This is a genomic window from Moorena sp. (genome assembly GCF_982860115.1).
Map to the genome: position 1 here is coordinate 1 of NZ_CEYLVT010000002.1, position 57,671 is coordinate 57,671.

At 43.2% G+C, this 57,671-nt stretch carries 44 protein-coding genes, 1 tRNA gene and 1 pseudogene (1 of these 46 running past the window's edge); 23 read left to right on the plus strand and 23 right to left on the minus strand.

Features of this window, described 5'->3' with window-relative positions:
* Positions 1-50: 50 nt before the first annotated feature.
* Together AC4II3_RS00540 and AC4II3_RS00545 are read right to left on the minus strand one after the other, a co-directional pair.
* Positions 51-1,196 carry a patatin-like phospholipase family protein gene (locus AC4II3_RS00540; protein WP_488015132.1) on the minus strand — a complete coding sequence of 382 codons (1,146 nt, stop codon included), beginning with the start codon at positions 1,194-1,196 and terminating at the stop codon, positions 51-53.
* A 362-nt stretch (positions 1,197-1,558) separates the two neighbouring features.
* Positions 1,559-1,750 carry a hypothetical protein gene (locus tag AC4II3_RS00545; protein ID WP_488015134.1) on the minus strand — a complete coding sequence of 64 codons (192 nt, stop codon included), beginning with the start codon at positions 1,748-1,750 and terminating at the stop codon, positions 1,559-1,561.
* A gap of 129 nt (positions 1,751-1,879) precedes the next feature.
* Between AC4II3_RS00545 and AC4II3_RS00550 the strand changes: the two genes are divergently transcribed.
* The 4 genes from AC4II3_RS00550 (at position 1,880) to AC4II3_RS00565 (ending at position 7,933) form a co-directional block, all read left to right on the plus strand.
* Positions 1,880-2,035 carry an AraC family transcriptional regulator gene (locus AC4II3_RS00550; RefSeq protein ID WP_488015136.1) on the plus strand — a complete coding sequence of 52 codons (156 nt, stop codon included), beginning with the start codon at positions 1,880-1,882 and terminating at the stop codon, positions 2,033-2,035.
* Between the two features lie 178 nt (positions 2,036-2,213).
* Positions 2,214-2,660 carry a helix-turn-helix domain-containing protein gene (locus tag AC4II3_RS00555; RefSeq protein ID WP_488015138.1) on the plus strand — a complete coding sequence of 149 codons (447 nt, stop codon included), beginning with the start codon at positions 2,214-2,216 and terminating at the stop codon, positions 2,658-2,660.
* Positions 2,661-2,975: 315 nt separating this feature from the next.
* A complete protein-coding gene (locus AC4II3_RS00560; protein WP_488015140.1) occupies positions 2,976-4,934 on the plus strand; it encodes a ShlB/FhaC/HecB family hemolysin secretion/activation protein in 1,959 nt (652 codons plus the stop codon).
* A gap of 188 nt (positions 4,935-5,122) precedes the next feature.
* A complete protein-coding gene (locus AC4II3_RS00565; RefSeq protein ID WP_488015142.1) occupies positions 5,123-7,933 on the plus strand; it encodes a CHAT domain-containing protein in 2,811 nt (936 codons plus the stop codon).
* Between the two features lie 170 nt (positions 7,934-8,103).
* Here AC4II3_RS00565 and AC4II3_RS00570 read toward each other — a convergent pair whose 3' ends face one another.
* The 3 genes from AC4II3_RS00570 to AC4II3_RS00580 all read right to left on the minus strand — a co-directional run bounded on the left by AC4II3_RS00570 (position 8,104) and on the right by AC4II3_RS00580 (position 11,756).
* Positions 8,104-9,504, minus strand: coding sequence for a CHAT domain-containing protein (locus AC4II3_RS00570; RefSeq protein ID WP_488029142.1), 1,401 nt, complete (start codon positions 9,502-9,504; stop codon positions 8,104-8,106).
* 344 nt (positions 9,505-9,848) lie between these two features.
* Positions 9,849-10,916, minus strand: a complete 1,068-nt coding sequence (bchI, locus tag AC4II3_RS00575) for a magnesium chelatase ATPase subunit I (protein WP_488009494.1) — start codon at positions 10,914-10,916, stop codon at positions 9,849-9,851.
* 75 nt (positions 10,917-10,991) lie between these two features.
* A complete protein-coding gene (locus AC4II3_RS00580; protein ID WP_488009496.1) occupies positions 10,992-11,756 on the minus strand; it encodes a DUF429 domain-containing protein in 765 nt (254 codons plus the stop codon).
* A gap of 265 nt (positions 11,757-12,021) precedes the next feature.
* Here AC4II3_RS00580 and AC4II3_RS00585 point away from each other — a divergent pair, with 265 nt between their 5' ends.
* Positions 12,022-12,237 carry a hypothetical protein gene (locus AC4II3_RS00585; protein ID WP_488009498.1) on the plus strand — a complete coding sequence of 72 codons (216 nt, stop codon included), beginning with the start codon at positions 12,022-12,024 and terminating at the stop codon, positions 12,235-12,237.
* Positions 12,238-12,277: 40 nt separating this feature from the next.
* On the opposite strand, the gene AC4II3_RS00590 is transcribed toward AC4II3_RS00585, so the two are convergent.
* The 7 genes from AC4II3_RS00590 to AC4II3_RS00620 form a co-directional block, all read right to left on the minus strand.
* Positions 12,278-14,521 carry a molybdopterin oxidoreductase family protein gene (locus tag AC4II3_RS00590; protein ID WP_488009500.1) on the minus strand — a complete coding sequence of 748 codons (2,244 nt, stop codon included), beginning with the start codon at positions 14,519-14,521 and terminating at the stop codon, positions 12,278-12,280.
* 438 nt (positions 14,522-14,959) lie between these two features.
* Positions 14,960-16,480 carry an MFS transporter gene (locus AC4II3_RS00595; RefSeq protein ID WP_488009502.1) on the minus strand — a complete coding sequence of 507 codons (1,521 nt, stop codon included), beginning with the start codon at positions 16,478-16,480 and terminating at the stop codon, positions 14,960-14,962.
* Positions 16,481-17,193: 713 nt separating this feature from the next.
* Positions 17,194-18,570: an ABC transporter substrate-binding protein gene (locus AC4II3_RS00600; protein ID WP_488009504.1), complete on the minus strand. Its 1,377-nt coding sequence runs from the start codon at positions 18,568-18,570 to the stop codon at positions 17,194-17,196.
* 244 nt (positions 18,571-18,814) lie between these two features.
* A complete protein-coding gene (locus tag AC4II3_RS00605) occupies positions 18,815-20,353 on the minus strand; it encodes a ferredoxin--nitrite reductase (RefSeq protein WP_488009506.1) in 1,539 nt (512 codons plus the stop codon).
* A gap of 277 nt (positions 20,354-20,630) precedes the next feature.
* On the minus strand, positions 20,631-21,752 hold the full coding sequence (locus AC4II3_RS00610; RefSeq protein ID WP_488009508.1) for a hybrid sensor histidine kinase/response regulator: 1,122 nt from the start codon (positions 21,750-21,752) through the stop codon (positions 20,631-20,633).
* Between the two features lie 12 nt (positions 21,753-21,764).
* Positions 21,765-23,510: a PAS domain-containing sensor histidine kinase gene (locus AC4II3_RS00615; protein WP_488009510.1), complete on the minus strand. Its 1,746-nt coding sequence runs from the start codon at positions 23,508-23,510 to the stop codon at positions 21,765-21,767.
* A gap of 93 nt (positions 23,511-23,603) precedes the next feature.
* Positions 23,604-24,881 carry a valine--pyruvate transaminase gene (locus AC4II3_RS00620; RefSeq protein ID WP_488009512.1) on the minus strand — a complete coding sequence of 426 codons (1,278 nt, stop codon included), beginning with the start codon at positions 24,879-24,881 and terminating at the stop codon, positions 23,604-23,606.
* 68 nt (positions 24,882-24,949) lie between these two features.
* Between AC4II3_RS00620 and tsaB the strand changes: the two genes are divergently transcribed.
* The 4 genes and pseudogenes from tsaB to AC4II3_RS00640 all read left to right on the plus strand — a co-directional run bounded on the left by tsaB (position 24,950) and on the right by AC4II3_RS00640 (position 28,784).
* The gene (gene tsaB / locus AC4II3_RS00625; RefSeq protein WP_488009514.1) at positions 24,950-25,654 is read left to right on the plus strand and encodes a tRNA (adenosine(37)-N6)-threonylcarbamoyltransferase complex dimerization subunit type 1 TsaB; all 705 of its coding nucleotides are present in this window, start codon (positions 24,950-24,952) and stop codon (positions 25,652-25,654) included.
* Positions 25,655-25,808: 154 nt separating this feature from the next.
* Positions 25,809-26,945: a DNA-processing protein DprA gene (gene dprA, locus AC4II3_RS00630; protein WP_488009516.1), complete on the plus strand. Its 1,137-nt coding sequence runs from the start codon at positions 25,809-25,811 to the stop codon at positions 26,943-26,945.
* A 134-nt stretch (positions 26,946-27,079) separates the two neighbouring features.
* A complete protein-coding gene (locus AC4II3_RS00635; RefSeq protein ID WP_488009518.1) occupies positions 27,080-28,072 on the plus strand; it encodes an endo-1,4-beta-xylanase in 993 nt (330 codons plus the stop codon).
* An 82-nt stretch (positions 28,073-28,154) separates the two neighbouring features.
* Positions 28,155-28,784, plus strand: a pseudogene (locus AC4II3_RS00640) (Uma2 family endonuclease).
* Between the two features lie 128 nt (positions 28,785-28,912).
* Here the strand turns inward: AC4II3_RS00640 and AC4II3_RS00645 are convergent.
* From AC4II3_RS00645 to AC4II3_RS00665, 5 genes are all read right to left on the minus strand, one after another.
* Positions 28,913-29,101 carry a hypothetical protein gene (locus tag AC4II3_RS00645; protein WP_488009520.1) on the minus strand — a complete coding sequence of 63 codons (189 nt, stop codon included), beginning with the start codon at positions 29,099-29,101 and terminating at the stop codon, positions 28,913-28,915.
* A gap of 566 nt (positions 29,102-29,667) precedes the next feature.
* Complete coding sequence (locus AC4II3_RS00650; RefSeq protein ID WP_488009522.1) at positions 29,668-30,357, minus strand: hypothetical protein; 690 nt, start codon at positions 30,355-30,357, stop codon at positions 29,668-29,670.
* A 55-nt stretch (positions 30,358-30,412) separates the two neighbouring features.
* The gene (locus AC4II3_RS00655; protein WP_488009524.1) at positions 30,413-32,905 is read right to left on the minus strand and encodes a CHASE2 domain-containing protein; all 2,493 of its coding nucleotides are present in this window, start codon (positions 32,903-32,905) and stop codon (positions 30,413-30,415) included.
* Between the two features lie 157 nt (positions 32,906-33,062).
* Positions 33,063-34,235, minus strand: coding sequence for a DUF1822 family protein (locus AC4II3_RS00660; protein WP_488014382.1), 1,173 nt, complete (start codon positions 34,233-34,235; stop codon positions 33,063-33,065).
* Positions 34,228-35,748, minus strand: a complete 1,521-nt coding sequence (locus AC4II3_RS00665) for a hypothetical protein (protein WP_488014380.1) — start codon at positions 35,746-35,748, stop codon at positions 34,228-34,230. The genes AC4II3_RS00660 and AC4II3_RS00665 overlap by 8 nt, the downstream gene beginning before the upstream one ends.
* A gap of 274 nt (positions 35,749-36,022) precedes the next feature.
* On the opposite strand from AC4II3_RS00665, the gene AC4II3_RS00670 reads away from it, so the two are divergent.
* From AC4II3_RS00670 to AC4II3_RS00700, 7 genes are all read left to right on the plus strand, one after another.
* Entirely contained in the window at positions 36,023-36,643 is a 621-nt protein-coding gene (locus AC4II3_RS00670) for an alpha/beta hydrolase (protein ID WP_488014384.1), read from the plus strand.
* A gap of 276 nt (positions 36,644-36,919) precedes the next feature.
* Complete coding sequence (gene rfbC / locus AC4II3_RS00675; protein WP_488014378.1) at positions 36,920-37,465, plus strand: dTDP-4-dehydrorhamnose 3,5-epimerase; 546 nt, start codon at positions 36,920-36,922, stop codon at positions 37,463-37,465.
* Positions 37,462-38,361, plus strand: coding sequence for a dTDP-4-dehydrorhamnose reductase (rfbD, locus tag AC4II3_RS00680; protein ID WP_488014376.1), 900 nt, complete (start codon positions 37,462-37,464; stop codon positions 38,359-38,361). The genes rfbC and rfbD overlap by 4 nt, the downstream gene beginning before the upstream one ends.
* A 260-nt stretch (positions 38,362-38,621) precedes the next feature.
* Positions 38,622-39,695, plus strand: coding sequence for a glucose-1-phosphate thymidylyltransferase (locus AC4II3_RS00685; RefSeq protein WP_488014374.1), 1,074 nt, complete (start codon positions 38,622-38,624; stop codon positions 39,693-39,695).
* A gap of 327 nt (positions 39,696-40,022) precedes the next feature.
* Positions 40,023-41,120 carry a dTDP-glucose 4,6-dehydratase gene (gene rfbB / locus AC4II3_RS00690; RefSeq protein WP_488014372.1) on the plus strand — a complete coding sequence of 366 codons (1,098 nt, stop codon included), beginning with the start codon at positions 40,023-40,025 and terminating at the stop codon, positions 41,118-41,120.
* A gap of 468 nt (positions 41,121-41,588) precedes the next feature.
* A complete protein-coding gene (locus AC4II3_RS00695) occupies positions 41,589-42,455 on the plus strand; it encodes a hypothetical protein (protein WP_488014370.1) in 867 nt (288 codons plus the stop codon).
* Positions 42,456-43,605: 1,150 nt separating this feature from the next.
* A complete protein-coding gene (locus AC4II3_RS00700; RefSeq protein ID WP_488010334.1) occupies positions 43,606-44,766 on the plus strand; it encodes a mechanosensitive ion channel family protein in 1,161 nt (386 codons plus the stop codon).
* 334 nt (positions 44,767-45,100) lie between these two features.
* On the opposite strand, the gene AC4II3_RS00705 is transcribed toward AC4II3_RS00700, so the two are convergent.
* Positions 45,101-45,172, minus strand: a tRNA-Val gene (locus tag AC4II3_RS00705).
* A 60-nt stretch (positions 45,173-45,232) separates the two neighbouring features.
* Between AC4II3_RS00705 and AC4II3_RS00710 the strand changes: the two genes are divergently transcribed.
* The 3 genes from AC4II3_RS00710 (at position 45,233) to AC4II3_RS00720 (ending at position 47,124) form a co-directional block, all read left to right on the plus strand.
* Positions 45,233-45,841 (plus strand): metal-binding protein, encoded by a 609-nt coding sequence (locus AC4II3_RS00710; RefSeq protein WP_488010335.1) that lies wholly within the window; start codon positions 45,233-45,235, stop codon positions 45,839-45,841.
* 98 nt (positions 45,842-45,939) lie between these two features.
* Positions 45,940-46,776, plus strand: coding sequence for a nucleoside triphosphate pyrophosphohydrolase (gene mazG, locus AC4II3_RS00715; RefSeq protein WP_488010336.1), 837 nt, complete (start codon positions 45,940-45,942; stop codon positions 46,774-46,776).
* Positions 46,777-46,923: 147 nt separating this feature from the next.
* A complete protein-coding gene (locus AC4II3_RS00720; protein WP_488010337.1) occupies positions 46,924-47,124 on the plus strand; it encodes a hypothetical protein in 201 nt (66 codons plus the stop codon).
* Between the two features lie 186 nt (positions 47,125-47,310).
* Here AC4II3_RS00720 and AC4II3_RS00725 read toward each other — a convergent pair whose 3' ends face one another.
* Entirely contained in the window at positions 47,311-48,870 is a 1,560-nt protein-coding gene (locus AC4II3_RS00725) for a YcjF family protein (RefSeq protein WP_488010338.1), read from the minus strand.
* A gap of 279 nt (positions 48,871-49,149) precedes the next feature.
* On the opposite strand from AC4II3_RS00725, the gene AC4II3_RS00730 reads away from it, so the two are divergent.
* Positions 49,150-49,671, plus strand: coding sequence for a hypothetical protein (locus tag AC4II3_RS00730; RefSeq protein ID WP_488010339.1), 522 nt, complete (start codon positions 49,150-49,152; stop codon positions 49,669-49,671).
* Between the two features lie 22 nt (positions 49,672-49,693).
* Here AC4II3_RS00730 and AC4II3_RS00735 read toward each other — a convergent pair whose 3' ends face one another.
* Positions 49,694-50,722, minus strand: coding sequence for an Hpt domain-containing protein (locus AC4II3_RS00735; protein WP_488010340.1), 1,029 nt, complete (start codon positions 50,720-50,722; stop codon positions 49,694-49,696).
* 475 nt (positions 50,723-51,197) lie between these two features.
* Here AC4II3_RS00735 and AC4II3_RS00740 point away from each other — a divergent pair, with 475 nt between their 5' ends.
* Positions 51,198-51,830, plus strand: coding sequence for a pentapeptide repeat-containing protein (locus AC4II3_RS00740; RefSeq protein ID WP_488010341.1), 633 nt, complete (start codon positions 51,198-51,200; stop codon positions 51,828-51,830).
* Between the two features lie 123 nt (positions 51,831-51,953).
* Positions 51,954-53,954 carry a DICT sensory domain-containing protein gene (locus AC4II3_RS00745; RefSeq protein ID WP_488010342.1) on the plus strand — a complete coding sequence of 667 codons (2,001 nt, stop codon included), beginning with the start codon at positions 51,954-51,956 and terminating at the stop codon, positions 53,952-53,954.
* Between the two features lie 107 nt (positions 53,955-54,061).
* Here the strand turns inward: AC4II3_RS00745 and AC4II3_RS00750 are convergent, their stop codons facing one another.
* Positions 54,062-54,694, minus strand: coding sequence for a phosphoribosylanthranilate isomerase (locus AC4II3_RS00750; protein WP_488010343.1), 633 nt, complete (start codon positions 54,692-54,694; stop codon positions 54,062-54,064).
* 74 nt (positions 54,695-54,768) lie between these two features.
* Positions 54,769-55,122, minus strand: a complete 354-nt coding sequence (locus AC4II3_RS00755; protein WP_488010344.1) for a YkgJ family cysteine cluster protein — start codon at positions 55,120-55,122, stop codon at positions 54,769-54,771.
* 201 nt (positions 55,123-55,323) lie between these two features.
* Between AC4II3_RS00755 and psb30 the strand changes: the two genes are divergently transcribed.
* Positions 55,324-55,458, plus strand: coding sequence for a photosystem II reaction center protein Ycf12/Psb30 (gene psb30 / locus AC4II3_RS00760; RefSeq protein ID WP_070396607.1), 135 nt, complete (start codon positions 55,324-55,326; stop codon positions 55,456-55,458).
* Positions 55,459-55,643: 185 nt separating this feature from the next.
* Here psb30 and recJ read toward each other — a convergent pair whose 3' ends face one another.
* Positions 55,644-57,671 carry the 3' portion of a single-stranded-DNA-specific exonuclease RecJ gene (gene recJ, locus AC4II3_RS00765; protein ID WP_488010345.1) on the minus strand. Its footprint extends 51 nt past the window's final position, so only the last 2,028 of its 2,079 coding nucleotides appear in the window; its start codon lies off the right edge, out of view; the stop codon is at positions 55,644-55,646.

The window sequence follows — 57,671 nt, forward strand, 5'->3', positions numbered from 1 at the left end:
TCGCGCAGCGTGGCCGTAGGCCAGGTGGGGGAATGCGTCACAAAATCTGTTCAACACCCTGATCCCACTGAAGTAAGTGCCTTACTCGTGCCGTTACTCGTTGTGTTGGACTCTGTTGTGTCTTTATCTATAGGGTTATTCTCGATGAACTCTTCAATTGCCTCGATAGGATTATGCCATTTGTCTTTTCCTACCCTAGCTTGACCTTTTTTAAACAGGTATTGATTCGCAGCCTCAACAAATTTATCATATAGCTTAGGATCATCAATAGCTTCCAATTTATCATCTTCTATCTCAAAATCAAGGCGTAACACACGCTTGGCATTTTCATCATTTCCTTGTCTAATTATTTGCCAGCAAACATCGTGATTAACTTGATTTGGGGCGGGCATAAATAGATTACCTAGCTGTTGTGCCCAACCAAGCATCCCCCAACTTTTAACTGTATTGTAGTTATATGGATTGGTGATGTGACCTGTGCCAATAGAAACAATGGCTATATCATCGAGTTTAAGTTGCTTTTTATGGTTTGGATTAGAGGGATAATATGGAAGAAGCAGGGCATGAGCTATGGCTATCAGAGCAGGATTATTAACTGCAATACCCCCATCGATAAACGGATATTTTTTGCCTGCTTTCAGTTGGTTCTCTAATTGGGGTTCTGGCACTTCTAAATTATAAGGTGGAAAAAACGTGGGAGCCGAGGCGGAGCAAACACATATTTTAGAAATTTCAATATTGTCATACCATTGACGACCTGATTCAGCGTTATTACTACAAAACCAAATGGTTTTTCGTTCTTCAGTCGAATAAGCAGGAATTAATAAAACAGGTTTATCCTCAGAGATTTCACTGATTTTAGTAGTGCCAAATTGATCTTGTAATACACCCTCTAGTCCCTTATTAGGGTATAGACCAAAATTTAAAAAGAGCCTCAGTTTAGAAATGTTACGATAAACTCTTGTTACCTTTGGGAATATTTTTTCCCCATTATTTTTATAAAGGTCTAGTAATTCATCAGCAGTTTTTCCTAGACAAATACCAGCAGCTAGAAGAGAACCTGTAGACGTTCCAGCCACTAAATCAAAGTATTCATACAATGGCTTGCCAAGTTTTTCTTCAAATTTTTGGAGAATTCGAGCAGATATTACTCCCCGAAAACCACCACCATCTAAGCTTAAAATCTTGTAAGTCATAACTAGTTTATCCCAATGATAAGATATCCCTGAGCAATTTAACGTAATTCTTCAGCACTTATACCAACTTGCAAGCATAAGCGTAAGATTAAAAACTGACTACTTACGAAAAAAACTGAAATTTGGCGTTACTGAAAGTTACGGATACGGATTGGTACGTAAGTTTGTATTACGCACAAACATCTGATATTGAGGGAGTATACTTCAATTCTTTGTTATTGAAGTCTCCCTTTTTCAGTACACACTGAGTTTAGCCACTTTTTTATTTAATGACTTCAGTAAATTTACCAGATTGAACTATTTATATAGTCCTATAGAGGAAAGGCAAGGCTGTGAAAAAAACTCCTGACTCTATAATCCCCCTAAGTTTCTTCATCCATAGGTTCAGGCAAATTAAAAATAATCACAAATTCCCCATCAGGCATTAAGCGTTTAAGTGCCCGCAAATGCCCCTCCGCATCAGACCGGTTCCGGTACCGACCAACAACGACCCGTTGCATCCTCGGCAATAAACGGATGATCGCCCACGGGTATAGGCGTTCGGCATAAGTCATACTTTAGGTATCTCCTTAAGTGGGGGTCTAGAGCCAGCCTTCGGCCTTGGGAAAACTTGGGGCTGGCTCTTAACGCTTTCGCGTCTATGTTTCTATTATAACATAAAAAAACATTCATTATAACATATTTTGCAAATTTTTGTAACAAAGTCTTGGGGGAGTCGGGAATCGGGAATCGGGAATCGGGAGTCGGGAATCGGGAGTCGGGAGTCGGGAATCGGGAGTCGGGAGTCGGGAATCGGGAATCAGGAGTCGGGAATCGGGAAAAAAATTAGCGCTAGATAAATTTGGCTAAAGTATAGCGCTAATTTAAATTCATGACTTAATCAAGTTAAACATCCCTTAGCACTTATAAAAAACTAGCGCTATATAAAATGTAAAATTTTGTAAAAAACTAACACAACCTGAAATTAATGTGTTAGCTTAAATATAAGATTAGCGCGATAGTAAAGGACAACAAAAAATGAACCAACAAACCAAGATAGTCGGAACTACCCAAGCAGCGTTTCTTCTAGGGATTTGCGTCCAACGAGTTCGGCAACTTCTGAAAAATGGCAGAATTAAGGGCGCTCAAAAAGTAGGCAGATTTTGGCAAATTCCCCTATTTAATGGCTTGCCCAAGGTCAGTCCCGGTCGCCGTGGACCAAAGGGAACTTGGAGAAGAGGTTTCCAGAAGGTGGCGACTTACATCCACGTCAACCAAAACGTCATTAAGCAAAATAAAAAGTACGACACCTACAACCCTGTGCTCACTGTCAAACAAGGCAATCGCAACACCTACGGTCATTATGTAGAAATCAAGGGCCCATCTCGGTTAGTCTATCAACCCAATTCTCCTAAGGATTGTGGGGCTACGGTGTGGCTAGAAGTTGATCCTTCTGTGGAAATTCTCACTAAAGTCTTTAGCTAATTGCAAAATCAGTATTAGCTTGGGGTCATCCCAGTTGGAAGCTACTTGTTTGCGTAGCTTAAGACTCAAAAAAAAGGTGTTAACTTGAAGGTTAAAACTTTAAGCTTATTGGCTTTTGGTGTTCCTTGGCCTTTGGGCTACCCTAGGCGGACGCAAAACTTATCCTTATATATACTTATAAATCTACACATCTATTACATTCTTTCTCAATTTCTTCCCTTACCCTTGACTACTGTTGGTTTTATTTGCCACTCTAGCACCAGGAAAACTAATCATAGTTATTACCTACTAAAAACATTTGCGATATTGTAAGTAATGTTTAGATTTGTTGCAGTAGTCAGGAGTTCATCTTTGTTAACCTTGGGTGCATTAGCAGTCGTTAGTAGCCTAATTTTAAAACCCTTAGAAGCTGAAGCTGCTGTTAATGATCAGAGTCTAGTCTTCGTAAAGGATTCATTACCACAGGAGCCAGTGCCAATTCCAGAGAACTTGAACAAAGGGGATAATCAGGTTTTAGGGAGCGACACTGTAACAAATTTCAACACCATGGGTATTAACCAGCTCCTCAGTCCTCCAGCCCCGGCAAAAATTAGTCAAGCCCTACCTCCAAACCTACCTCCGGGTATAGAGCTACCCGAGGAGCGGCGGCGAATTCCCTTCCCAGATCCTAAACCCCCCTCTCTGGAACCAGCGCCAGAACCTCAACCTCCCCAGAAACTTCCTCCTGTGGATGAACTTCTTGACCCATCTGCTCCTAGCCCTGATCTACCGGATGAAATTCTCGATGACATTCCACAACAAATTTTCATTAAACGGTTTAATATTATTGGCTCAACGGTATTCAGCCAGGAAAAATTAGCGGAAGTTACCGAACCTTTCCTCGATCAACCCATCTCCTTCCCAAGATTATTTAAAATTAGGTCTGAGATTACCAAGTTATATGATGATGAAGGATACGTTAACTCTGGAGCTTATATCCCACCTCAGCAACTTGAAGATGGGATAGTTACAATTGAGATTATCGAAGGGGAATTAGAAGATATTATTGTCAAGGGTCTGAGTCGGCTTAATCCTAATTACATCAAAAGCCGTCTTGCGATCGCTACCAAGAAGCCTCTGAATGTAAGGCGCTTACTACAAGCCTTACAAATGCTGCGACTCGACCCTTTAATTGCCAACATCTCAGCTGAACTGTCGGCGGGTGTTGAGCCTGGGGAGAGTTTGCTAGAAGTAACAGTAACTGAAGCCGATACCTTCAGCACCCAAATAACATTAGATAATGGGCGCTCTCCGAGTGTAGGAAGCTTTCGGCGTCGTCCCCAAATTCGAGAAGGCAATTTACTAGGATTGGGAGATGCCTTAGAATTCAACTACACCAACACTGATGGTAGTGATACCTTTGATGTTAGCTATACCTTACCGATTAATCCGCGCAATGGTACCTTGCGCCTCGCCTATGGGACAACATCTAGTGAAGTAATTGAGCCTCCTTTTGATGATATAGATATTGATTCAGAATCACGGTTTTATGAAATAACCCTGCGTCAGCCTGTATTCCAAACTCCTACGGAAGAAGTAGTTATTGGTATTACCGGCTCACGCCAGGAAAGTGAAACATCTATTTTGAATACTCCCTTTCCTTTATCAGCAGGGGCTGATGATGAAGGGCGTACGCGGATTAATGCCATCCGGTTATTCCAAGAGTGGACTAAGCGCAGTGAACAACAAGTTTTAGCAGCTCGTTCCCAGTTAAGTATCGGGATTAGTTCAGGAGATACGACTCTTAATAGGGGTGGACCAGATAGCAATTTCTTCGTTTGGCGCGGTCAAGGCCAATGGGTAAGGCTACTGGCACCAAACACTATCTTATTAATCCGAGGGGATGTGCAACTAGCAGACCGAGGCTTGGTACCATTAGAACAGATAGGGATTGGCGGTTTAGAGAGTGTGCGGGGCTATCGCCAGGATCTGATTCTATCGGACAATGGTGCCTTTATTTCTGCGGAGCTGCGTCTGCCAATTATTCAGAATGATAGCGGAACTCTGGTGCAGTTGACTCCTTTTCTTGATTTTGGTACTGGCTGGAATAGAGACGATGAAAATGATATTGATGATAACACGATCGCATCCCTTGGTCTGGGTTTGCGGTGGGAGCAAGGAGATTTCCTAGAGGCTAATATCGGCTGGGGCTTGCAGTTGGTGGATGTTGAAACTAGGGATAGAACCTTACAAGAAGATGGATTCTACTTTTCGGTGATTTTTAGACCGTTTTGATCAGGGAAATGAAAATTAACAATTAAAAATTAACAATTAAAAATTGCTATTAGTATAGCGCTTATCATCCTAGTTATCAGATGCAGTAATCGGAAAAAAAGACAATGGTCAAAAAAAGGATATATTATGGGAGTCTAGCTAGAGCAAATCGAAAATATTTAGGGTTGAGGAGAAGGAGGTGGATAAGTTTGCCTCTGATCGCTCTGTTAACAGCATTACTGTGCAATTTAGTGCCTCCGGTTTTAGCAACAGCCCCAAAAACGTTGAAGGTTGAAAGGTTGAACGTTGAAGGGGTTGAAGGGTTGAAGGTTGAAAGGTTGAAGGTTGAAGGGGATATTGCTCTTAAACCTGCTAACCTTAAACCTGCTAACCTTAAACCTGCTAACCTTAAACCTGCTAACCTTGGCCAAAAGGCCACGCTACGCGAACAACCTGATAACGTTCAACCTGCTAACCTTAAAGTTTCCACCTTACTTAAACAGGGGCAAGGTCTCTACGATTCAGGTAGATTTGCCGAAGCAGTAGATGTTTTAGAACAAGCTCTTGAGAGTAATCAAAGTCAGGGAGATCAGCTATCAGAAGCGATGGTGTTGAGTAATCTCTCGTTGGCTTATCAGCAACTGGGATTATGGACTCAAGCCAAGAATGCGATCGCTAATAGTGAAAAACTATTGCGCTCTATAAAAACCACCGATTCGACAGCATACTTACAAGTGCTGGCGCAATCCCTAATGATAAAAGGAAGTATTGAGCTTGGTTCATCAGAAGCACAAGCAGCAATAGAAAGTTGGGAGCAAGCTGCAGTAACTTATAGTGAATTAGGGGATGAAGCTGGTCAGATTCGCAGTCGGATTAATATAGCGCAAGCCCTACAAGACTTAGGACTGTATAAGCGGGCGTTGAATCTACTCAATCAGGTCGAGGAATCGTTAATTGCTCAACCTGACTCTTTGAATAAAGCGATATTGTTGCGATCGCTTGGGAATATGCGTCAATTAGTAGGACAGCTGAGCCAATCCCAGAAAACCTTAGAAAAAAGCTTACAGATTGCCCGAAACTTATCATCGTCTCAAGAGATTAGCGCTACACTATTTAGTTTAGGGAATACAGCCCGGGCTCAGCTTAGCTCAGGGGATACAGCGCAGGCTCAGCAAGAATTAGAGGAAGCTATTGACTACTATCAACAAGCATTCGATGAGTCTACGGATCCAATCACTAAGCTTGAAGCCCAATTAAATCAACTTAGCTTATTGATTGATACTAAAAGGATAAAGCAAGCGCAAGCACTAATCCCTAAAATCCTGCCCCAACTGGAATCCTTACCTCTGAGCCGCCGCAGTATCTATGTGAGGATTAATTTTGCTCAAAGCCTAATGAAGGATGAAGTTAGAAGTATCAAGGATGAAGGAAATGTTGAGATTTCAGCCAAGAGACTTCAGCCTTCGGTTAAGATTGCGGTTGCTCCTTCTTATGAAATTGCTAAAATCCTAGCTACTGCGGCACAACAGGCTAAAACATTGGGAGATAAGCGAGCTGAAGCTTATGCTATTGGTACTCTAGGTCAACTGTATGAGCAGAATCAGCAGTTGCCAGAGTCTCAAGACCTGACTCAACAAGCGTTAAAGTTAGCTCAGGAAATCAATGCTCCGGATATTAGCTATCGCTGGCAATGGCAACTTGGACGTATTTCGACAGGGCTTGGGGAAGAGGAAAATGCGATCGCAGCTTACACCGAAGCCGTTAATACTCTCAAGTCTATACGGAGTGACCTAGTAGCTGTTAACCAACAGGTAAGGTTTACATTTCGAGAGAGTGTCGAGCCAGTCTATCGAGAATTCGTGCAATTACTGCTGCAATCAGATAGCAGAAATTCCAATCCCGACAACTTGGAAAAAGCCCGTGAGATCATTGAGTCACTACAGTTAGCCGAACTAGATAACTATTTTCGCTCAGCCTGCTTAAATGCTACTCCTGTCGTGATTGATCAAGTCATTGACCAAGCTGATACGAAAGCAGCATTAATTTATCCTATCATACTACCAGAAAGCGTAGATATAATTATCCGCTTACCCCAACAACAACTGCTTCACTATAGAACAGAACTTCCCCAAGACCAAATTGAATCTACTCTCGAAGAGCTGGGTTACTTCCTACCCCAGGTTCATCGACCGGTATTTTTAGGAATGTCGCAGCAGGTATACAATTGGATAATCCGACCCATTGAGAAGGATTTAGCTAACTCACAAGTAGACACCCTAGTATTTGTGCTTGATGGAGCCTTGCGCAATATTCCCATGGCAGCACTCCACGACGGTAAGCAGTATTTAGTGGAGAAGTATAATATAGCGCTAACCCCTGGACTAGATTTAATGAATCCCCAGCGCTTAGTCAGGGAAAATATCAGAGTGTTAACGGCTGGGTTATCTGAATCCCGTCAGGGATATAATTCTTTGCCATTTGTAGAAGTAGAGCTAGAGAAAATTAAGGCTCAAGTTCCTAGTGAAATCCTCCTCAATCAGGACTTTACTGAAACCAACTTTGAAAATTCTGTTGAAGCAGATCCTTTCCCAGTAGTACACATCGCCTCCCATGGTGAATTTAGCTCTGAAGCTGAGAAGACGTTCATTCTGACCTGGGATAGTAAGATAAATGTTACTGAGTTGAAGGACTTACTGCAAACAACAGACCTACGCCAAGCCATTCCCATCGAATTACTGGTGCTGAGTGCATGCGAAACGGCAGCTGGGGACAAGAGAGCGGCTCTGGGAATAGCTGGTGTAGCCATAGAAGCAGGAGCACGTAGTACCCTCGCCACCATTTGGGCGGTCAATGATGAAATCACAGCTGTGTTAATGAATCGGTTTTACCAGGAACTTACTGACAAATCAATCTCAAAAGCTGAAGCCCTCAATCGCGCCCAAAAATCAATTTTACAAGACCCAAACTATGAACACCCTTATTACTGGGCTCCTTATCTGATGGTAGGGAATTGGTTGTAATAGCTTAAGCATTCAGTGGTCAGCGGTCAGCGGTCAGCTGATAGCTGATAGCTGATAGCTGTTCGCGTAGCGTGGCCAAAGGCCAAGGCTGATAGCTGATAGCTGATAGCTGATAGCTGATAACTGATAGCTGATAACTGATAACTGATAGCTGATCTAACAGCAAGCTATCACCAAGGATTACCAACTACTGTAAAAGCCGCCCAATAATAGGGATGGGATAAATCTTCATAGTTGAGAGATGCTAATTCTGGAGGTAACGATACATTTGGTCGATCAGTAACACTTGCCAAACTTACCTTTTGTTTCAACATCCCGATCTGAGCTTGTCGCAATGCTTCAGCCTTAATTGGTACAGTCTTAAGAGACTGATAAAATTCACTCATCAGCACTAAGGTTCCCCCATCACTGACATACCACAAACTAGCGACTGCTGACTTGACATTGGCGCTAACTGCTAATCCCGCAAAGCCTAACTCAGCTTCTTTATCCCCGATAGCAGTTCGACAAGAACTCAGCACCAATAATTCTATTGTTGGTGAGTGCCAACGGAATTCACCGAATTCCTCTAAAGTCAGTTTACTATCCCAAAACTGAATATAAGACTGGCTTGGTTTTCCCGCCTGGAAGTCTGAATGAGTTGCCAAGTGCAGGATTTTATAATTCTTATTATATCGCTGTTGCCACTTGAGATTATTTATGGTAAAATTACGATTCAAGAAGGATTTACCTTGCCAGGGATACTGGGTGATAACAGATAACTCTACCGGTACAGCAGGTAAGGAATTATGTTCATTAAATTCTGATGCCCCCATAGCCAAAACTTGGGAATTTTTCAGATCACTATAAACGGTATCTGTTAATTTGAAGGCCGGAATCAGGGCTAAGCTATACTTTTCGACCAGAAACTCTTGGCCATCATGTAAGGCAGCAAAGGGCAGCTGGCGTAACCCTCCACCTAGGCAAAAAATTAGATTATCGATACCTTGAGTTTTAAGGTATGGTTCCACAGGCTCAATCATCCACTGATAGAGTTGCTGAGCTACTGGCAGATAATGTTTAGAGTGTCTACGAATAGGATTAGTAATAGTTTGGATAAACTCTTGCACTAGACTCAACAGAGCTTCCTTATTGGCTGCGGAGACACGCTTGTGAATGGGCTTACCTTCTGGTGTAATTAATACTAGCTCTAGTTGGTGCGATCGCGGCACCATGTAGATCAGACCAGGCTTTTGACCAGTTTGATTGCTGATTTTGCCAAGAGTATCAGCAATTTCTTCCACAGTGATGGATTTGTCAGGAAAATTGAGGTCTAGGTGATTCTGATATTGTTTTTCCCAAGTTTGTTCAATTAAAGGTACTGCTTCTACTACCTGGTTATTGTCCAGGGCTGTTCCAAAGTTGGGGGGATTAACAGCTGGTGATTGAGCAATAGTTTGAGTAAGAGCATTGGAGCCAGTATTGTTAGAAATTGGCTTAGTGACTTGTGCTTGCACCGAAAGAGCACTGATAGTTCCGGTGAAGTGTAGTGTCGCTAGGAACCAGCTAAAGCTACTCGCTATTCCTTTCATAGTTACCTCACAACAGAGAAGCAAACGTAAGTATTTAGGATTATCCTGACTAGGAGTAGCTGAAAGCTAAACGCTAAACGCTGAATACTTACGATTACAATGAGCACAATTGACAGCAGATGGCTAAAAAATCTAGCTGTCAGAATAGTCAATATTTGTGACAGCAATAGGTAACAGCAATCCTATTTAATGGGAATTAGGATTGCTATATATTACTTACTTATCACCCTTGAGTTAACTATTTATGCCAGAAAGGAAAATAATTTAAAAAAGGTATTGCGCTACAGTATATCAATCGTAACTACATGGGCGTAGCGCATATGCTGATAGCTAAATCATTACGCTCAATCTTCTTCAGTTGCTTCAACCCCAAAAACACGGTTAAAGGATTTCAGCACCTTATATCCTGAATCAATCGACTCCAGGGGGTCTTTACGCAAACGGTGCCGTAAACATAAGGTAATCACCCGGCGGATATCATCCACTGTAACTTCAGTTCGTCCTTCAAATGCAGCCAGAGCCTTAGCCGCACGATTAGTGACAATATCACCCCTGAGTCCATCCACATCCAGTTCTGAGCAAACTTCTGAAATATTCACCCGAAAGTCGTAGTCCATTTCTACTTCAGCAAGTCGCTGTTGAGCCATTACTATCTGTTTCTGTAACGCTTCTTGCTCAGATTGGTGCTGTTCAATATATTGGTTAGGATTTTGATCAAACTCTCCCCGTTCTTCCACAATTTTGACTCGCAGCACTGGTTCTTTGACCGTACGGATTTCCGCGTGCATCCCAAAGCGGTCTAGTAACTGGGGTCGTAATTCTCCTTCTTCTGGGTTACCAGAACCTACTAAAACAAAGCGAGCAGGGTGGCGAATGGATATACCTTCCCGTTCTACAGTATTCCAACCACTAGCAGCGGAGTCTAGGAGTACATCCACTAGGTGGTCATCTAGCAGGTTAACCTCATCGACATAGAGGATGCCTCGATTAGCTTTAGCCAAGAGTCCTGGTTCAAACGCTTTGACCCCTTCAGATAATGCTTTTTCAATATCGATGGTGCCACAAACCCGGTCTTCGGTTGCCCCTAAGGGTAAATCTATCATGGGAACTTTTTTCTTGACCGAAGTCCTGGATGCAGCTGTTCCGTTACCATTGCCCATCCAGTCAGGATCCTTAGGGTCACTGTTGAAGGGGTCTTCAGCAACTACATCGATTTCTGGTAATAAATCAGCTAAGGCACGAATAGTAGTAGATTTGCCTGTGCCGCGATCGCCCATGATCATTACTCCCCCAATTTTGGGATCGATCACATTTAGGAGCAATGCCAGTTTCATTTCTTCTTGACCGACAATGGCGGTGAAAGGAAACACTAGGCGGCGAGTAGTCTTGGGCGCTTGGGCAGTAGGACTCACTGGGATTACTTAATTGTTATGGTTGGTTTTTCTCGACGATTACTATTTTGCCATAGTGCGTGCCTTGAGTGTTCATCAGTCTTTTCCGTTTTGAGAGGGGATAATAATATACCCAGTTGTTATATCTCCTAACACCAAATTAAATTCAGTTCCCCAATACCACCAGTGGGCTCCTACATAGGCGCAGATGATGCTATCTAGCTGGTCTTCAGCCGCTTTGAGGGCTTTGCCTGTAGTGGGGATGTGGGGCAGAAATGAACTACAAAGACTGGAAGTAAGGGGTGAGGATGAGAGGGAGTTGAGAGAAGGGGTGAGGGTGGGGAGGGTATCGAGAATATATTGACGAAGTTTGGTTAGTTCAGCATGTCTTTCGATCAGTTTGCCTTTTTTGTATTTGAGGATGCGATTGAGGTTGAATAGCTGAACGATGGCGGGATGGGGAAAGACTTCAATTTGGTAGCGCCCTAGTTTTTGGGGAGTGATGGTTGGGGCATGGATAAATTGCCGTTGTTCTAGGCTCAGACCAAATTCTACGGTGCGCTGGGCGAAGGGGCGTTGAAGGTTGGCGGGATAGCACCCAGCATGATAGCGACCAAAATATTTATGGGTCAATTTATCCGGTAGGCGCATTCCTGTAGGGTTGGGAATCAGGGTAGGAGCGTCTACTGCTACCATGGCGGGTTCTGGAGATGGTGACCAATGGTCTATCCAGTTCAGGATATCTGTGATTGACTCTTTGCGGTCTAAATCTAGGAGGTTTAGGGTACCAGCAGACCAATCTAAGCAACAAAGACCAGTTGCTCCAGAAGTCCAGCCAAGATCTATTCCTAAAAACCTCATAATTTACTGTATTTCACAAAAATTAATTCAATTCAGTAACTAATGTTACTTTTTGTGTTTTTATTTGGTAAATCTAGCTACTTTTCCCAAAAATTTTTGTATGATTCAAAGGGTCAAGGATTTTAGTGCATAAAAAAATACCAAAAAAATACCAAGTTGCCGACTGTCCCTGCAACTTGGCATGAATAGGAACAATGCACTGCATCCTCAAAGACAACAGTGAACTATCCCTATATTCGTACACATCTATTCTGAGGTTTTAGTCATGAGCATGCAAGATCTTAGTAGCACAACCCACTCCCATGTTGTAACTACACACTGGCAGCATCCCCTCAGGATGACTTTCCTGATTGTTTTGTGCTCCTTTGTGATGGGCTTAGTGCCGTTTATGTCTATCTCAAATTTTTCCCAGACACAAACCGAGACTCCAATCACCCTTGGTGAGGCAGGTGTTTGGGAAACTCTTGGAGAGCGCAATTAAGAAGGGAAGGATTAAACTTTTAACCTTAAACTTTTAACAATCAACTAAACACTTTAAGCTTTTGTAAAATCGGTGTTCCTAATGGCTCTTGGTTGGGATTTTGCGATCGCATACTCTCAGTTTCACTGATGGGCACCAAGTTGACAGCACAGGCTTTTAATTCTGGTTCCAGGGAAATGGGACAAGATTCGGGATGGGTCAGAGCATTAGCTTCTGCCTGATTTGCCCACAAAGCTCCCCAGTGCATGGGGGCAAACACTGTACCAGGAGTAATAGCTTTAGTGACTTTAGCTGGGAAGCGACAAATTCCGCGACGCGATCGCACTTCTACCCAACCCCCATCTTGAATCCCCAGCTTCTGGGCATCACGGGGATGAATTTCTAGTAACGGATTGGGGTACATTTTGGTGATTTTCTCAATCCGTCCGGTGCGGGTTTGGGTGTGCCAATGACCATATAGTCTGCCACTGGTCAGCACCAAAGGGTAATCCTCCGACGGGGGTTCTGCCAGTCCTTTAGAATGGAAAGCGGCAAATTTTGCCTTGCTATCGGGCGTATTGAATCGGAAGTCAGTATAAAGCCGTTTGCCAGTATTGCTGATTGACTCAGAAGATTCTTGATTTTGGAACTCCTCAGGGCAGGGCCATTGAATCGGACCGTCTTTCCGTAAGCGTTCGTGACTAAGTCCGGTCATATCACAAAGTCGTCCACGGGTCAGTTCGACAAATTCCCGATAGACAGCAGCAGAGTCAGTAAAGTCAAATTCTTTAGTAAAGCCGAGGCGACGCCCTACTTCCGCAAAGATTTCCCAATCCGGTCTGGCTTCCCCTGGTGGATTACGGAATTGGGGACAAAGGGTGACAACTCGCTCAGAGTTAGTCATAGCGCCAGTCTTTTCACTCCACTGGGCTGCTGGGAGCAAGACATGAGCATAAGCAGCGGTTTCAGTGGGGTAGTAGGCATCTTGATAGACAGTAAAGGAGGATTTTCTTAGGGCTGCCTTAGTTCGTTCAATATCCGGCATACTCACAGCTGGGTTAGTAGCAGCAATCCACAAGAAACCGACTTCTCCAGTTTCTAGACCTTTGATCATGCTCCAAGCATCAAGACCAGGATTAGGGGAAATTGTCCCTGGATTGAGTTTCCATAACTGTTCCACCTCACTACGGTGTTGGGGATTCTTTACTACCCGATAACCCGGTAAGATGTGAGCCAGTCCCCCAGCTTCTCGTCCTCCCATCGCATTAGGTTGACCAGTTAGAGAAAATGGTCCTGCTCCTGGTTTACCAATGTTCCCTGTCATCAGGTGCAGATTGATGATGGTGCGGACTTTAGCGGTACCTTCTGAGGATTGGTTGACCCCCATTGACCATAAAGACAGGACACGCTTCGATTTTGCCCAGTAGCGAGCGGCTTCCTCAAGTTCATGCACCGCTATACCACATCTTTGAGCAACGATATCCGGTGGGTAGTTGATAATTACCTGAGCGTATGCGGAGAAGTCGCTGGTACACTCCTCAATAAATTCCGTGTCCAGTTTACCCGAGCGCAATAGTAAGTGAGCAATACCATTGAGTAAATCAATGTCAGTACCCGGTTTAATGGCTAGATGTAAATCAGCCACTTCAGCGGTAGACGTGCGGCGAGGGTCTACCACAATCATTTTAACATTACGATGCTTTTTGTGATGCTTACGCAGACGGTTAAATACAATGGGGTGACACTCTGCTGTATTAGTCCCAATCAAAAAGGCACAGTCAGTTAATTCTAGATCGTCATAGCAGCACGGAGGTCCATCTGAACCAAAACTTTGGATGTATCCAGCTACAGCTGAGGACATACACAGGCGGGAATTAGCATCAAAGTTATTAGTACCGAGACAACCTTTGAGCAATTTCTGGGCAATATAGTAGTCTTCGGTTTGGAACTGACCGGAACCGTACATACAAATTGCCTCTGGTCCTTGGGTGAAACGAACCGTTTGAATCCGATTCACTACTTGGTCTAGGGCTTCATCCCAACTCACTCGCTGAAATGGTTGGTCTAGGGAATCCCGCATCATGGGATACTTGAGGCGGTCTTTATCCAAAGACTCACTAACCGTAGCACCTTTGACACAAACCATACCCTGGCTTGAGGGATGAGAGCGATCGCCTCTGACTTTCCAAATCGGATTTCCTTGACTATCTCGATAGGTAGCACGACCCGAAGCAGCTGGAGGTAATACTTCTAGACCACAGCCAACCCCACAGTAGGGACAGAGTGTCTTAGCTGAGTCAGTCATGATTTTTTCCCCCAATTATTTTTTTTTTTTTTGAGTATTTTTAGTATATCTTGTGACTATTTTAAAGATTTTTTCAATTATTTTATGATTAATATTTCTTATATCAACTATCAGTTATTTATAACAAATGTTGAGTTAAACTTAATCATAAATTAGTTAATCAACTAGTTAGTAGTTAGTTCGCTAAATTAGTTACCATCTTGAGGCTTTTCGACTATAAATCCTATCCTTGCAGAATCTTTTTCCCAAGTTTTCGTTAATTCCAAATCTTGATCAGTCTTGAAAAGCTGATAACTAAATGGTGAGGATTTTTTTCCTTGTTTTAGAAGCGATTATTCCGTAGATTTTGGGGCAATCTTGATCAAGATTGCCCCATTTCTATCTAGATATTTTTCAGCCATCTAGTGTAGAGTGCTTTCAACTAGAGCCACCAAGGAACTAGTTCATCACGTCTCCAGTTCCCATAGCAGCAGGGCTAGCAGCAGTAGCGTATTCTTCTTCCCCTTCATGGAGTTCAGCAAAGGAACCTTTAGGTTCTTTCAAGACTAGGAAGCACAGGAAGGCAACAACCAAAGCTGAAACACCCAATACCTGGAAGAATATGCGGTTACCCACATCCCCTGCTGGCAATAAACTGAAGATAGTCAGGTAAGCCACAGCACCCACGTTTCCGTAAGCACCCACGTTACCAGCCACCTGACCGGTGATCCGTCGCTTAACCAGAGGTACGATGGCAAAGGTAGAGCCTTCTCCAGCTTGGACAAAGAAGGAACAAGCCATGGTCAGCAGTACCGCACCAGGAAGCCACCAGCCTCCGTTCATCGTACTGAAGATCAGATAGCCAATACCCATACAGAATGTTAGAACTGCCATGGTCATCTTGCGGCTACCCAGTTTATCAGAGATTAAGCCGCCACCAGGACGGGACATCAAGTTCATGAAGGCGTAGCTAGCAGCAATCATCCCGGCTGCTTGTTTACTCAGTCCGAAGGTACCTTCAAAGAAGGCAGGGAGCATAGAAACTACAGCTAATTCAGAACCGAAGTTAACAATGTAGGTCAACTCTAGAATGGCAACTTGAGAGAAATTGAAGCGGTCTTCAGGAGGATAGCGCTTACGACCTGCTAACAAATCTTTGTTCACTGCCCAACAGTTGTAAGCTTGGAACAGATACAACCCAAGTAGACCAGCCCAGACGATGTAGAGAACATTTTGCTCGAAAAACCCTACTTTATTCAAGCGCCAAGCTAGGACACCAAGAATGATGGAGAGAGGAGCATTCATCAGCATTAGAAACCAGAAGTCTTTTTTGGTGGTGACTTCCATTCCTCTGGCGCTTTTGGGCTTCTGATAAACTTTGCCTGGGGGAGTATCTTGGACGTTAAAATAATATAGGATACCATAGAGAGCAGCGATAATCCCAGTACCAGCAATGGAAAAACGCCAGTTCAGACCTGGACTGCCAAAGGCTAAGAAGGCGGCAATGGTAGGTAGTGTAAAGGCTGCTGCTGCAGAACCAAAGTTACCCCAGCCCCCGTAAATACCTTCGGCTAAACCAATTTCTTTGGGAGGGAACCATTCTGCCGTCATCCGGATGCCAATCACAAAACCTGCACCTACGATACTCAGTGCCAAGCGGCTAATCACCAGTTGACTAAAGTTCTGTGCTGAGGCAAAGGCAATACAAGGTATTGCTGCATACATCAGCAACAGGGAGTAGGTGATTCTTGGTCCGTATTTATCTAACAGCATCCCGATGATGATACGGGCAGGCACTGTCAGGGCAACGTTACAAATTGCGATGGTTCGGATTTGACCTACTTCGAGACCGAAGTCTGATTTCACCTGTGTTGCTAGGGGCGCTAAGTTGAACCAGACTACAAACGACAGGAAGAAAGCAAACCAGGTCATGTGGAGGATTTTATACCTACCACGAAACGACCACATTTCTGCGAGCATCTATATACCTTTCCTCTACTCAAACTACGAAAACAGAAGATTCACGCACCAACAGCATGAGCCATTACAGCTGAACGTTTGGGTTGATTTAGTTTCCTCCAAAAACTACTCCAAAGAATCCCTTTCAAAACAATCCAGCTGGTATGTTGCCATTAAATTGCTGACTGATTCTGATTAAAGTTACCTATTTGTTTGAATACTATAGCTTATTCTTTTAGGGGAATTCTTTCGGAATTCATTGCTACAGTAATCGCCCATAGATACTACTTTTTTGAAGTTAACTTAATACTATTGTTCAGGTACTAATAGTGACACCCCTAAAACATAAATTTCGTATGATTTGTTACAAATTGTTTATTGTGATGATTTTAATGCATAATTAATATTTAATAATTACATCAGAGCAATGAAATTGGCGTGTTGGCCAATTCTGGAGTCACTTGAGGATAATGGGTAATGGGTAATAGGTAATTGACTACTGACCACTGACCGAACTATACTTGATCTTATTCCTGTGAAAGCTGATTATTGCTTATAGCTGTATAGCATTCTGCATCAGCTAATGTGATGCAAGCCTTGGGCGCATAAGAAGTTTAGAGACTTTCAATAGATAAAGTCTCTAGGTGTGCTTCTCTTTGTCGGCTTTTTTAGGTGCGCTTTTTTACTTGGTCGATGCTTGGAGCTTAGTTAACAGATAGCCAATAGCTGAAGGCTTAATTCACACCAGCAAAGAGTTGAGAACGATCAGCCCGGATATCGAAACCATTGAGGTAATTAACTGGCTGACTAGGATCAAATGCTCTTTGATCCACAAACACATCAGCAGGTTCAACCCTCATACGCTCACTAGGTAGATCGATTTTCAAGGCTTTGGCAACCTCTTCATAAATTTTCACTGGATAAATCCGGTCGATAATTTTATCAGCATCCTTGGGATATTGACGTCGGTTAATATGACGCCAGCGAATCATTTGGGTTAGCAGCCAAACACCATGGGAGCGCCAAGGATAATTAGCATGATTGGGCTTTTTCAGATAGTCTGTATCTTGAAAGTGAAATAAATTGAAATCAGGGATTGCTTCAAATCGGTCTTTCTGGTCAAAGCCACCATAATTATAGTTGCCCAGTAAAGAACCTTCTATATGCTTTACCTTAGTGTCGATGTATTTGCTCCTAGATATAATCTGAGCAATTGACTGGCGATTTTCTAGTTGGTCGCAATACTGACAAGCTTCCAAAACCGCTGCTACTAAAGCTCGGGCGGTTGTGGGATGTTTTTCTGCCCAAGGTCCCATGGTTGCGAGTATTTTTCCTGGATGACCTTTCCAAATATCCCGATTGACATAAACAGTAAATCCAGCCTGGTCTACAACTGCTCTTTGGTTCCAGGGTTCATCTAAACAGTAGCCATCTACTATCCCAGCTTGGAGTTTGTATACCATTTGAGATGGTGGAAACTCGATTAGCTTAATCTGTTTCTCGGGATTAATCTCCATAGCTGATAGCCAGTACAGAAGGGTATAGTTTGCCATGGAGTTGGTCAAGTCTATCCCTAGCTTAAGGGGCTCGGTTAATCGTCTAATGTATTTCCTGTAGGAGTTGGCAAAATCTCGGAAATTATAGTACTCCGTTGAAGGACGAATAGCACCTTGCCAAGCTTTTTTGGAAAAGGTGATTCCAGCACCATTGCGATTGAGCATCATTAGAGATATCACTGGTGCCTTGGCTGAACCAAAATTGGTGAGCAAAGGCAATCCAAACAAGGCAACGCAGGCATCTATACCCCATGATAGTAAGTCTTTGTGAACCGCTGACCAGTCAGGATATTTCTTAAGACCCACATTCAGACCATAGCGCTGAAAAAAGCCCTTTTCTTTGGCAATGATTAAAGGAGCACAGTCAGTTACAGGAACAAAGCCAATGGTGAGGTTAGTTTTTTCTAACTTACCAAAGTTAGCCGGAGGTCGTTGAGTTGCCTCAGAGGAGCGATCGCGTTTTGGGAAATCGAATAGATTATTTGATCTACAGGCACTAAAGCCACATCCTACCGTGGCACAGCCGATGTATTTGAGAAACTTGCGGCGCTCCATATTGTCGTCTAGGGTTAATGGACAATGGAAAATGGAAAACTAAGTTTTAACCATTACCTAAGCATTAACCACTAACCCTTGACAACAGTGATTAGGGATTAGCTATGACGGATTAGCTATGAGGTAATCATTCAGCCGTCAGCTGACGCTATTAGTTATTAGTTATAAGGTTATTAGCTATTACTTCAGTAACTAGTATAGAGTCTTCTGGTGGTTACTCAGGACTCTCCGACTTACAACTAACCTAGTGGGATTTTGCTCCAAAATTCTCGATCAATATATTGCCCAAGACCTCTGGTAAGTCATCACAAGCCACACTTTTGAGCACACACTCGCCCAGTTTAGCATCTTTCCCAACTTTGCCACCCATGTAAATATTGACTCCTTCAACAGACTTACCGTCTTTACGCACCTTAGTTCCCATCAAACCAATATCAGCTACTTGGGGTTGACCACAAGAGTTGGGACAACCTGTCCAATGAATCCTCACCGGGTTTGGTATATCTAACTTTTCTTCCAGTTCCCGAACTATTCCCAAGGCACGATTTTTGGTTTCTATCAGAGCAAACTTGCAGAACTGGGCTCCTGTGCAAGATACTAGAAGCCGTTCTAGGGGTTTGGGCTCAATGGTAAATTTCTGCAAGAGGGGTTCAGCTAAGAAAGCGTCGAGATTAGCATCCGCAATATTCGGAATAATCACATTCTGCTCAACCGTAAGGCGGATTTCGCCACTGCCATAAGCCTCAGCCATCCGTGCGATATCAAACATCTGCTGAGCATAAAGCCTACCAACCGGAACGTGTAAACCCACATAATTCAGACCTGGTTGCTTTTGGGCAAAGACACCGATATGGTCTCGCTTTTCCCAATCTATTTCATCGTCAGGAGCAGCCGTAGGGAGTTCTCGACCAAACTGCTTACTGACTTCCTCCCGGAACTTGTCAATCCCCAACTCATCAATCAACCACATCATCCGGGATTTTTGCCGATTCGCCCGCGAGCCTTTATCCCGATATACTTCTAGGATAGCACGACACAAGTCAACTACATCATCATTAGGCAGTACCCAAGCATTGAGGGGAACAGCAGCTTCACAACGACTGGCGGAGAAAAAGCCACCTACGACTACATTAAAGCCTAGTTCTCCATCTTTGTACGCAGGAACGAAGGCAATATCATTAATTTCAGCATGGACTGAGTTATCCCGACCCCCTTCAATGGCAATATTGAATTTACGGGGCAAGTTAGTAAACTCGTAATTTCCTTGGCTGTTATTAGTGATCATGTCCTGTACCTTTTGGACAAGATCCCGAGTGTCAATTAATTCATCGCGATCTATCCCCGCCATGGGAGAACCAGTAATATTGCGGACATTGTCCATACCGGATTGGACACTAGTTAAGCCAACTTGCTCGAACCTGCGGAAAATATCAGGCATGTCTTCAATGCGGATACCTCGCAACTGAGTGTTTTGGCGGGTCGTGATATCAGCACTACCATCTTCACCATAGCGCTGGACTATCTCAGCTAGTACCTGCATCTGAGTGCTGTTGAGAATCCCGTTGGGTGTCCGCATCCGTAGCATGAACTTGCCTGGAGTGACAGGTCTATAAAAGATACCCATCCACTTCAGCCGATGCTGTAGGTCATCTGGATCTATTGCTTCCCAGCCAATTCTGGCAAACTCTTCTATTTGTTCCTTAATGGCAAGACCATCTTTCTTTGCCTTGAATTTTTCAAATTTGTTCAGTTTTTTGGCGGCTGGCTTAGCTGCGCTGGTCATAGCTGTTCCCTCGTTGCCTTTTGCTCAATTGCGAGAAGTTTTGTCCAGAGCCTCTGATGTTACTACTCTTGATGTGGATAAATTAATTTAAAGTAATGCTAATTTTTTGTATATTTTGTTACTAAATAATGATTTTAATTAAAATTTTACATAATTTAAATGCAATAACTGCATTATGCAGTCACTTCAAGTCCCCTGGCTTCCTGCCGAATAAAAATCTCCCTGGGCCGGGGTTCGGTGCGCGATCTGCTTCATCAATCGTCTGGATGATGGAAATTCAACCGGACTTGATATTACTCCCGTGATTAGACAGGGGTAGTCTAACGGTAAACAAAGTCCCTACACCAACCTGGCTATCTACCAAAATTTGACCACGGTGCTGCTCTACACTGTTTTTAACAATCGATAATCCTAGACCTGTACCAGGAATATCCCCTACATTGCTAGCTCGCTGGAAAGGTTCAAACAGTTGACAAAGCTCTTGTTCGGGAATACCAATTCCGGAGTCTGTTATTTTAAAAATTGCCCAGTTACCTTCCACGGTTAACTGAAACTCTACCTTTCCCCCTTCAGGAGAATACTTAATCCCATTAGATAGCAAGTTATTGAAAATATATCGAAGGAGTTGGCTATCCATATAGGCATCAGGAATATTACTTTGAGGAGTAAAAATAATCCTATGGCTACCCCCAGTAGCCAACTGCATCTGCTCTATCAAATCAGAGCAGAATTCTACTAGGTTAATTGGAGTTGGCTTAAAAGTTAGCTTATTTCCTTCTGCTTTTTCAATAAATAAAACTTCATCCAAGAGTTCTTTCATATCTTGGATAGAACCTTTAATTTGTTCAAAATACTTGAGATGTTTATCCTTAACCAAATTTTTGCTATAGCGTTCTAACAATTCAGTAGCTAGGAGAACTTTACTCAGAGGTGTACGGCATTCGTGGGAAACAATAGAGACAAAGCTAGATTTTTGTTCTCTAAGCTGCTGTTCTCTTACCAGTGCTTGACGGATTTTTGCTTCTGCTTGAAACCGAGAGAGGGCAATTTCAATGGTAACTCGCAGTTCTTCTTCCTCAAATGGTTTCAGGAGGTAACCAAACGGTTGGGTTATCTTAGCTCTTTCTAGGGTGATCTCATCGCTATAGGCAGTCAAATACACCACCGGTATATTCCATTTTGTCCTAATCAGTCTGGCAGCAGTCACGCCATCTATTTGGCCTTTCAAACGAATATCCATCAGGATTAAATCCGGTTGGATTTCCTCAGCTTTTCTAACTGCTTCTTCTCCAGATACAGCTACAGCAGGAACCATGTACCCTAGGAGTTTGAGGCTATTCGTGATATCCATAGCCACAAGTGTTTCATCTTCAACAACTAGGATTTTTTTCTTGGTCATGCTCGACTTGCTTTAGAGATCCAGTGAATCGGGAAACTTTATTTCTAATCTAGTGCCTTGGCTACAGTCAAGGATGATGTTACCCCCCAGTTGTGCAGTCAAGTTACGAACAATACTCAAACCAAGGGATTTAGTGGATTTAAAGTCTAAATTGTCCGGTAAACCAATACCATTATCACTTACTGTAAGGATTCGCTGACCCTGTTGATCTGAGCTTAGACTGATTTCAATCTTACCCTCTTGATTGTCAGGAAAAGCATATTTGAGTGAATTAGACACCAATTCATTGATGATTAGCCCACAGGGAATAGCTACATCAATGGTCAAGGGAGCTGTGGTAACTTCAATATTGAGGGCGATTGTCTCTCGGTTAATGCCGTAGGAACGGAACAAGTTATTGGTTAAGGTTTGAATGTATTTTCCAAAATTAATCTGGGCTAAATTTGGGGATTGATACAGCTGCTGGTGAATCAGAGCCATAGATTGAACCCGATGCTGGGAATCTTTGAACAAACTTAAGGCTTGTGGATCTTCAACTTTCCTCGACTGTAGTCGGAGTAGGCTAGAAATAATTTGCAGGTTATTTTTAACCCGGTGATGAATTTCTTTGAGCAAAACCTCTTTTTCGGTTAGAGAGGCTCTAACTTGATTTTCCGCTTGCTTGCGTTCGGTGATATCTACAATTTGATACAGAAATTTTCGGGGCTTACCTTGAGCATCCCTGACTAAAACTGCTTTTTTGGTCAAAACATGGATAACTCTACCATTTTTCGACAGTAAGCGATTTTCCATCTGAAAGTGGGATGTTCTTCCTGGCCACAACTCTTGATTCGGGGTAAGGTTAATTGTTAGATCATCGGGATGGATAATATCTGTAGCCTTTTTCTGCCCCAGTTCGTCAGCTGTGTAACCAACCGTTTCGCAAAAGGCTTGGTTAACCTGTAGCAGGGAGTCATCCGTGCTGGTAATTGCCATACCCATAGGAGAGAGTTCAAAAATCAGGCGAAATTGTTCCTCACTTTTGCGAAGTTGTTCATTGACTTTCCGTAGATCAGCAGTCCGTTGTTCGACTCTCAGTTCTAGTTCCTGGTTGAGCTGTTGTAGAGCTAATTCTGCCTGTTTATGCTGGGTGATATCAATCCCTACACACACGGCTGCAGCACCTTGCTGGTACTTCTGAGCCGCAATTAGATAATATTTCGACGAATTTTTCACTTTCAGCTCGACCACCTGGGAAGCTCCTGAGTCCCCACAGGCGAGAAACTGACCCATAAAGCCAACAAACTGAGGGCTGCTGTGCAGAAAGCCCAACTCTTGACCGACAAAAGTCTCTGGAGGTAATTGTAGGCTCTGAGCCAGATGTCGGTTCACCCCAAGATATCGACCATCAGCACTAATCCAAGACACTGCTCCCGGTACAGCATCCAAAACTGCCTCTAGTTGCTCTTTTGCGTGTCGCAGCTGATGATTAGCTTCGGACAATTGTGTTGTCTGTTTTTGAAATTGGTATTCCAATTGCTGATCACCCTGGGGCAATTTCTCCTGAGCAGGCTTACGGTTGGTAATTTCCGGTTGTTTTTGCTGATTGACCTGAGTTAACTGAGCAGTTTGTTGTTCCAGTACTTGCCCAAGTCCCTTGATAATCCTACACATCTGTGTAGAGTTAAGGGTTGTGAGCAAGTTAGGCTGGTTAATAATGCCTAGCAACTCCCCTAGATCGCCAGTTTCCAACACTTTTGCTAGCTGCTGCTGTTCCATCTGTTAATATAATGTGAAGATTATTTAATCAGTACTGATCGAACAAGTACTCTGGAACGCTGTTAGATTATCACAACATCTCCAACGGAAACACTAACCTGACCCCACCCGATAGACTTCCTCGACCAATGTTGCTAAACGCTGCATGGCGATTTCAATTTCTTCTTCACTAGCAGTAAGACTGATGCGAATGCACTGTTGCTGGTGAGACCAGTCTTCTCGTAAGCCGGGGAAAAATGTACTCCCAGGCACCACAATCACACCCACCTGCTTCAACTTTTGATACAGTTCCCAGTCGCTAATTGGCAAATCCTGTAACCACAACCAAGCAAAGATAGCTCCTTCACCCCGATGCAAGAACCAAGGCAAGTCTTTGGGCATGGATTTGTCTAATGTACGTTCAAGGGTCACAAACTTTTGCTGGTAGTGGGGGCGAATTACATTAGTGGCAATCTCAGGGAGTGCTCCAGATGCGATCGCTTTTGCGGCAATAGCTTGTCCATAGCGAGCCGAATGAATACAAAGATTGGTCTGGAAGGATTGTAATATGCTAATTACCTCGGGATTTCCAATTGCTACACCAACCCGTTCCCCTGGTAGTCCAGCTTTTGATAAACTCAAACAGTGGATGATATTGTCTCGAAAGACTGGTGTCATTTCGGTAAAGTTCAGTGCTGGAAACGGTGGAGCATAAGCTGCGTCAATCAACACTGGCACATTGAATGGTGTCGCCATTTCGGCAATTTTGATTACCTCTTCATCGGTGAGGACATTGCCAGTGGGATTACAGGGACGGGAAACAATTACACAGCCAGTCTCTTCGCTAATCTTCAATTGGCTGAAATCAGGGCGATACTTAAAACGGTGTTGCTCGTGATTAATTTCCAGAGTAGGTTTGTAAGCATATACTGCTTCTGGAGTCAAGCTTACTCCTCCATAGCCAGTGTATTCTGGAGAAAGGGGCAAGACAACTTGTTTGAGCTGGCCGTTGCTGGTGTAGCCACCAAAAGCGTTAGCGGCGAAGAAGTAAATGGATTGAGAACCGGGAGTAATCAGGATATGGCGATCGCTTAGGGAAAGACCGTAGCGTTGATTGAAATCCTTTGCGATCGCATCGATCAGAGGCTGATATCCTTGAGATGATCCGTAGCGGCAAATTACCTCACCATACTCTGCGCTAGCCAACAGTTGTGCCGTGCAATCCCGCCAAAGTTGCTCGACTTCCGGCAAAATCACTGGATTCCCTGCACTGAGATTAATCCAATCTTTTCCCTGACCAGCTCGTAGCGTTTCGATAATATCTTTCATAATCGCTCGGACACCAGTCAGTTTGGACATGTGAGTCCCAATTTGAGTCAGGGTAGGATCCATGGATATTGACAACCTTTTGGCTTTGAGGGTACTTGATCAAGACTTCTCCAAACGAAAATCATACCAAAATGCCGATTCTCGCACCAAACAAATATGCTCTTGCCCTTCACACCACTAGTCCTGAACTTGGGCTGGTGATCAGTAACTTTGCCAGGGATACCCGCTGCCAAACTTGGGACTTAGGGCGAGAGTTGTCTGGCCAATTGCATCAGCACTTGACTGAATTTCTCAATTCCCAAACTTGGGAAAACTTAGAATTCATTGCGGTAGCTATCGGACCGGGTAGCTTTACGAGTACCCGTATCGGTATAGTTACTGCTCGTACCCTAGCACAACAGTTAGATATTCCCCTGTTTGGCATTTCTACACTGGCAGCGATCGCATGGTTAGGGCAAGAGGGGAAAGACGGAGAACAGGGTGCTATGTATCAAGACAACTCGGGATCAGGAGGAAGCACATGCGCGAAGCACACGCTACGGGAACAGATTGCTATTCAAATGCCTGCCCAACGGGGTCAGCTGTATACCGCCATCTATCAGCCATCAATAGCTGGTCTGGGGCTGAGCAAGATATTACCAGATGCTGTCATGACTTCAGATCAATGGAAACAAGTGTTGGATACTTCAGAAACACCATTACGATTGCTAGAGGCTCCGGTAAATTTGGGGAGTTATGCTAGGGGTGTTTTGGAACTTGCTTATCTCGATTGGCAACAGGGAAAGCGCCCCAACTGGTCAGAAGTACTGCCGTTTTATGGGCAACATCCAGTTTAAGAATTAAGAATTAAGAATTAAGAAAATTATATTTTTTTGATAATTTATAATTGAAGTGATGGGGTATTTTTGAATTATAAATTGATAATTTATAATTAGATTGATGGGGTATTTTTGAATTATAAATTGATAATTTATAATTGGAGCGAAGCGATTGACCAACCAAGAAGAACGTGCGTACTGGCTGGCATGGTCAGAAGTTCCCGGTATCGGATCAGTATTGCTCCAACGGCTACAGCAACAGTTTGGGACTCTGGCGGAGGCTTGGAAAGCGTCAGCTTCAGAGTTAGGAGCAGTTGAGGGGCTTGGGGTGCGGCTGATCGAAAGAGTAGTGAAAATGCGTGGGCAATACTTACCAGAACAGCTACTCGAGCAACACTTGGTCAAAAATCCTTGTTTCTGGACACCAGCGGATGGGGAGTATCCCCGCTTGTTACTAGAAATTCCTAGTCCTCCCGCAACGCTATACTATAGCGGACTAGTTGATCTACAAGAAAATTACGGTAGTAAGCCGATAGTCGGTATTGTGGGTACCCGCAATCCCACGGAATACGGTAAACGTTGGACTCGTAAAATCAGTGCTACCCTTGCTAAGCATGGTTTTACAGTGGCGTCCGGTATGGCAGTGGGAATTGATACACAAGCCCATCACGGCTGTCTGGAAGCGGGTGGTAGGACCATAGCAGTTTTGGGAACTGGTCTTGATGTGGTATATCCCTTGAGCAATAGTTATCTTTATAAACAAATTCAAGAGCAGGGATTGGTAATCAGCGAGTATCCAGCCAGTACGAAACCCGCACGTTCCAACTTTCCCCAACGGAATCGGATTATTGCTGGTTTAAGCCGTGCAGTTTTAGTGATGGAAGCGCCTAACAAGTCCGGAGCGCTAATTACTGCTAGGCTCGCCAATGAGTTCTGTCGGGATGTCTATGCACTACCGGGTTCCTTAGATAATCCCAATTCTATCGGTTGTTTGGGACTGTTAAATCGGGGTGCCCATGTAATTTTAAGTGAAGGTCACTTGTTGGAAATGCTCGGAGCTATACCAGAACTTGACCCCCACTCCGCTCTAGAACAACCTTTACCCGCTTTACCTGTACCGACCTTAGAGCCAGCATTGGCAAAAGTATTGGATGCGATCGCATTTGAACCAACCCCATTCGATATCATTGTCGAGCAAGCAGCTTTAGAAGCAGGCTCAGTATCCAGTGCCTTGTTACAGTTGGAACTAATGGGATTAGTTTCTCAGGCTCCAGGGATGCGATATCGAAGATTAATAACTGAAATATGAAAGTTTAAGGTTTAAAGTTGCAGGTTTAAAGTTGCAGGTTTAAAGTTGCAGGTTTAAGGTTTAAAGTTGTAGGTTTAAGGTTGGTAGGTTAACAGTTAACAGTTAACAGTCAACAGTCAATAGAAAAAATTGAGATGAATACAAATAACAGTAATTTACGTTCCTTGGCACAAAAGCGCAAATTGGCGATTGGAACGGGAGTATCTATGGAACCGTTGCGAGACGATCCTAGTTATCAGCAGGTGTTGATGCGTGAATATAACATTGTGACACCAACTTATATCATGAAGTTTGAGGCGCTACAGCCCCAACGCCATCACTATAATTTTGAAGCTGCTGATAACTTTGTAGCTATTGCCAAAGCCAATCAGATGCAGGTGCGCGGTCATAATCTGGTTTGGCATCATAGTGTGCCTTGGTGGCTAACCCACGAACAATGGACACCGGAAGAGTTAATCCATATCCTGCGACAACATATTCATACTGTTGTTGGTCACTATCGGGGACAATTAGCAGCTTGGGATGTGGTCAATGAAGCGGTAGCAGACCAAGACTCAGCAGGACAAAGGAAACGAGATACAATTTGGTTGCGCGGCATTGGACCAGAATACGTTGAGTTGGCATTTCGCTGGGCTCATGAAGCTGACCCCACAGTTCCCTTGTTTTATAACGACTACGGTGGAGAAGGACTTGGGGCAAAGTCAGATGCGATTTATGCCATGGTCAAAGAATTGCGCCAACGGGATGTCCCAATTCATGGCATTGGCTTTCAGATGCACGTTAGTATTCAAAATCCTCCCAAGCCAGAAGACATAGCAGCAAACATGAAGCGTCTGGGTGAGTTGGGATTGCAGGTTCAGGTTACCGAGATGGACGTAAAAATCCATGATGGTAGTGGCACACCAGAAGAACGGGTGGCTGCTCAGACACAGGTATATCGAGATATCCTGCAAGTTTGTTTAGAGGCTCCCAATTGTACAGCGTTCTTAACTTGGGAATTTGCCGATCATCATTCCTGGATTCCAGATTTCTTTGGTAAACCAGATTCCCCTCTACCTTTCGATGAATCCTATCATCCTAAAGCTGCTTATCACGCGATGGTAGAGGTTTTGAAAATTGATAGTTAAAACGTAAAAAATAAAAATAAAAATCGCTTAAGTTATCCTTTTTAATTCAATAAATTATTGTATAATTTTGGAGGTAATTAACATGGTATATTTACCTGATACCCTCGAATTAACTATTAATTTAAGTGACGAACAATTTTTACAGCTTTGTCAAGATAACAGGGATTTAAGATTTGAGCGCACCTCTGAAGGAGATTTAATCATCATGTCACCTACGGGAGGAAATACAGGTAGACGAAATATTAAACTATCGACTCAACTAGAATTGTGGAGCAGTCAAATGAAACTTGGTGTTGCATTTGACTCTAATACAGGATTTAAACTACCTAATGGAGCAAATCGTTCTCCTGATGCGTCTTGGGTTAAACAAGAGCGTTGGGAAGGGTTAACATCAGAAGAACAGGATAAATTTGTTCCTTTATGTCCTGATTTTGTGCTAGAACTGCGTTCTCCCAGTGATTCCCTGTCTTGATGCAGTCGCTCATGGGGGAAACCCCCGCATGAAGGCGCTGCATCGCTGAAAATGGTGCAAGCTAAAGTAAGAGAATATATGGAAAATGGCGCTAGATTAGGATGGTTAATCGATCCCCAAAATAAGGTTGTGGAAATCTATCGTCCCAATCAAGATGTAGAAATTATCCAATCTCCGAAAACCTTATCAGGAGAAGATGTTTTATCTGGATTTACTTTAGATTTATCAGAAATTATATGATTCTATAGTGGCAGTTTCCAAGCAGAGCTAGGAAAATACGTTGGCGCTACCGCAATGACCGAAACCCAAGTGCATCGTTTCTGCCTTGTGCCTAGCTGTTGTGCATTTAAAATGCACAACAGCTTATCTTAAAATCCTAGTACAAACTGCTGGTCGAACCTGAACAGAAATTCAACTCTCAACCCATTAATTCTTTCCCAGGAAAGATTTAGAAACACAGGAGCAGCCTCTGCTTTATAAACGTAACATGCGATCGCAATACAGAGAGCAATACTGGTGACTGCAGTATTAACAATTTTGGCCAGTTTCTTTTTCATTTTTAGATTATCTCGACTACAGTGGCTTACTTCTGACTGTTCAAACAAAAATTCACTTTAATGGCTGATTAGATTGGTAGTTGATCAATTCCCTAGCAACGAGAGGTTATAACTAACAGCGCTAATATAATTCAGGAGCTCCCTCAAACCCCTCAATGAATCTTGATAACTATAGCTTCCTATGCCGTTACAGGTTTCTGTAAAAACAATCAATTGATGTTGATTATAACGATCTTATCAGGTGTTCCGGACAACCTGCATCAAGTTATTATCAATATAATTAATGATTTTGTTAAGAAAGCTTTAAGGAAATATGAAGCTAGTTTATAACTTAAGCAAAACTAGTCAAAAAAAACTATAGGGAATACAACACTACAGGTAGATTTGCTGCCTAATTTCTGTAGTTAAGACTAGTCTCGTTAGACTATGAAAACTAAAAATTATGAATTGTGAAGACTGATAATACCTGATTTTAACATAACAAACTATCCTCGGATTGAGGAGCTTAGCATCAGGAGTCAGACTAATTTATTTTTCAGTAATTTTTACGTTCAATTCGCCTTTGACTACTCACAAAACTCTTGATATAATTTCTCAGTATTAGTATTCCAACTCTCTAAGTACCCAAACGCCGAAATCACTCGTACGACATCTAGAAAAAGATCGCGCTCAGCAAAGTAACTCGCGTGCTGATCTCGAAACTTCTCAGCTGGCAATTCAGCTTTGATCATCCGATAGGCTTCAGCACCCATAACTTGAAAGGGAATAGTTTCGGTATCTGTAATTAGTTGTCCATTATTATCCTTTGTGTTGTACTCTACCCAGTAATAATATTCTTGACCTCGTTGAAGTGGCTGACCTTTACCATCGGCATTGTACATAACACTAGTCTGATTATCGTTTACCTGATAAGACCATAAGGCTTGTCCATAGCGAGAGGAACGAACTTGAATGATGTTAACACTTCCTTCCCAAGCAAATAGAGGTTGGTCACTCCAGGTGCGATAGGCAGCAATATTAGGAGAAATTGAACAAAACTCTCCATGGGTACCTGCTTCATCCTTCTTCCTACGAAAAATATCTCGGATCTTAGCCCATACAGATTTTGTTTCCTGTTTACTTTGACTCACTGCTTTCGCTACTTGATGCCATTGAGTGGTAAACGAAGCTGCAATTGATACTGATGAGCTCGGAAAACTAATACTCATCGTTCCAGTAATTAGCAGTAGATAAAACACTCGGATTAATCGATACATAGGAGTTAAATGCCAAAGCCTTGCCGGAAATTAAGAATTACCAATTAATAATTAACTAAATAATATAAAACCAGAGTATAATTGATGGTAAAGCTATAGGAATTAAAATAGAAGCTGAGATATAAGCCTGTAGTCCGATTATTCCATAGACCGCTGTAGCACCAACTAAGATCAATACTGATTGGTGTCGTTTTTGAGGCTTTTGCTGGAGCAGTAGCAGCGTTGTTCCTTTTCCTAACAATGCTGCTAATAGAATCATCCAGCTGTCGGGAATTAATTTTATTGTATGCTTCGATAAAAAATGGTGAACCATGTAAGCATGGGCTTCACCTCCGGTAAATACCTTGGGACAAGTATCTCGTGGCTTTCTGGTTCGATTCAGTGGATGACACCAATATTCAATAGCTAGAGGTAGGGAAAAATTATCCTCGGCTTCATCATATCCCCCAGAGGCAATGATAACCACTTGCTGCTCAATGTTAGGAAAGTCACTTTTGAGGAATTCCCAAGCAGGCTTGTGCTCATAAGCCTGTTCTGGAGGAATAGAAAAGTCAATAATATAGCGCATCCCTAACGGTAAATTATTTGGTTTGAGAGATGCGTTCGCGTAGCGTGGCCTACGGCCAATCGCAAAAGGTAGATTCTTGGGTTGAACAGATGCGTTCGCGTAGCGTGGCCTACGGCCAATCGCATTATCCTGGCTACTGACTTGCTGAAGATACTGACTAACTTGTTGCTGAAAGTTGGTGGTACTTTCAACATTAGGATTTAATCCTATCCCGTGGTTTGGCTGTTGGTGCAACTGGTGTGATAGAGCCAGTAGATAGGCAAAAGGACATGACTTGTTGCAGGTGGCATCCTGGGGGAGTTCCATATCCCAACGGAAAAAGGTAATATCCCCTTGTAGACTCCATTTAGGGCTAGCAATTTTCGGAAACACCTTGCGATTTTTCTCCTGATTGACCCCAAAGACAAACCAGGTATCCTGTTGACTAACAGCGGATTGAATCGCACTAGCCAGTTTTTCCTCTCTTGGTTCTTGGGTATAGAGGAGATAATCAATTCCAATTACCTTAGCGCCTGAGTTCGAGAGTTGTCTGACTAATTTGCCAAGGTATTCCCGTTCCATCGGTTGGGTTTTAAAGCCTTTTATCTCCAGTTGCGCCTGATTGATTGAGTCTTGATCAATAGCAATTAACAGTACAGAGCGTGGCTTCGCGGAGGATAATCCCTCCCGAGGAAACTGGTTTGTACTATCGCGATAGACAGCTTGAAGAAACGTTCGCCCATCTAGCAACATGTCTTGGACAGGAACCATAGCGCTAACTAAAAGCACACTAGCTAATGCGATCGCTTCTTTTGGTTTAGGTAGCCACTGCTGAAGTAGTTTCTGGTAACCCCAAGGCTCAATCCGAAATGGCTTAGCACCATAGGGACTAAAAAACGAAGGAATCAGGTAGGCTGATGGATAAACAAACTTCTCACCTACCTGTAAATTGCGACAAGCTGCCACCATTGCTTCCTGGACATCCTGATACTGAGCTAAGCGACTGCAAAATTCCTTGAGAAATACATGAGCAACATTATCATGAACTTCCTCCCGCATGATCACCACTTGCAAGCCTAAATCAGCTAACCGATTCGCTATTTTTAGACCACTACAGGAGTTAAAGACGCACAACTGAAGTCCCTGATTTTTAGCAGTAGTTAGGTATTCCTTTATTTCACTGATAGATACCAACTGCTCTGGCGCGATCGCTAATTTTCCATCAGTAACTTTTGTTTCATCACTATGACCCATAAAAAATAGAGCATCCCACCCCCTTTCATCGGTTATTTCTGCCGCCAGTGCTGCTTTAAGATTCACCCCATATCCTTGGTGTTGCCAGTCAAAGAACTCTACTTGAGCAACTCCTTTGAGCAACTTAATAGCCTGCTTATCTTTCTCCAAATTCAGATCTGTATTATCCCCCAAAATGGCTAAAATCCGAGGTTTCCCATGGCGCAGTTGATTATCTAGCGCTATTGTTTCTGCCTGAGTAGTCATCGGAATCCTGGTAATCCGAATTATCCCACTGGGGATATCCTCTGGAAGCAACTGCCATGCTTCCCAAGGAAGCCGTGCCAATTCCATAGAATCGCAGGCTATAAAAATAGCTACTTCTCGATAGGCTTCTGCTGTCTTATTTGACTGTGATTCCTTTCTAGCAATAGTGAAAATTTGATGTTGAATTGTTTCTCGAATGGCCTGTAATTGACCTAACCACCGTTGAAAGACATCCAGAAATATCTCTTTTGCTTCTTCTAATTCATGTCCCAAATCATCGACTACTGGTGTAATGGCACCACTAGATAATTCTCTGGCTCGCAATTTCGGGTAAAACTGGAGGTAAAGGTATCGCCACTCTTCATAACAGTCTATTACTTTAGCTGGATAGTCCAACTTAGCGGATACTTCCTGTCCGTGATTACCCCGTAAATAAAACAGACAAGATGAATCAGCTTGCCAAACATTTAGTCTAAAACTATTTTGATGATTAGTTGTCAATCGCTTCGCTCCAATTCAAAATTATCAATTAAAAATTAAAAAAATTACCACAAATGGATTCGGGGGCTTGAAACATCGCTTCGCTGCTTCGCTCCAATTAAAAAATGGTAATTTGTTACTTTTTTAGTCCCCCTAATCCCTACTCCCTCTTAAAATATCATAAACATTTATCAGGCTCAAAAGCGAAGGGAAGTAGGGTTAATGAGGCTCCATTACTTAAAGAAATGGTGGCTACAAATTTTTGGTTCCAGGTACCTGCTACTGCAACATGGAGATAACGTTCATTTACCAATATCGCTTCAGATACAACACCAGTGAATTCGCTGATTCGTAACTTCATACCAGGGGGAAGTGTATTACCAAGACAGTCTTCGATTAGCAATAGCAATGCCCATTCTCGAGTATCTTCTGGTGCTTTCTGGTAAATGAACCAGGTAACAGCACATAGTTTGAACAGAATGCCATTTAAATTAAGAGTTTGGTAAGAACCACGAGCATGAGACGGAACAATTAATCCTTTTTGTCGTCTCAACTCTTTAGCGATCGCTCGATATCTGTCTGGTTCATCGGATACTGGACTAATCCGACGCATGGATGGCTTAGAAAAGGTATAGTCAGGAAGCAGTTGCCAAGATAAACAGCTTGCTAACTCATCCATTTCCCCTCGCAGCCACTCTGCTGTATTAATGGCTGTTTCAGCAAAGAATGGTAGGATTTCCTGAACAGAACGCTTAGTATCAGCAACTGGAATTGTGATCTCTTGGGAATCTAACCAACGCAAGTAGTGGAGTAAATGATTTGGTTGCTGATCAAATAAAGACAGAGGTAAATTATAGTCACGGTTACCTTGTGGTAAGTTAGCTGATTCGCTATAGTTAATCAACTCGTCGTGACGTAAAACACCTCGAATAATACCCTGTTCTTGGGTTTCTTTAACCTCAATTAGGATATAGAAATGAGCCGCAAGTTCTGGTAATTCAACCGCAGCAATTGGTACAGTAACCAATTGATCATTGGAGTTATCCGTGACAATTATACACAGATTAAAGTCCCCAACTCTCAAATTACATACCGTATCAATCAGATTAGCATAGTCTGGTTGATACACCGAACAGTTCTCCGTAATAATTGGTAGCTGATCAACCCGCTCTTCTAACCATCTTTGAAAACCCAATAATGCTAAACCATTTAGATAACTTTGCTCCTGATTTCCTTCATCATTAACTTGTTTCTTAATCTTTATGGCTTGCTCAAAGTCTTCTGTTTCGAGCCAAAAGTATTCTAGTATTGGAAGGGTTGTATCCATTGACTCTATACTGGTATTAGTCATTGTTCTCTCCTTGTTTTTTGGTCTTGTATTCATCTAGATAGCGGCACATTATCTGAGCATATAAACTAGTCATTGAACGGCTTTTAGACGTACTCAGTTCGGCTACCGCTTCTTGAAAAACTTGTGTGTTTAAGAAAGCCTCGAATTCCTGCATCACATTACTCAAATAATCCAGCTTTGTGGCATTTTCTTCCAGAGCTAATCCCTTAGTAGTTGTTGACATAAGCTGGAAAAAATTTTCTACACTCAGATACTGAACGCGATTGAGCAGTTTCCCTGGTGCCAAGACTCGGCTGGCTTGGGAATGATTGGTCATATTCAAAAGGGTTGCTATCTCTTTAAGAGACTTCCCCTCACAGTAAAAGAATCGGAAACCTGGGATAACCTTTGACGCAAAACAAGCGTAACGGCGGCTTTGCTCTAAAGAGGCAATGTGCTCAACCAACGCTTGCCCTATAGCGTGATCTAAAACCTCAATCAGTCCCTGTTCAAGAAAATCCTGCAATTCAGATTGTCCTAAATGATCTATGGTATTTATAGAGTTTAGATCAGGTAATTCTTTCGGAACATACTCCCCAGTTTCTGGATCCTGTGCTTCTAGAGGTTCCCAGATCGGACTTCCTCTGCTGCTCCAAATCTCCTCTTCTTGCAGACCCTTGGCTATCCTGGTTAGTTCTTTGTGAAGCTCTTTGGTGGAATTGATGATAACACCACGTTCTGGCAACAGGTGGAGCATGTCTTGGAGTTGGTCATCCCTAGGCTCAAGGCATTGGTTGACTCTATGGTTAAATCTATGGTTAACTCTATTGCGCCGCTGCTGTTGTCTGTCTTGAGAATAGACAGTATGGAAGGTTTCTACTAGTTTGCGATCGCGTGGATAGAACTGTTCAAGGTGTCTGAGTTTAACTCGTCCCAACAGTGACCAGTTACTGGACAATGGCAATCCCTGTTCAGCTAAGCAACCTTTGATGTCAGGATGTTGTTTGGTTTTAAGATATGCCCAATTGTCCAAACTCAGGCGAGCTGATGAGTTCAGACGATAGCTTGCTAAGACATCAATCGTAAAAAACTGACCAAGTCCACGTTTAATCTCACCTTGCTGATTAAGAAGCAGTTGAGTTTTGCCATCACTATCGAGAATAATCGGAGTTTTGCCATCATCATTGAGTACATAGGATAGCAGTTCACGGTAAGTTAACCGATAGTCAAGGCAAAACTGACTCCCTAGTGTTTTACAAGCCTTTAAGATCGAGGAAGAAACATAGCACCGAAGACAAAGTCCAGCTAACGCCTGACATGTAGGATCAACAGTAGATAGCTCAGCACGAAACCAGGATAGCAGTAAATCCTGGATATCTCGCTCCCACTGAGCTGATAATCTTTGCTTTGGATGTAATCCCAGGAGTGTTTGTTGGAAAAACTCCTGTGCTTTGTTGTGATGGCAGACTTTGTAGCCTTCTTGGTTATTGCCTGGGTCAAATACCCGAATTGTCGAGTATCTAGATGCATCCATAACTGATTGAGACAGCACTCTAGTAGTATATAGATGTCATGCTATTTAACCTATGCAGTTTTCTCAAGCAACAGCAACAGGCAAGGGGTTGATCAATGGTGGAACCATTGAGGGTAATCGGTAATGGGGAAGCAGGGTGAAACTCAATCGATTGAGGCGACGAAAATTTATATCCCAAAGTTTAGGAGCTCTGGGAATAACGCTGTTATCAACTGCTTGCCGAAAAGCGTACAATTCTCAAGAGATAACCTACTCTGATTCTGGAGATAATTCCTTGTCACTGAAGTATATTAACGTTCCCCCTGCCAACAACCAACCACCAACTGGATTAATTGTCTGCTTACACGGCTTTGGAGCCAACTCCCAAGATTTGGTAACTTTGGCAGAGGCGCTAAACTTACCAGACTATCAGTTTCTATTTGCTGAAGCTCCCTTTGACCATCCTGCACCTGGGGGGAAAATGTGGTATGACTTAAATGGCTCCGACTATCAAGGCTTAACCGAAAGCAGACAGAAGCTAATTGATTGGCTCAAATCCCTCCAAGGCAGCACTGGCGTGCCCCTATCCCGCACCATTCTGAGTGGATTTTCCCAAGGCGGAGCCATGACATTAGATGTAGGGTTAACCTTGCCAATAGCAGGCTTAGTATCCATGAGTGGCTATTTACATAGCGAACCTCAACCTCCTGCAGGCTCATCGTTACCACCGATTTTGATAGTTCATGGTAGACAAGACGAGGTTGTACCGTTAATTGCTGCTCACCATGCTAGAGATACTCTAACTGGTTTAGGGATACAGGTCAAGTATCAAGAATTTGACATGGGACATCAAATCATCCCAGAGGTAGTAGTGTTATTTCGTAATTTTGTTATTAAACTAATGGCTAATCGGTAATCTGAATGACTTTTAGTTAATTTATTTTAGTTAATTTAATTTTTTCGATAATTTCCAGCATCCGCCTGTCCGAAATCCTGATAGCAATTTGAAACTCAGAAGAATGCAAAAGTTTGTTTGTCAGATTAAGCCTAGATACATACTAGGTGTTCTACTTGAGTGCAGACTACTATAATTAATTCCTATTTTACCTAGCGATATTGCTTTCAATTAACAGACCACAGGGGTGTCAAGTGTCAAGCTGAAATATTTCACAAAAAGTTTACAGAGAACTCTATGAACGTTATTGAAACCAAAATACCGGAAGTCTTAATTCTTGAACCCCGCGTCTTTGGTGATGACCGTGGTTTTTTCTTTGAAAGCTACAACAAACGAGTTCTAGCAGATAAAGCTGGGATCACCGCTGAGTTTGTCCAGGATAACTATTCCCGTTCAGCCCAAGGAGTGCTTCGAGGATTACACTACCAGATTGAGCAGCCCCAAGGTAAATTGGTGCGGGTTTTACTGGGGACTGTATTTGATGTGGCAGTGGATATTAGAAAAAGCTCCCCGACCTTTGGAGAGTGGGTTAGTTGTTTGCTGAGTGCAGAAAATAAACAACAAATCTGGATTCCGGCTGGATTCGCTCACGGATTCCTGGTGGTCTCTGAATTCGCTGAAGTTTTATATAAGACTACCGACTTCTACGCTCCTGATCACGAGCGGACTATTTTGTGGAATGACCCTGACCTAGCCATTCATTGGCCTCTGACCGACTCTCCCAGTCTGTCGGCTAAAGATCAAGCGGGTAAGTCTTTCAAAACAGCCGAGGTTTTTTCATGAAAAAAATCTTACTCACTGGCATCACTGGACAAGTGGGTCAAGAGTTGCAACATACTCTGAGTTCCGTAGGCCAAGTAATCGGTGTGGGGCGCTCGGATATGGACTTAGCTGAGCCGGAGAGTATTCGTCAGGTAATTGATCAGATTAAGCCTGACGTGATTGTCAATGCAGCGGCTTACACAGCTGTGGATAAAGCAGAGACAGAACTGGCATTGGCTAAATCGATTAATGCTGTTGCTCCGACCATCATTGCAGAGGAAGCTCAGAATTTAGGAGCCATCCTGCTCCATATTTCCACTGACTATGTATTCGATGGCAAAAAAAATACTCCTTATACGGAGCAAGACACTCCTAACCCCATCGGTTCCTATGGTAAGTCGAAACTGCAAGGGGAAGAAGGAGTACAGCAAAAATGCGATCGCAATCTAATTCTTAGGACTGCTTGGGTTTACGGTACTCGTGGTCATGGCAACTTTGTCAAAACCATGTTACGACTGGGGGCTGAGCGAGAAGAGCTTCGGGTGGTAGCGGATCAAGTGGGTACTCCTACCTGGGCTAAGGATATAGCAGTAACTATTACTCAACTTTTGCAAGGAATGGATTCTAATCCAATGGTAGGAGGAATCTATAACTTCACCAACAGTGGTGTCACTAGTTGGTATGACTTTGCCGTTGCCATCTTTGAAGAAGCCAAACTCTTGGGCTTTCCCTTAAAATTGCAGCGAGTTGTCCCAATTACTACCCCAGAATACCCCACTCCTGCCCAGCGTCCAGCTTACTCAGTTCTCTCAAACCAGAAAATATCCCAAACCTTGGGAAGCTATCCGCCCCATTGGCGTCAATCTTTGAGGCAAATGCTAGCAGAACTTTATCAAAAGCTTGGGAATCGGGAGTAGGGAGTAGCGAGTAGGGAGTAGCGAGTAGGGAGTAGCGAGTAGGGAGTAGCGAGTAGGGAATCGGGAATCGGGAATTGGAAAAAAATCCTGTGTACCTGATTACTATAGAGAAGCGCTATAGTTCAAGTTCAACCTGCTAACCTTGGCCAATAGGCCATGCGTTCGCTGAAAGCGGGACGCGCGTCGATCGCGTTCAACTTTCAACTTTAATAATTCATATTTCATATTTCAGACTTTATAGTGAGGATTTCATATAACTTATGAAAGCACTAATTCTTTCTGGGGGAAAAGGCACTCGTTTACGTCCCCTAACTTATACTGGTGCCAAACAGTTAGTACCTGTTGCTAATAAACCAATTTTGTGGTATGGGCTTGAAGCCATTATCGCTGCTGGTATTACTGATATCGGTATTATTATTAGTCCTGAAACTGGGGAAGAAGTTAAGGCTAAAACCGGAAATGGCGATCGCTTCGGAGCCAACATTACCTATATCCTCCAAGACCAACCCTTAGGACTTGCCCACGCCGTTAAAGTGGCCCAACCCTTTCTCGGAGATTCTCCCTTTGTAATGTACTTGGGAGACAACTTGGTTCAAAGTGAGCTGAACTTATTTGTAGAGAATTTCCAGAACAAAAATCTGGATGCCCTCACCCTGCTAAGGGAAGTAGAAAATCCTACTGCCTTTGGTGTTGCCAAAGTCGATGAATTTGGCCGAGTGTTGCAGCTAGTAGAAAAACCGAAAGTTCCTCCTTCTAATCTAGCACTGGTAGGTGTTTACTTATTTTCTCCTATTATCCATCAAGCAATTGCTAACATTCAGCCTTCTGCTAGAGGAGAACTGGAAATTACCGATGCGATTCAATACTTGATTGATCAGCAAAAAAATGTAGAAGCTTTTAAACTCAAAGGTTGGTGGCTGGATACTGGGAAAAAAGATGACTTACTAGCTGCTAACCAGATTATTTTAGATACTTGTCTAGAATCTGATGTTGATGGTGAAATTGACTCCGAAAGTCAAATTAGCGGACGGGTACAGATTGGTAAGGGGTCTTATATTACTAATTGTACCATTCGTGGTCCAGTTACCATTGGTGAAAACTGCCATCTAGAAAACTGCTTTATTGGTCCATATACTAGCATTGCTGACCAAGCTACTCTAGTAGATGCTGACATTGATAATAGCGTGATTCTAAAAGGTGCTAAATTAACGGGAATTCATCAACGAATTGTTGATAGTTTAATTGGAGAAAGAGCTCAAGTTAAAGCTGCACCCCAACATCCAAAAGCCTTACGATTCATGATTGGTGATGACTCACAAGTTGAACTAACTTAAGGTAAGCATTTAGCGGTCAGCGGTCAGCTGACTTTTCTAGCTCACGGGGTGACAACAAAGCTCAAACCTAGATAGGTATTGGGTTTTAGGTTTTAGGTTTTAGATGTTGGGTAAAATAAGCGCATCGGAGTCATTTGTATTTCCCAGCAATTGAAACAATTTTCACGCATACTTCGTCAATGATAGTTTTAATAAATCCATCCCGCAAGGGCAATTTTACCTAATACCTAACCCCTAAAACCTAACCCCTGTAAAATTTCAAATTAGCTTGTCACTACCTGAGCTTTTCTACTAACCCACTGAAGCACTAATCCACTCAAACTAATCATGAATTCTTCTGAACAAAAATCCTTGACTACTAGAGAACCTCGCCAATTACTAGTAACAGGTGGTGCAGGATTTATTGGCTCGAATTTTGTTCATCACTGGTGTGAACAGTACCCAGGCGATCGCGTGGTGGTACTGGATGCTCTGACCTATGCTGGCAACCGGCAGAATCTGGCCGGTCTGGAAGAGAAAGCAAATTTGCGGTTTGTCCAGGGAGACATATGCGATCGCACTCTAGTAGACCGCCTGCTCCAGGAAGAAACCATTGACACTGTCGCCCATTTTGCTGCTGAATCCCATGTTGACCGCTCCATTTTAGGACCCGATGCTTTTATCCGCACTAATGTGGTCGGTTCCTTCACCCTACTAGAGTCCTTCCGGCAAAAATGGCAAAATCTAGGACAACCAACGGATTATCGCTTCCTCCATGTTTCCACGGATGAAGTGTATGGCAGTCTAAGTGCTGATGACCCAGCCTTCTGTGAAACTACACCCTATGCCCCCAACAGTCCCTATTCTGCTTCCAAAGCTGGCAGTGACCATCTTGCTCGGGCTTATTACCATACCTATGGGGTCCCCACTATTATCACTAATTGCTCCAATAACTACGGACCCTACCATTTTCCAGAAAAATTAATTCCCCTGATGTGCATCAACATCCTGTTGGGCAAATCTCTACCAGTCTACGGGGATGGACAAAATATTCGAGATTGGCTCTATGTCGGTGATCATTGCCGTGCTTTAGATGTAGTGATTCACAAAGGTCAACCAGGAGAAACCTATAACATTGGTGGCAATAACGAAGTCAAAAACCTTGACCTAGTTCACCAGATTTGCGAGCTGATGAATGAATTAGCCCCTGATCTACCGGTCGCTCCAGCGCAACAGTTAATTACCTTTGTCAAAGACCGCCCAGGCCATGACCGTCGCTATGCTATTGATGCCACTAAAATTAAAACTGAACTGGGTTGGGTACCAACGGAAACCTTAGCAGGTGGACTACGTAAAACCATTGAGTGGTATCTGAGCAATCGAGATTGGTGGCAACCATTGCTATCCCAAGAGTATCAAGCTTATTATCAGAAAGTTTATGCCTAGAAGGGTGAAAAGTGAAGGGTGAGGTACCTCTTCCTAGGTTTTAGGAAGTAGGGAGTAGGGAGTAGCGCTGTTCCCTGTTCCCTGTTCCCTGTTCCCTGTTCCCTTGTAAATGCTATAGATGATATCCATTGTGGATAAAGGGATAAACTATCGAATTTTCTCTCATCATAGTTTTTTTCATCCAAGCTTTATCTAGTTAAAAATTTAGTTAGTTATTCGTTAAACATGGGTATGCTACCAATTCCTAATAATAAGAGACCTCAGAAACTATTTTTATCCTAAAAAAATGCTCCTTATCTATAAAGCAGTTGTGCCGCCACAAGGCTTAAAGATAAAAGAAGTATAAACGTTCAATTTTTCCGGAAATTTAGATTTTTAAAAAGGAATGAAAATATATGGAAAAATCTTGAAAAGATTAAACTATTGAACATCTTAAAAACAAGTTGCTGAACTGATGAGAGGGAAGCTATGACAGACGAAGAATTTACAAGGTACTTTGTCCAAAATTTACCAGACAAAGTGTATAGCGCAGTAATTGAGTTATGCGATCGCTTTCTAGAAAAAAGGAGGAGTCTTTCCTACGAACAACATATTATTGCTTTTTCTAGTCTTGAACAGTTTCTCAGAGATCACACTATTACCTATTCAATACCCAGAAGTTTTGAGGATTCTGGAAGTTCAACCTATCAAAGAGAAGAAGCTATTGTCGAATTCTTTAGAACTATCAAGAAAACTATCCAATCGCTTCCATGGAGTGAGCAATCAAAGTTGAGGGAGCAATCTCTGAGTAGCACCTGGAAGCCAAAGGAAAACCTTCAACCGAAACAAAACCTTAAATCTTTATATCAAGATGCTTTGCTACGTTTGATTCAAGAACAATATAATCTAATTGTTTTTTTAACTAGACACCTAGAAAGAGCGTTGAACCGTCCGAGTTTTTATGTAGAAAATTATCACAATGAGGGAAACACTATGTCTGAGCAGCCAATTAACAATGACCTCCGTGGTGCCAACTTTGGTGGTGGCTTCGCTAATAGAGATCAGCACGGTGGTACGTTCAACGACTATTCCAAAGACCATAATTTAACTGAGGCAGCAGCAGAAATTCAACAGCTTTTAGAGCAACTGTCCCAAACTAACCCCACTTCAACCAATGCTGAAAAAATGGCAGTGGTGGCTAAGGCGGTGGATCAGATTGAAGATAAACCCACCCTAAAACAAAGGATGATTAATGTTCTAAAAACGGGGGGAACAGAGGCATTTAAAGAGGCGGTAGATCATCCCTTGGTGAACGTTTTCTTCGCAGCTATTGAAGGTTGGCAGGAAGGTTCGTAATTCAGTTACTCATGGAACTCTGGTGCCCAAGTTAGCCACCACCGTACATTCGGAGCCACAAAACAGCATAAGTAAACATCATCACTAAAAAGCTACCGATGACTCACTACTTTAGGAATCACGTTAGGAATCGGTGCTTCTTGTGGAATATGCTGCCAATTACTCAAGAACGGTAGCAACACTGCTACCAATAACCTTGGCATTCAACAGACATGGGCAGTACTTGATTCGAGCCAGTGACGTCCTGCTGGTAAGCCATGCGCTTTACTAAAGCCCCGTGGAAAGGACGCCAGTTGCTCCCCGGGCCCCACACTTACCATGTTTACCACGCTTTAAACACCTACCACGCCTGCCTATCTTTCCCTGTTCCCTGTTCCCTGTTCCCTTTTCCCTTGTAGATCAAGGGATAAACTATCGAATTTTCTATCATCATATTTTTTTTTATCCAAGCTTGATATAGTTAAAGTTTTAGTTAGTTTGCCGTAAAAATTATAAATTTTAGCTGAGTTAGATATAAACTGATAGTCGAGACAATAATTAAGTAATAACTACTAAGAGTTGCTTGAGATATTAATTACTTAATTTCAGGTTAAAACTATGGAGATTCGATAGGTTAGTTGATGGTGTTATATTTTGAATGGTTAAGAGGTAAATCATTACTTATTTCAGTCTAGCAATCCGTGTACAAATTGTGATATTTTTTATTCCCTACTCCCTACTCCCTACTCCCTACTCCCTACTCCCTGTTCCCTGTTCCCTTTGCTATAGCTCGATTCTTGATTCCTTTAATCCTAGTTTCTAAGTCCTCTTACTTAAGCAATTACTACGTTAATTGATAATACATTTATGATCAGTATTATTACTATAGTTGGTGTTGAGTTTTTTAGATTATACTGAGATGTCTTACCTTTAAATAAAAGCTAATAACTTCTTAGTTAGGATTCATGAAACAAAAATTATTATCTACATTGAGAAAACCTCGACTAGTTATTAGCTAAACACAGTAACTAATCACTAGTCTTTAACTCACCTGCTATTCGAGCCAACTTTACCTATTATTAACTAGTTTTGTCCTAGTGCAATATCTAAGTTTAAAAACCCGTGCAACTAGGCAGATGGAGCTCTCTGCTGTTCTATTTTAGTCAAAACTATGGAAAACCTTATCAACCTAATCAAAGAAAGGATATTTGATTCCGACTTCCAGCTCGGCAACATCCCTCTTTCCACGATAGTTATTATGGTGATCATCCTCCTGGTCACCCAAATATGTCGAGGTTTGTTCACTTCAATAATCATTCACAGAATCGAGCGTCTGACTAGTGCTACAGAAAGCACCCTAGACGATGAGTTTATTAAGATTCTGAGGGCACCATTAGGCTGGCTAATTTGGCTGGCTGGACTATGGCTAGTACATAGTGTTGTGGCAAGGCATCTTAGTCCTGAACAGAATCAGAAAATCCCCGAGATTCTCTTTGTCAGCGCTCTGTTCATTGTTACCTATATTCTTTACCGTGCTGCTCCACTACTGGGGGAGGTGCTAGCCGGATTGGCGGCACACACTGAAACTGAACTGGACGATTTGTTTGTCCCCTACTTCCCAAGGCTTTTTCAGACAGCAGCAATCCTGATTGCTGTGATTAAAGCCAGTGAGATTTTGTTAGGGGCATCTGCCGGTGCACTGATCGGTCTAGTCGGTGGCGCAGGTGTCGCCTTAGGTTTGTTATTGAAAGACATTATCTATGACTGGTTTTGTACGGTGATTATCTACGCTGATGGTCTCTATAAACCCGGTGACTGGGTAGGAGTTGACGGAGTCAATGGTTTTGTTCAGATCGTCAGTATTGGTCTGAGAAGTACACAGCTTCGTCTGACTGAGTGGGGTTCTATCAAAAAAGTTCCCAATTCTAAAATGATTGCTGGCGTTGTGGAAAATTGGTCCCAGAAGACTGGCGATACCTTTGAGTGGGGCATAAATTTAACTCTGAAAGTTGATGGTATTTCCGCGCAAAAAACTAGCCGAATTTGTCAGTCTATTGAAGAAAAAATTACCTATATTGATGGCTTGCACAAGACCAAAAAAATAGTTTTATTTTCTCACATTGAAGAGAATGCTCGGGTGATTAAAATTAGCGTATTTGTGATTGATCCCAACCTATACTTGTCTGCCCAGCAAAGCTTGAATCTAGCCCTATTAGAAATCCTGGAAAAAGAGGAGATTGATCACCTGCATGTTGATCTGCAAAAGCAACTTCAAGACTACAAACAGCTGAAGGAAAATGGCTCTCCCAGTGTGGCTATGATAAATTTTTAGAAAATAACCGCGCCTTTTGCTTACTAACAAACACTTGTAGCGATCGTAAGCATATGCTTACGATCGCTACAAGCCATTTTTATGAAAATGGCTTTCCATTGTATTGATGTAGCCCCTCCCTATGAGCGACTGCATCAATACAGGGATTCCCGACAACAGAAGAAAAAAAATATTCGTTGACGAATTTATTCCTAAACTCCTGTGTTATGCCAACGATAAATCACGGGTGCCAATCCGATCACGTCGGTAAAATCGAAATTCCTTAGGGCTCTAGGCTTAACCGCTACCAATTCCGAGTTTAGCGTTAAAGTTTAACCTTGGCATTCAACGGACATGGGCAGTACTGGATTCGAACCAGTGACGTCCTGCTTGTAAGGCAGGCGCTCTACCGCTGAGCTAACCGCCCGTATGCAATACTTATTTACTATAGCATATTTTTCCAAAGACGACAACAACTATAAAAAATATGTCCTCTGGCTATATACATGATCGCATAACCTTGTGGAGTTTGCCAGTAGTCACGGTTTTGAGCTTGGTAGTAACCCGGAGTAGTGATTTGACCTTGATTGTAGCTGGAGGCTTCCTGTTCGGTGGCTTGATGTTTAGCCCTGATTTGGATCTATACTCTCGACCCTTTAAGCGTTGGGGCTGGTTGCGCTGGATTTGGATTCCTTATCAGAGGATGGTGCCTCACCGTTCTATTTTTTCTCATGGACCAGTGATTGGGACGATTTTGCGACTGCTTTATCTAGCGAATTGGATCGTATTGTTTGGGGGTGTGGGATTGCTGGTGTTTCAGCTATTCCAGGATGAACCAGATCGTTGGCTGGAGCTGATTCAAGGGCTGGGTGGTAGGGTGTGGGAATATCGTACCTGGTTGATGGCCTGTGTGGTGGGATTGGAGTTGGGTGCGATCGCGCATTTTGTCAGTGATTGGGGAAGTTCGGCTTATAAGCAGTTTAAAAAAAGTGGGATCACGGGGTTATGGTCTCCCAAGCAAGGGAGGAGCAAGGGCAGGGGTGCGGGTAAGACTAAACCACAAAGACCCAAAGCACGCAAAGGCAAGAGGAGTTAGATGTTATCGAGTTTTCCAGTATCACTAGCTGGTTAAAATTTGGCATTAGTGGTAGATTTCGCTAAGACTAATTAAGTGGCGTTTCGCTTTTCGGTTTTATGTCTAGTTCCCCGGAACAAGCTCAGCCAGTTGATCAGGTGTCGATGTTGGCCGCTTTGCAAGAGTTGATTGATGTAGTAGCCAGATTGCGATCGCCTGAGGGTGGTTGTCCTTGGGATTTGGCTCAGACCCCTCAATCCCTAATTCCTTATGTGATTGAAGAAGCTTATGAAGTAGTAGATGCGATTCGGAGTGAGAATCAAAATGCGATCGCAGAGGAGTTGGGTGATTTGTTATTGCAGGTAGTTCTACAAGCTCAGATTAGTAGTGAGCAAGGTCAGTTTACGTTGACCGAGGTAGCTCAGGGGATTACTCAAAAGCTAATCCGCCGTCATCCCCATGTGTTCGGTGATGTCCAGGTTGATAATGTCGAGGAGGTGCGTCAAAACTGGGAGGACATTAAGGCAGCAGAGAAAGGAGAAACCGTTGCGGATAAGCAATTATTGAGTCCTAAACTGAGTCGCTATAGTAAAACCCTTCCCCCTCTAATGGCTGGGATGAAGATATCGAAAAAAGCCGCTAGTGGTGGGTTTGAGTGGGATAATGTTGAGGGAGTTTGGGATAAGTTTCACGAAGAATTGGCAGAGTTTGAACAAGCACTTGAACAGGAGGATAAAGCCCACCAGGAAGCAGAATTGGGAGACGTACTGTTTACTCTGATTAATATAGCGCGTTGGTATGACCTTGACCCTTCAGCTGCTTTGCAGGGAACCCAAGGACGGTTTATTGAAAGGTTAGCGCAAGTGGAAGCATTGGCTGAGCGCCCACTGTCTGATTACACCTTAGATGAGTTGGAGGCTCTGTGGCAAAAGGCTAAAGCACTCTTGGCTCAGTAGTAGGGTCCTTAGAAGAATTCACCAAGCTTAGTGGGAGTAGGAAGTGGGTACCCAACCAGAGGTGATATCACAAGGGGTATCGCCCCACATCCCCAAGCTCCGGAAAAAGGTTACAAATATAAACAATAGGCATTACCCTCTAGTCTAATGTTTGCTCCAGCTCATCTTATTCCCGGTGCTATACCAGAACTATTTGCTAAAGTTAGCAGCTCTGGCAGAATTACTCTTGCTGATCGATATGGATTGATGTCAGCTCTATTGCAAGATTCACTCACCTCCGAAGAGAGAGACTCCATCGACAGGTTGCTCCATGCTGTACATCGGGGCAGGGTTAAACTTGCTACCTAGTGCTTTGACTATAGGTACTCGATCGCTCTCCTTGAGAAAACGATATAGAAAACAATAGATAAAAAGAAATCCCCCATTGATGTGAGGGGCATGGGGGACTGGAGAAAACATTGAATCTACTCTATTTCATTAAACACGAATGTGAGTCGATTTGATAGCCATAATGGCGGAGATTTAGGATTTGCTTCATTTGTCCTTAGTTTCGTCCCTTTCATTCATTGGTGATTGGGCTTCTGGTTTACCAGTCAGAGGTTGGACTACTTTTGCGATCGCTTCACTGACAAAGGCTTTAATAAACTCATCCCGCTGGTTTAACTGAAACTGCTTTTGCACCACTTCACTCATCCCTCCATCTCCCCAGTCTTGGTCATTGCGGAAGTATTCAATAAAGCTTTTCCCAGCAATTCGGATCAGATAAGCAGCGGTTACACCCTGAATGGCTTTGCCGACAACATAGGTGGCAAGATTCAGTCTTAGTGTAGTGCTAAGGATTTGAATCGCTCCCTTGACAATACCCAAACTAGCTAAGGTTTTTCCCAAGGATAGGGCTAATTCCCTACCCCGTTCCATATTCAGTTCACAGCCGTAGATTTTGCCAATTTCCACCACCATTTGGGCATTAACTGCTGCAGTTGCTAACAAATCCACCACGGGTAAGGGAGTCAGAGAAATTACACTGGCTCCAATCCACTGGAACCGTTCCACAACTTTCTCTGCTTCTCGCCTGCGCTGCTTGTCGAGGATGTGTCGAGTTTCTTGGCCTAAGCGTTGGGATTGTAGCAGTATGTTATCAGCAATCAACTCTTCTCCCTCTGCTCTTAATACAGCAGCTAAGCGACGGATTAAAGGCAAAATTTCTGGTTCAGGTTGGCAAAGTTGACCATTTTCTAGGGTAACAGGCTGGGGATTGGCTGCGATCGCAACTACATCTGAACCAGCAATAAAACTCCTTACTCGGTGGCGCAATCGTGCTAGAATCCTCTCTGAGTCTTGTTCCGTGTACAAGTCAATTTTATTGAAGACCAGAAGCGATCGCTTTCCAATCTGTGCCAATTTTTGGAATGGATCATACTCTGAGTGTCGTAAATCGTTATCCACCACGAACAACAACAAATCCGCTTCCGTTGCTAGATGTCGTGCCCATTGCTCTCGCTGAGTGCCAACCACACCAGATTCTAAAATTCCTGGTGTATCAGTAATCAGAATCGGGCGTTCTAATCCCTTCAGCTTTAGTTTGTAGGTTTCTCCAACCTCCGTCGTTCCCATGGGGGCACCGACTTCACCCACGATCCGACCAATCAAAGCATTGACTAGAGAGGTTTTGCCCGCTGAACCAGTACCAAAAACTACCACTAACAGTTCCCCACGGGAGAGGATAGCTTCAATTTCCTCAGAGCGACGCAGCATCGCTTGTCGTGACACTTCATCCTGAATCTGTTTGACCTGTTGCCTTACTGCTTTAAGGGTTTCTTCTGCTGCTTCGGTTTTCACTTCCGGGGCTTTAGGTTCCAGACGACCTTTACCTGGCCGTTTCCGGGATTTACCAAATAACCCCATGGTGTAGATTAAGGCCCATATTAGTAGCCCTAGCAAGGTAATCGCCAACAGCAGCACTAAATTAGCCAGTACCGGAGCAGTAAAGGAAATTTGGATATATAGTTGGTATATACCATTAATCAACCAAAGCATTAGCCCCAGAATAATAATGAGACCAATAATTAGGGTTAGTAGACGTGGCAGGGGCATGGAAGATAGGATAGGTTTTAATTATTAATGTTAGAATATCCGGCAAGAATTCCCCCATCTCCTCAGCCCGAGACGCTGTCTAAGACTTGTAATAAGAGTGGATGGAGGTAACAGCGAAAGAGACTCGAAGCAGCAACTAACTCGAAGGGTCTAGTTGAGGGGAGTTCACGTTAACTAGTCAGCCATAAGTTATAGTAGGGAACTATAATCAATCAGTCATTCATGATTGATTTGGGAAAGAACTGATTAAATGTAACTGTTTAAATCCGTTAAAAAACAATGAGCTTATTCAATACTATTCTCAGTGCCATTAATAGTCCTACACAACAAGCTAGTTCTAGTCAGCTAGGGGATATTCTGAACACGGTACAGCAGTTGAGTGGTGCCTATCAAACACAGCCCTCAGCCGTGCAATCTGCTACCTCAATTGTAGGTAAGTATGTGCGTTCAGCGCTCCAACAAAAGCGCACAAATGAAGGAGATGAGCAGGTACAAGCACTAGTTAATCAATTTGGTGGCATTGGTGCTAGTTCTCAAGTGGTCAATATGCTCTTTAGTGCGCCTCAGATCCAGGAGCTTGTTGGAGAAATTACTAGCAAGACAGGCATTAATGCTGGTATCATCCAAGCTATGCTACCCACCCTAGTCCCCGTGGTATTGAATTTCCTCAAGAGTGGCACCAATATTCAGAATCCCCTTGGTTCTAATTCTGTACTCACTGGCTTTCTAGATGCTGATGGGGATGGGGATGTGGATATTTATGATGCCATCCAGCTGGCATCACGGCACTTAGGACGTTAATCAAAAAACCCAGCTTGTTGGGCTAGGAAGAAGCACGAGTTGCTGGAATCAGTAACTTAATCAGTTTTGACAGCTGGCGTTTATCAAAGGCTTGGATGAGTACCTTGGCGGCGGCTTTTGGTTCTAGCACAATCGTAATTTCGTTACCCTTAGTGGTTCGGTTTGGCCCAGTAGATCCTACAGCTGCTAGTTTTTGCAGTGCTGAACTCGGAGCGATCGCAGCCGCTGCCTTTCGCAACTCGTCTAGATTACCCTGTGCTGCTTGCAACTGGTCACTGGCTTCCTTGAGTTCTTTGATCACTAATGGTGCTAACTGGATATAGGAGTTTTGAGGATTTGCGATCGCTTTATGGCAAACTCCCACTAATTTATGCCAACTACCAATCCCAGCCCCCAGTTGAGCCAGACGCTTACAAAGCTTTTGAAGTTTTTGGCGATTGGTTGGTGTGGAAGATTGTTTAAACAGCTCTAGCATTTCTTTAAGCAGGCTAATCACCTTCGGTCCAAAGTCTGGGGGAAATTTACCTTTTGCTGAAGAAGACGCTTTGCTAGTCGAAACTTGATCAGAACGAATTGCTTTTTCAGCACCAGCAGAGCTAGAAGCGATTGCGGCTGCTGATTCACTCTGACCACTGACCAAAGTTTTGAGATAACTCTGCAATTGTTCAAAGCCTGGCTCAGCTGCTTTTAGAGTTTTTTCTGCTTGACTTTGCTCAAACCCAAACGGTCCTTCCAACAGATCAATCAACGCTTTGAGGGTATCATAACTCTTTAAAAACAGAGTCTCCAGCTGTTGATCAACCTGAATCTTATTCTCTTGAAGTACTTTGAAAGAATCCTCTAAACGATGGGCAGTCTTTTGAATACTTGTAAACCCCAACATGGCCGCCCCGCCTTTAACAGAATGAGCAGCGCGAAACAATTCATTAACCGTCTCTGGTTCATTGACCACTGAGCCCAGATTTAACAGTCCCTGTTCAATGGTTTCCAGGTGTTCTTTCGCTTCTTCAATGAAATAGCCTAAAATCCTTTGCTGATTCCCAGCTTCCACGGCAATTTTTCCTTATCAGAACGGCTAATCACAACAGATTGATGATAATCATCAGAGCAACATTCGATCTGGTGAACGCAGTTTTAAAATCCATAGACCATAGCGTTGGTTACAGCAACAGCTTATTCTGAGCTTACCCCCAAATCAGCTATTGGCCTATCAATGCTGAAAACTGCTCTTAGATCTTCAGTTGGATCTCTATTGTGGCATCCCACACCAAGTCAGCAAAGACTTTACGGGAGGTTAAAAGCACAAGGAATAGCTAGGGTTAGCTTGAAGCCGACACTTACCCGTTCGGGTAAGCTTGACATTATATCACCAATTCATTGCAGGCACCGATAAGAATAGCTTATCTCCGGATAAAACCTCCAAATATAACATAATCCTTTACATACAAAAAGTATTCTTAACATTATGTTACATTAAAAGTAACACTATGTCATGTTGGCGCAGCTGCCAGCTATGGATACCCCAAATGGATACTAATGAGCTTCTAGAGCGTTATTCAGCAGGTGAGAGGGATTTTCGTGGAGTAGATCTCCAGCAAATCAACTTGAGTGAAGTCAATCTGACTGGAGTAATTTTCAGACGAGTCAACCTAGCTGATGCCAACCTGAGTCTCGCGGTTTTACAGGAAGTCAACCTTAATCAGGCAAATCTGACTGGAGCGAAACTGTGGCGAACTAATTTGAAAAAAACCTCTCTGGTGCAGGCTAACTTGAGTCAGGCATTTATGATTCGGGCGAATCTGACTAGAGTAAATCTGCGCCAAGCTATTCTAACCCGAGCCGATTTAAGATTAACCGTTCTTCAGGATACCGATTTGCGAGGAGCTAATTTAACCAGGGCAGACCTACGCTACGCTGACTTAAGAGGGGCTAACTTGACTGGTGCTTGTCTGCACCAGGCAGACTTGACTAGGGCAAATCTGTGTGATGCTGACCTTTCTCAAGCAAACTTGAGTGGAGCAATTTTGAGTCAGGTAGACTTGAGACGAGTTACTCTGTGTGATGTAGATTTGGGTCAGGCTGAGCTTTCTGGGGCAACGGTACCAGATCAACTCAGTAGTGAATATTCAAAATTCCAAAAGCTAACAGCTAACAACTAATAAATAATCCCTTGATCAAAAGGGTTGGTTTGATCAAAAGGGTTGGTTTGATCAAAAGAGTTTGTTGAGGTAAAACTATCCCCCTCATGGGTGGAGTGGGACTAATTAGGGAGGGATTTCTAGGTGAATAATCCGAATTCGTTACTGGGGGATTTACTGCAAGAGCTACCACATCTGCGCTGTCAAATGTACTTCAAATCTTCCTTGACAGCTCTTTCTCATGCCATGGAAGACCTCGTGCTAGCAGTGGATGACTCTCCCTTGGTGATTGCCAATTTCCAGCATGAGAAGTTTTATCGTCAGGAAGTCCACCGCTATCAGCGAATTGCCCAACGTACAAACCAAGTTTATGTGCTGGCGGCACCAGAATCCGAGTCTGGCTTTGCTGTGGTTGAAGACTCCTTAGAAACTATCTTCTTAGACCCAAATGATGGTCTTGCCCAAGAGTGGCACCTGGTGATTTTGGCGCAGAAGTATACAGCTTGCCTAATTTGTCGAGAACAACTGACACCAGCAATTTCGATCGATCAGGCGCGCAGGTTTGAGGGATTTTGGTCCTTTGACCCCCGGGTTACTATTCATGCTGCTCGACTGTTACTGGGACGGATTGCTAGTTATCGACCAGAACTAGCCCCAAAAGTTGAGCAGGTATGGCAGCACTATGGTTTGACCACAGAGCTCCCAGAGCAAACATTGTTGCTGACGAGTGCAGGGATTGATATTAGTATTTTTGCTCAGCGGCTGGTAACTTATCTGCAAGCTAGTCAATATAAGCTCCTGAAAGCTTATCGAGTCCTGACCACCAAAGAACGCAAGGAGCGTCTGATTAATGCCATCACCGCCACCATCCGTCGCTCCCTCAATCCCCAAGATGTTCTAGCAGCGACAGTAAAGGAGTTAGGAAACACCTTTAAGTCTTGCCGTTGCCTGCTTTATCGCTGTAGTCCTAGTGACCAGCAAGCAAAAATTGAGTATGAATCCGTTGCTTCTGGTTTACCGTCCCTAACTGGACAAATGTGGTCGTTAGCAGATAATCCTCTGATTCAAGTCGCTCTAGCTCAGGAACGAGCTATTGCCATTGCTGATGTCACTGAGTCTCCCAACTTACACAATAATCGAGCTTTCAGGACAACTATTCAGCGTTGGCAGATTCGATCTTGGTTACTGGTACCAATACACTATCAAGGAACACTGCTGGGGATGCTCGAACTTCACCATGGCGGTTCGGAACCCTATCGATGGCTCGAAGACGACATTAATTTACTAGAAGCGATCGCAACTCAAGCTGGGGTAGCCTTGAATCAAGCCCAAGCTTATACTGACTTAAGTGAACTCCATAACCAACTAGAAGCCCTAGAACGAACCCGCAATAATCTGATTGCTATCGTTGGTCATGAATTACGAACTCCCTTATCAACTATTCGAGTGTGCCTAGAAAGTTTAGAGAGTGAACCAGAAATGCCAACGGAGTTTCGGCAAATTATGCTTGATACGGCGTTAACCGATGCCGAGCGCATGCGTAAACTGATTCAAGATTTCCTCACTCTCTCTAAGTTAGAAAGTGGTCAGATCTGTCGTTACCCGGAATCCATCCAGATTATCGAAGTCCTAGACTTGGCTCTTTCTGCTCTGAGATCGATTTGGTCACCAGAGACTCTACCAGAAATCAACGTTGAACTACCCTTTGTCTTACCAACAGTCCAAGCAGATGGTGAAGGGTTGGTAGAAGTCTTAACCAAACTCCTAGACAATGCCTGTAAGTTTACTGAGCCAGGGGGTAAAATCACTATCCAAGCCCAAATCAATGAAACTCAAGCTGAGTCGATGGGATTTGTAACAAAGAATCGCCGCCGTAATCCCATGCTAGAATTAATTGTAGCTGATACAGGTAGGGGCATTGAACCCAGTCAGCTAGACGCAATATTTGAGAGTTTTTATCAAGAGGAAGATTCACTCCGACGCACCGTTGGTGGCACAGGTCTTGGTCTAGCTATCTGTCGTCAGATTATTAAAGGTATGGGTGGAAAAATTTGGGCTAAGTCTGAGGGTAAAAATCAAGGTAGTCAATTCCACTTTACCATTCCATTGGAATCATCTCAAACCTTGTTGAGTATTGAGTCTTGACTGTTAACTGTTGAGCTTTACCCTTTAACATTAACCCTTCAGCCTTTAACATTAAACACTTAACATTAAACACTTAACATTAAACATTTAAATTTAAACTTTCAACCTTAAACTCTTGATCCTAATTTCTCGAACAACCGAGTAACTTTTTTTAAATCTTTATCACCTGGTGTTCGCTCTACACCACTGGATAAATCAATCCCACTGGGTTGCAGCAGCGTTAGGGCATCTAAGACATTATCTGGTGTCAAGCCACCAGCTAGTAACCAAGGGATACTGGGACGAAATTCTTGTAGCCTTTGCCAGTCCAAGGTTTTACCAGTACCGCCCAACATTTTTCGATGGTAAGCATCTAGTAATAGTGTATCTACACAACTTAAATAACTATTTGCCTGATTTAAACATTCTGGAGTTCTTATCCTTAAGGCTTTAATAATTTCAATTTCTGGTAAAACTTGGCGCAGCTCTTGGCAAAATTCTGGAGATTCATTACTATGCAGCTGAACGGCATTAATCCCTGAGAGGGCGACAATTTCAGTAATTTCTTCCGTAGAGGTATTAGCAAACACACCAATGCGGTCAACTGATACAGACAAGTGGTTGACCATCCCTCGAATTTGGTGGGGTGTAACGTAACGAGGAGAGCCTGCTACACAAATAAAGCCTAATGCTGTTGCTCCCAATTTTGCGATCGCATCTCCTTGCTCCGGTTTCGTAATGCCACAAATTTTTACACGCATTGTTACTCGTTACTTGTTACTTGTTACTTTTTACTCGTTACTTGTTACTTGTTACTCGTTAATTTCGATTTTCGCTATTCTCTCCATATTTCCCGCTCAAAGCGCAGCATTTCCAGAGAGCAATCTCCATAAAGTGCTTCAATGTGCTCCCAACAGCAGTCAATGGCAAAATCATTTAAATCTGCTGGCTCCACCCCATACATATCCTGAAATACCTCAGGTTCCACCCGACAGAAACGAGGTCGATGGGCATAAATACGACATTCACGGGTGGTGTGATCGAAATTTATACACCATCCCCCCTCACCTACCATACTTAAATATAGCGCTAGCTCTTCTGGGAGAAGATATTCCTCTAATCCTGGACGCTCAGCTGGGTCAAGATGACAGCAAGCCCCACATTGCTTTACACAACTCCAAGTTGCCATAACTTTGAAAAAAGAGCTAAAAGCTTAAAGTATATCTAGCTTAGCGAGTTTTCACCCGTGATCGGTGTAGTCAGGCTTGCCATTGAGTTTTGTATATTTTTGTAAACTTACTTAAAAAAAGCAGATCATTACCCAGTAAAATCTAAGCGATGGATTGTGATTAGTCACCATCGGCTTTGTTGGGTTAATTCTGGAGAACACATGTATTTAGCTTTTTTAGATTTTATAGGTAACATCGATTGGGTATTGATTGCTCAGCTGAGTATGCTGGCAGCTGTTGTGATTGCTGGTCCAGTTGTCATTTTCGCCCTATATGCTCTTAGAGGCGATCTTTAATCGAGGGTTGGAGGTGACGGGGTTGAAGGTTGAAGGTTGAAGGTTGTTCGCGTAGCGTGGCCTTTTGGCCAAGGTTCACTAGAAAACCTGCAACCTGTAACTGGTTAACTTTCAACTCGCCAGCAACCTATGACTTGTTAACTTTCAACTCGTCAGCAACCTATAACTTTTCAACTTTCAACTCGTTAGCTGAGTCCCAACGCACGAGTTGCTGCTTTGATCAAGGGGTAGTAAGGAGGTTTAGTGACATTAACTTCTTTAGCATCTTCCCGTTTAGTACCCAAAAGTCCAATGCGTTGTCCTTTCTGAATCGCTAGGACTTTCCCTTCTGGGTTTCTAATTCTTAGTTCGTTTAAAGATTCCCAAAGGCTACAGGTGTAGCGGCGTTGATTGTAATAAAATTCCGCTTTCTTTGTGGTTGAGGTAGTAGTAACTTTACTAGTAACTACGGGACTAGTCACTACGGGTAGACGAATACCGACTAACTCTAACTCAATGGTCGTGTTGCCCTCCCAATTATGCTCTCGCAACTTGTAGGCAATATCTACTCGTTTAGGTAAAGGGAAGTATTCCCCCCAACGCCAAGCAATAGCTTGAATCGTGACTGGTTGATTGTCCTGATTCAAGGTAAGCTTAATGTGTCCTTTACCAACAACTCGTTGCTCAAGGATTTGGACATTAGCACTCCAAAAGACAGGATCCCGATTGCCAATCCCACAGGGGTGAAGCAGATCTAATTGCTGGTAGAGGTTAGAAGTAATTTGAGGCAACTCTAGGCTAGCGTCGATGGCAACTAGAGGTTTGAGGTGTTCAGGTTTTAAACATTGATGGGCAAAACGGCTAAGGGATTGTTCAAAGTCACTTAAGTTCTCAGCAGGTAGGGAAAATCCACCAGCTGCTTTGTGTCCTCCATATTTACCCAGTAAGTCTTTACAGAACTCTAAGGCTTCAAAAATATTGAATTCAGTTATGCCTCGTGCTGAACCGCGAATGTGTTGTTGGTCGTTGTCTTCATACGTTCCAATAAAGACTGGGACACCATAGCGCTCTACTAATCTGGAGGCAACAATGCCAATGACTCCATGATGCCAATTCGGTTGGACAATCACTAATACCCGCTTCTGTTCCCAATCTAGTCCAGTATCCTCAATAAATGCGATCGCATCTTGTTCAATATCAGCACACAATTGCTGACGCCGTTGGTTCACTTCTTCACACTGCATTGCCCTCTCAAGTGCTACTTCCGGTGCAGTAGTCGTCAGCAGTTCAATTACAATTTGGGGATCCGATAAGCGACCAATAGCGTTAATTCTTGGTCCTAGTCTAAATCCAATATCCTCCGGCTTAAGGGATTTTTGGTCATCTTTAACCCCAGTTATCTCGATTAATGCCTGAACTCCTGCTAATTGAGATTGAGGCAATAACCCTAAGCCTCGCTTTAACCAACGTCGGTTGATCCCGGTTAAAGGGGCTAAATCCGCAATAGTTCCCAGAGTAAATAGTTCTAACAGCTGTTGGGTCAAGCCTTTGATTTGACCCAGTTCTTGTGCTAGACAGATAGCTAAAATGTAAGCTATCCCTACACCAGCTAAACTTCGGTAGGGTGACTCTTCCGGCAGTTGCTTAGGATTGAGAATGGCATCAGCGTCTGGAAGTTCTGGAGGTAGGTCATGGTGGTCAGTCACAATAACCGTTATTCCAAGTTCTACAGCTCTAGCAATAGGTTCGTGGGCCGCAATACCATTATCAACCGTTAAAATCACACCCACCCCTTCCTCCGCAAATTCTTCCACAATCCGTGTATTGATGCCATAACCCTCTGTCATCCTGCTGGGTATGGCGTAATCTACATCAGCCCCCAACCAGCGCAATGCTCTGAGTAACAAAGCCGTGCTGGTCATGCCATCAGCATCGTAGTCTCCACAGATAGCGATTTTTTCTTGATTTGCGATCGCTTCAGTGAGCATTTCGACACTAATTGCCAAATCGGGAAATTCATCAATCGGTGAAGGCATCACCTGAGATAGGGGATTTAGGAAAACCTCCGCTTGTTCAGAGGTTTCAATACCCCGATTTATCAGGAGTTGAGCGATTAGGGGGGAAATGCCTCTAGCTTGAGCGAGTTGGTTAGCTTGTTCAGTTTTGAGGGGGGCAATTTCCCAACGCTGATTAGGCAATTGGGCATGGGGTTTGGATGGGGTGGGTGAGAGGTG

Coding starts and splice junctions, on each gene's coding strand:
- AC4II3_RS00695 (WP_488014370.1), top strand. CDS start 41,589: ATGACAGACGAAGAATTTACAAGGTACTTTGTCCAAAATTTACCAGAC.
- AC4II3_RS00660 (WP_488014382.1), bottom strand. CDS start 34,235: ATGACTAATACCAGTATAGAGTCAATGGATACAACCCTTCCAATACTA.
- AC4II3_RS00620 (WP_488009512.1), bottom strand. CDS start 24,881: ATGGATCCTACCCTGACTCAAATTGGGACTCACATGTCCAAACTGACT.
- AC4II3_RS00750 (WP_488010343.1), bottom strand. CDS start 54,694: ATGCGTGTAAAAATTTGTGGCATTACGAAACCGGAGCAAGGAGATGCG.
- AC4II3_RS00590 (WP_488009500.1), bottom strand. CDS start 14,521: ATGACTGACTCAGCTAAGACACTCTGTCCCTACTGTGGGGTTGGCTGT.
- AC4II3_RS00740 (WP_488010341.1), top strand. CDS start 51,198: ATGGATACTAATGAGCTTCTAGAGCGTTATTCAGCAGGTGAGAGGGAT.
- AC4II3_RS00540 (WP_488015132.1), bottom strand. CDS start 1,196: ATGACTTACAAGATTTTAAGCTTAGATGGTGGTGGTTTTCGGGGAGTA.
- AC4II3_RS00700 (WP_488010334.1), top strand. CDS start 43,606: ATGGAAAACCTTATCAACCTAATCAAAGAAAGGATATTTGATTCCGAC.
- AC4II3_RS00725 (WP_488010338.1), bottom strand. CDS start 48,870: ATGCCCCTGCCACGTCTACTAACCCTAATTATTGGTCTCATTATTATT.
- AC4II3_RS00710 (WP_488010335.1), top strand. CDS start 45,233: ATGTCCTCTGGCTATATACATGATCGCATAACCTTGTGGAGTTTGCCA.
- AC4II3_RS00685 (WP_488014374.1), top strand. CDS start 38,622: ATGAAAGCACTAATTCTTTCTGGGGGAAAAGGCACTCGTTTACGTCCC.
- AC4II3_RS00720 (WP_488010337.1), top strand. CDS start 46,924: ATGTTTGCTCCAGCTCATCTTATTCCCGGTGCTATACCAGAACTATTT.
- AC4II3_RS00545 (WP_488015134.1), bottom strand. CDS start 1,750: ATGACTTATGCCGAACGCCTATACCCGTGGGCGATCATCCGTTTATTG.
- tsaB (WP_488009514.1), top strand. CDS start 24,950: ATGCCGATTCTCGCACCAAACAAATATGCTCTTGCCCTTCACACCACT.
- AC4II3_RS00635 (WP_488009518.1), top strand. CDS start 27,080: ATGAATACAAATAACAGTAATTTACGTTCCTTGGCACAAAAGCGCAAA.
- AC4II3_RS00610 (WP_488009508.1), bottom strand. CDS start 21,752: ATGACCAAGAAAAAAATCCTAGTTGTTGAAGATGAAACACTTGTGGCT.
- mazG (WP_488010336.1), top strand. CDS start 45,940: ATGTCTAGTTCCCCGGAACAAGCTCAGCCAGTTGATCAGGTGTCGATG.
- rfbD (WP_488014376.1), top strand. CDS start 37,462: ATGAAAAAAATCTTACTCACTGGCATCACTGGACAAGTGGGTCAAGAG.
- AC4II3_RS00570 (WP_488029142.1), bottom strand. CDS start 9,504: ATGAAAGGAATAGCGAGTAGCTTTAGCTGGTTCCTAGCGACACTACAC.
- AC4II3_RS00585 (WP_488009498.1), top strand. CDS start 12,022: ATGAGCATGCAAGATCTTAGTAGCACAACCCACTCCCATGTTGTAACT.
- AC4II3_RS00665 (WP_488014380.1), bottom strand. CDS start 35,748: ATGGATGCATCTAGATACTCGACAATTCGGGTATTTGACCCAGGCAAT.
- AC4II3_RS00560 (WP_488015140.1), top strand. CDS start 2,976: ATGTTTAGATTTGTTGCAGTAGTCAGGAGTTCATCTTTGTTAACCTTG.
- AC4II3_RS00580 (WP_488009496.1), bottom strand. CDS start 11,756: ATGAGGTTTTTAGGAATAGATCTTGGCTGGACTTCTGGAGCAACTGGT.
- AC4II3_RS00615 (WP_488009510.1), bottom strand. CDS start 23,510: ATGGAACAGCAGCAGCTAGCAAAAGTGTTGGAAACTGGCGATCTAGGG.
- AC4II3_RS00600 (WP_488009504.1), bottom strand. CDS start 18,570: ATGGAGCGCCGCAAGTTTCTCAAATACATCGGCTGTGCCACGGTAGGA.
- rfbB (WP_488014372.1), top strand. CDS start 40,023: ATGAATTCTTCTGAACAAAAATCCTTGACTACTAGAGAACCTCGCCAA.
- AC4II3_RS00730 (WP_488010339.1), top strand. CDS start 49,150: ATGAGCTTATTCAATACTATTCTCAGTGCCATTAATAGTCCTACACAA.
- AC4II3_RS00605 (WP_488009506.1), bottom strand. CDS start 20,353: ATGACCAGCGCAGCTAAGCCAGCCGCCAAAAAACTGAACAAATTTGAA.
- rfbC (WP_488014378.1), top strand. CDS start 36,920: ATGAACGTTATTGAAACCAAAATACCGGAAGTCTTAATTCTTGAACCC.
- psb30 (WP_070396607.1), top strand. CDS start 55,324: ATGTATTTAGCTTTTTTAGATTTTATAGGTAACATCGATTGGGTATTG.
- AC4II3_RS00650 (WP_488009522.1), bottom strand. CDS start 30,357: ATGTATCGATTAATCCGAGTGTTTTATCTACTGCTAATTACTGGAACG.
- AC4II3_RS00595 (WP_488009502.1), bottom strand. CDS start 16,480: ATGCTCGCAGAAATGTGGTCGTTTCGTGGTAGGTATAAAATCCTCCAC.
- AC4II3_RS00555 (WP_488015138.1), top strand. CDS start 2,214: ATGAACCAACAAACCAAGATAGTCGGAACTACCCAAGCAGCGTTTCTT.
- AC4II3_RS00755 (WP_488010344.1), bottom strand. CDS start 55,122: ATGGCAACTTGGAGTTGTGTAAAGCAATGTGGGGCTTGCTGTCATCTT.
- AC4II3_RS00645 (WP_488009520.1), bottom strand. CDS start 29,101: ATGAAAAAGAAACTGGCCAAAATTGTTAATACTGCAGTCACCAGTATT.